This window comes from Mesomycoplasma hyorhinis ATCC 17981 (assembly GCF_000383515.1).
Lineage (GTDB): Bacteria > Bacillota_I > Bacilli_A > Mycoplasmatales > Metamycoplasmataceae > Mesomycoplasma > Mesomycoplasma hyorhinis.
Genome location: NZ_KB911487.1, coordinates 1 through 57,671, shown reverse-complemented (window position 1 = coordinate 57,671; position 57,671 = coordinate 1). Strand labels below are relative to the sequence as shown.

Genomic DNA, 57,671 nt, shown 5'->3' with positions numbered 1-57,671 from the left:
ATTTTGCAAACTTTAAAACAAATCCAAGCCAAAGGAAGTAAAAACATTTTACTTTCGTTAGGACAAGAAGGTTGTATCTTGCTTGATGAAAAACAAAATTTTTACAAATCTTGAGTAGAAACAAAAATAAAGGTTAAATCCACAGTTGGTGCTGGTGATACTTTAGGTTCTGTGTTTATAGCTAATTATTTAAAAACTAAAAATGTTGCTAAATCATTAATATTAGCTTCTGCTTGTGCTAGTTCTACTGTGTCTCAATGATGATTAACAAAGAAAAAAGAAGCACTTTCATTTAAAAAATATATAAAAATTAAAAAATTAAAAAATGATCAAACAAACAAAGATTTTATTTTATAACCAAAAAGGCCAAGGTGCAGGATATTACAATAATAAAATTGTTTATTTAGATTTTGTAATTTTAAGCGAAGTTGTAGCTTTTGAAATCACTGCAGAATTTAAAAATTATTATCAAGCAAAAGTTGCTGAAATTGTTCAAGCAAGTCAAAGAAGAAATTATAATTTACCTTCTAATTATGAACTAATTGGTGGTTATGAGTTACTTCATATGGACTTGATAGCTGAGCAAGAATATAAAGAATATGTAGTAAAAAATGATTTTAAAAATATAGCTAAAATTGATTTAGATAAAGAAATTAATATTGAGTATTTTCAAGGCAACAAAGAGTTCAGATATAGAAATAAAATCACTTTATTTGATGGTGCACTATATCAGAAGAAAACACATAATAAAATTTATTTAGATGATTTTTTGTTAACTGATATCAAACCGAAAACAAATTTAAAAGGTAAAATAATTTTAAGAAAATTAAATAAATTAATTATCGGAAGTAAAAAAGACATTGAATTATTTAATTTTGATGATTTACTTGGTTTGAGATTTAGAATTAATATTAATTCCTTCTATCAAGTAAATAAAGAAGTTGCTCAACATGCATATCAAAGAATTATAGACTTTGTACAAGAAGGTGATTTTGTTTTAGATCTTTATAGCGGAATTGGTACAATTTCACTTTTAGTGGCTCAAAAAGCAAAAAAAGTTATAGCTGTTGAAGAAAATAAATTTGCACATAAAGATGCTTTATTTAATCAAAAAATCAATAAAATAAATAATGTTAGCTTTAAAAATAAAGAAGTTTTTGAGTTTTTAAAAGATTTTGATGATTTAGTTGATACTATAATAGTTGATCCAGCACGTGAAGGTGTGCAAAAAGCTGCAATAAAAGAAATTTTACGTTTAAATCCAAAAAGAATTATATATTTGTCTTGTAATCCTGCAACTCAAGCTTATGATTTTTCACTATTAAAGCACAAATACAAGATTATATTTTTTGAAATTCATAATATGTTTGTTAAAACTTTTCACATTGAAAATTTAATTTGTTTAGAAAGAAAATAAAAATTTTACTTTTTTAAAAAAATTTTGTATAATTCAAACTTAATTATTAATAATTATAAAACATAAATTTTAATATTAATTTCAAAGGAGAAACGTGCAAGACGGTCTAGATATTTTTATGCAAGTACTTTCTTATGGAGGAGCAATAGGTGTAGCTATTTTCTCCATACCTGAGGTTATAAATATCGCAAGATTCAAGAGAACTCATCATTTAAATAAAATTTTATTTATTATTTTGTTTTTAGCATCATTATGTTTTTTTGTTTCAGGTGTTTATTTCTGTATTAAATCCACTGAAGTAGCATTTCAAGCAGCTGTTACTACAGCAAACGGTATTTCAATGCTTTCTTCTGGTTTCATTTTAGTTCAAAAATTCTGAAACATTCATAACGCTAAAAAATTAGGAATTACAGAAGCTGAATTTGCACAAAAAAGAGTTAAAAAAGTATAGAAATAACTAAACAGTATTTTAAAAAAACCAGAATTAATTCTGGTTTTTTTAAAATATATTTTGTAAACAATTATTTTTTGAGTCTGTTAAGTTTTGCAACTGCATTTCTAGCTGCTTCTCAAACTATTTCTGAATAAGTAGGATGTGGATGAATTGCATCTGCAACTTCGTAAACAGTAGTTTCTAAGTCAACAGCAACTACTAATTCACTAATAATATCTGTAGCCACTGCTCCTAAAATATGAACACCAATAATTTCACCGAATTCTTTATCAACTAATAATTTTGCAAAACCTTGTGTTTCGTTTGTAGCAATCGCTTTACCAATGTGACCATATGAAGCTTTACCAACAATAAAGTCAATACCTTTTGCTTTCGCTTGTTCTTCTGTTAATCCAATTGAAGCAATTTCTGGATTTGTGTAAATACATGCTGGAACAGTTTTATCTGAGTATTTTTCTTTTTTACCAACAATATTTGCCACAGCAACAACAGCATGTCTATACGCTACGTGAGCTAGCATTGATTTTCCGCTAACATCACCAATTGCATAAACTCCTTCAACATTAGTTTTACAAAATTCATCAGCTACTAATTCAGATCTTGGTCCTAATTCAAGACCAACTTCTTTTAGACCTTGAGTATTTGGTACTCTTCCAACTGAAACTAAAGTAAGTTCAGATTTAATTCTGTGTTCTTGATTATCAACTGTGTAAACAACTTCATCGTTTTCAAATCTTTGAGTTGTTGCATTTGTAACGATTTTTACACCTAATTTTTCTAAATTAGCACTTACTTGCTTTGAAATTTCACTATCAAGGTTAGCTAAAATTAATGGTAGGTTTTGTAAAATAGTAACTTTTGTTCCTGCGGTTGCAAATATTTGTGCAAATTCAACCCCAATAACTCCTCCACCTACAATAGTAATAGACTTTGGTTGTTTTTCTAAGTTAATTGGTTCTTTTGAAGTAATAACTTTACCTGATTGGTAAGCTTGTGCAAAACCTGGTAAATCAATTTTTCTATCTGTAGAACCAGTTGCAATAATTAAGTTTTTACCACGGTAAACTTTTCCGTTTACTCTAATTACATGACTTGCTAAAAATTCAGCTTCTCCAACTTCTGATTTAGCTTTTGCAGCTCTTACAATTCCTTGAACACCACCTACTAATTTAGCAACAACATCTCTTTTACGTTGATGCATTTTTTCTCAACTGAGTTTAAATGGAACTGTGTGCCCAATTACTCCATAATCAGAAGCGTGGTTAACTAGTTCTAATACTTCAACGCTTTTTAGCATTGCTTTAGTTGGAATACATCCAACATTTAAACAAACTCCACCTCAAAATTCTTTTTCAACAATTAAAGTTTTTAGACCGTTTTGTCCTGCTTCTGATGCGGCTAAATAACCACCAGGACCTGAACCAATAACGATAACGTCAAACTCTTCATCAACAGAACCTGAGTATGTTGTTCCTTTAGATTTAGCTTCTGCTTGTTGTGCTAAAGCTCTTTCACGCATCGCTGCTCTTCTACTTAATGCGCTTGCTGGTTTGTTTTCTGCTGTTGTAGTTGATTTAGGTTTTGTAAAAGCACTTAAATCAAATAGTTCATTAGATACTTTAACTTCTCCAACAACTGATGCTCCACCTTCTTCTTGTGGTTCTTCTTTTTTAGGTGCCTCTGTTGTAGGCGCAGGTGCTGCTTCTTCTGCAGAATCACCTTTTCCATCATCGATGTGAAAAATTTCTTGTCCCACATGAATTGTATCACCTTGTGCCATTAAGATTTTAACAACTTTTCCTGTTGCAGGAGAAGGAATTTCTGAAGTCATTTTATCAGTTTCAACTGAAAATAATGAATCTCCTTCTTTAACCATATCTCCTTCTTTGACAAAGATTTCACCTACAACTCCTTCGTGTAGACCCTCACCAATATCGGCGAATTTAAACTTAAACATATTTCTCCATTTTTTTAGAATGTTTTTAAATATTTTTAAACTTTGCAACTTTAAAGTTGCAAAGTTTAAAAAATGAAAATTCGATTAATTATTTGTTGTGAAATTAAATTATACCTAAAATTTCTGGTTTTTCAAGTAATTCTTTTACTCTAGAAATAAATCTTCCAATTGTTCCACCATCTACTCAACGATGATCAGCAGCTACTGTAAGATGCATTACTTTACCTTCAGTTGCTTGTCCATTTACTCAACGAACATTTGATTGGATAGCTCCAACTCCAGCAATAGCGATTTCTGGGAAGTTAATAACTGGAACTCCATATAATGCACCAACTGATCCATAATTGGTAATTGTAAATGATCCACCAGACATTTCTGATGCTTTAATTTTTCTTTCTCTTGCAGCTTTTGCTAAACGATTAATTTCTAGTCCAATTTGTACCATTGATAAGTTTTGTGCATCTTTGATAACAGGAACCATTAAACCAGCATCTGTATCCACTGCAATTCCTAAATTAATTGTTGAAGGATAAACAAGTGATTCAGTTGCTTCATCATACTTAGCTGCTAAAATAGGAAACTCTTGAAGCGCAATTAAAATAGCTTTAGAAATGAAGGATAAAAAGGTAATTTTTAATCCTGTTGTTTTTTGAATATCTTCAACTACTTTTTTTCTTAAATATCATAAGTTAGTAACATCAATTTCATTTACTAAGTTAACATAAGCAACTGAAGATCATGAATTTTTCATAGCTCTAGCAATTGCTTTTCTAATTGGAGCAACTTTTTCGACTTTTCCACTAAGAGCTTCTGAAGTTGAAGAAGCTGCAACTGGATTAGGAGTTGCTGGGGTTTGTTGTATTGGAGCAACTGATGCAGCTGGAGCTGGAGCAGCTGGAGTTGGTTGTGGATTTTTAGAAAATGCAATAACATCTTCTCTCATAACCCTACCACCTGGACCTGTTCCTTTTACTAAATCAATGTTAATGCCTAATTTTTCTGCTAGCGATCTTGCTAGAGGAGTTACAAATCTTTTTTCCATTTTTAAATATCCTTGAATTTCTTTTAGCCTTCGAAGCTCATTACTTCTTTAATTTTGTTGAGAATTTTTTTGTCGTTAATTGCGTGGAATCCTTCACCTCTTGCTAAAGGAACAGTAATGTCATATCCTGTTAATCTTGCAGGAGGCGCTAATAAGAATTCAAATGCTTTCTCATTTACTCTTGTAATAATTTCAGCTGAAACTGAAAATGATTTAACAGCTTCGTGAACAACTAAAAGTCTTCCAGTTTTTTTAACAGAGTTAATAATTGTATCTGTATCTAAAGGAGAAATTGTTCTTAAATCAATTAATTCTACAGAGTATTCTCCATTTAATTGTTTTAAAGCAGCTAGTGCTTCGTGAACTTGTGCTCCATATGTTACTAATGTTAAATCAGAACCTTCTACTAATACATTTGCTTTACCAATTTCAACTTCATAAATTCCTGCTGGAACTTCTTGTTTGAATGAACGATAAATTTTCTTAGGTTCTAAGAAAATAACTGGATCTGGGTCGTTAATAGCTGCGATTAATAATCCTTTTGTATCATAAGGAGTTGAAGGCATAACAACTTTTAATCCTGGAATGTGTGCATATAAAGCTTCAATTGCTTCTGAGTGGTGTTCTAGAGCTCTAACTCCACCTGCCATTGGCATTCTAACAACCATAGGTACAGTAAATCTTCCTCTTGTACGATTTCTATATCTTGCTGCATGAGCCATAAGTTGTTGAAATGCTGGATATGAGAATCCTTGAAACTGCATTTCAACCACTGGTTTTAATCCATAAAGTGCTGCACCTACACCAACACCTGCAATAGTAGCTTCAGCAATTGGAGCATCGAATACACGTGAGATTCCAAATTGTTTTTGAAGTCCTTCAGTAGCTCTGAAAACTCCACCTTCAAATCCAGCGTCTTCTCCTCAAAGAACAACTGTTGGATCTTTTTCCATCATTAATGCAAGTGCATCTGTAACTGCACCAATGTTATTTAATGCTTTTGTTGACATAAATTATTTACCTTCCTTTGCATAGTAATCTTTAGCGTGTTGTTTTTGCTCTTTTAACTCTTGAGTTAATGTTGCATATGTGTGGTCAAAAATTTCATCTAATTGAGTGTCTAATTCTTTTAATGATTCTTCATAAGTTGTTTTAACTTTATCTAAAGAAGAGTCTCAAATTTGTTTAATTTCTTCATCAGTAATGTACTTTTTGTCTTTTAAGTATTTTTCAATTCTGTGGAATGGTTCTCATTTTTCGTGTTCTTTTTCTTCTTCTTCTGTACGGTAAATTCTTGGATTATCTGAAGAAGTATGAACACCTTGTCTTCAAGTTAAGAACTCTACTAAAACAGGCCCATTTCCTTCACGTGCCCATTCAACAGCTTCTTTAATTACTACATATGATGCTAGTAGATCATTACCATCCACTATAACACCTGGTATTCCAACTGCTTCTGCTTTTTGAGCAATAGTTTTAGATCCTGATCCATATTTGAAAGGAGTCGAAATTGCTCATTGGTTGTTGTTTACAGTAAATACAGCTGGTCATTTTCAAATGCTTGATATGTTCATAGCTTCATAAAATTCACCTTCACCTGTTCCACCGTTTCCTACAATTGACATAGCAACAGTTTTTTTACCTTGTAATTTTGCTGCATAAGCAATTCCTGCTGCATGCGAATATTGAGTTGCTATAGGAATGTTAATTGGTAAAACATTAACACCCACTGGAGTTACTGAACCTCTTTCTTGTCCGTTTCAGTAAAGTAATTGGTTTTTAATTGGAACTCCTAAAGCTAACATTGTTGCATTAGATCTAAAAGCTGGTGCAAATCAATCTTCTTTTTTAAGCGCAAAAGCACTAGCTACTTGTAAAGCTTCTTCTCCAAAGTTAGGTGCGAATGAAAGCATTCTTCCTTGTTTTTGTAATTGAGTCATATAAGTATCTTGTTGACGTGATAATACCATTCATTTATAAGCGTCTAATAATTGATCTTTTGTTAATTCAGTATCAACGTTTTTATCTATTAAATTACCATTAATATCTAAAAATCTTACTTGTTCATCATATGAACGCATAACATGATCTTTTTTAATGTATTTAAAATTCATTTTGCTCCTTTTATAGTTCTATTTAGTATTTTAATTATACTAAATTATTTTATATTATTTATGAAGACTTTATGAAAATAAAATAAAAAAGCAAATATTACTTTGCTTTTTTAAAATATTAATTATATAGCCTTGAAATAGGAATTAAATAAACCCTTTTTTTCTAAGTGTTTTTTTAGTTTTTGCACTTACTTTTAGAGTTTGTTTCACACCATTTACTTCAACAACTACTTTTTGTAAATTTAAGTTGAATTTTCTTTTTGTTGCATTTAAAGCGTGTGAACGATTATTTCCACTTAAAGGACCTTTTCCTGTGATATCATCTTTTCTTGCCATAGTATTATCCTTTATTTAATGTGCCTTTTACTTGTGATACTATTTTTGCAAATGTTTCTGGTTCATTAATTGCAAGCTCAGAAAGCATTTTTCTGTTAATTTCAATGTTGGATTTTTTAAGTCCGTTAACTAATTGTGAATAACTAAGTCCAAGTGATCTAGAAGCTGCATTAATTCTGCTTATTCATAATTTACGAAAATCTCTTTTAACTTGTTTTCTATCTCTAAATGCATATGTTCAGGATTTTACAACTGCTTGTTTAGCAACTTTATAACCTACTGACTTGTGTCCTCAATAACCTTTAGCTAATTTTAATCATTTTTTTCTTCTTGATCTTGTGACAGTTCCACCTTTTACTCTCATTGGTAAAATCTCCTTTTAATTATTAAAAATATTGATAAATTTATTAAATTAAGTCTTTTATTCTTTTGTAATCAGAAGAGGACATTAATGTTGCGTGTCTTGACTGTCTTTTTTGCTTTGTAGATTTATTTTGTGCTAAATGAGAACGATATGCATGTTTGTGTTTGATTTTTCCAGAAGCAGTTACTTTAATTCTTTTTTTAAGTGCTGATTTTGTTTTTGCTTTAGGCATTAGTTTCTTCTTCCTTTATAGTTTTTTCAAAATCAATTAATTCCTTTATTTGTTTTGAAGAAGTAAATTTGGGTAATTTTTTCTTATCACGTTCAATATGAAGAGTTAAAAAATTACCAACTGATTGCATTTCTTTACTTAATTTTGCAATCGATTTTACTTCATCAAAAAAAGAATTTAAAATTAATTTACCTTGTTCAGGTCTTGTATTTTCACGCCCTCTAAGACGAAGAGCCACTTTTACTCTGTCGTTATCTAATAAAAATTCTTTGGCTTTTTTTGCTTTGATTTTTATATCATTTAAATTGATTCCAAAAGATAAACGAATTTCTCTATTGTTTGTGAAAGATTGTTTTTCTTTTTCAACTTTTTGTTTTTTCTTTCTTTCATACTTAAATTTTCCATAATCCAAGATTTTAGCAATTGGTCTTGGTGTACCACTTGAATTATCTATTGAAAGAACTACTACATCGAGTTTTTGTTCTTTTGCCATTTCAATAGCTTCTCTTGTTTCAATTATCCCAATTTTTTCATTATCTGAGCCGATAAGAAAAACTTTGACAAATGGAATATTTCTGTTTACTCAATGTTCTTGAACTGGTTTAGAACGTGAAAAATTTTTAGGATTTGGTTTGGAAATAATTTTTCCTCCTTGGATTAAAAAATAAAAAAGTGGTAAATCCACTTTCTCAGCAAAACAAAAATTATTATTAAAAATAATAACAAATTAGTATTTTGTAGCCTTTACCTATGAACACTTATTCATCAGGTGAGAGTGAATCTTCTTTCTGCAATAATTTCTAATTGCCATTTCATTATACAAAATTTTTTAAAAAACAGAAGCAAAACTTAAAAACTTATAATAAAAATAAAAAAACAAACTAATTCTCTCTTTGCAAGAAATTAATTTGTTTTTCGTTTAAAAATTTAATTTCAAATAATTATTTGTGCTTTTGAATCAACTCTTTTAATTTGTTAAAATCAATTTGTTGGTGAACATCAGAATTTGCTTCTACTTCTAAAACTGTTCCGTCTTTGTCTAAAATTAAAAATCCTCTATTTAATAAGAAAATTTCATCAATTAAAAATCCAGCTTGTTGCCCAAATGATCTTCTTCTGTGATCTGAATAAAATTCGATATTGTCTTTTCCATTCATTCCCAATCATTGTCCAATTGCACTTGGTAAATCAACTGAAACCGAAATAAATCTAACATCATTAAATTCGTGCGCTAATTCACTAATGCCTTTGGTTTGCTCATCACAAACAGAAGTATTTATTGAAGGAAAAACAGATAAAACAGCTAATTTATAAGCTTTTTGTCCTTCAAGGTTTTCATCAAATTTTGAAATTGTAATAGGTTGAAAAGTTTTATCTGTTAATTCTAATTGAATTTTTGTTCCTACTTTAATTAATTCTGTTATTAATTTATATTTTTTATTTTTAAATGTTGTTGTCATTTTACTCCTTTTTGCTTTTGACTTGTTTTTTTAGTTTTTTGAAAAACTTCTTATCTTTTTTGTCCGGATATTTTGCTCAATAAGAAATTTTAGTGTAGTAATTTATATTATTATAAGAAATTATCAATGTATTTTCTCAATTATTTTTGACAAATTCATAAATTAAAACTTCATTAAAATATTGGTTAGTTTCTAAATTATTGCTAATTAATTTTAGATGTGGTGTTTTAGAGAGTGAATTTTGCAATGCTTTTATATTTAATTTGCTTTGCATAGTGTATTCTCAATATTTTGTATTACTTGTTTTTGATAATAATTTGTCATTAATTTGTGAATATATTTGATTTTTATTGTTGTTCAAATATTTAACTAAATGAAGTAAAATGAAGATATTTGAAGAAAAATTATCAATTGGTTCTAAAGAATAATTAATTTTTTGACTTAAAGAAATATTGATTTTTTCTTGTTGGTTATCTCTAAAAAAATGACTATCTTGATTTGATAAGAAGTTTACGTTATAAAAATTAAAATTTTCAAATATTCCAAGCGGTAGTTCTGAATTTACTAAAATATAATCTTGATTTTGCTTTTGATTTATTTGGTTTTCGTTAGTAAAATAAGAATTAAATTTTAAAGGATTTTGAGATCTTTGTTGTGTTTTGTCAATAACATTTGGTTGTTTTGTTTCAAATGTTGGATTTTGTGCAAATGGTGAAGGATTTACGTTACTATTTTGAGTTTGTGTAGATCGAAATTGAAACTGATATGTTAGTGAATTAGAATCATTAACCAATGTTGAAAATGATTCAAAATCAGGAAGTTGATTAAAAGTTTGTTGTTTTTTGTCAATTAAAAATAATAAAATATCTCAGTTATTTAATTTTACATATTTGTATTTATTTCTAATGTAAAAATCAATTTGCTCTAAATTATTTGCGTTCACTATTATGTCGCATTCTTTTTTGAAAAGTAGTAAAAACAAGGAAATTCTAAAAGGTCTTACAGATTTGTGAATAGTAAAACCAAGTTGCTCTAATAAATCCAAAGAACTTCATTTAGATTTGGTAGAAATAAATAATTTTGTGTCTTTTGCAACATCATTACTTATTTGAAATTGATTTCTAATTTCTTTTAATCGATTTTGCTCTTGCATATCATAATAAACATTTTGATTTCATTCAAATTTAGAAATTTTGTTGAATTTTTTATTATGACTTTGATAAATTAATTCAATTGCTGAATTATAAAAAATATGATAGAGTTCTTGGTCTAAAAAGTAAAATAATCTATTTCTGATTTCTAAAATAACTTTATTTGAATGTGGATCATTGTAAAAATAAAACACTAAAATTGCTTTATTTTCTACATCATCACTCATATTTGTGTCTAATCAATATTTTAAAGTTTCTTTATCAATATTTTCTTGTTTTTGAGATTTTTTAACTCAATAAGTTTTTAATTTGTAATGTCTCAAACTTCTATAGAATTTTTTAAAAATATTTGTTTTAGAAGTTAAATTATGAGCAAAAATAATTGGTCTATGTATAAATTTAGATTCTTTAATATTAATTTCATTTTGAGCTAAAGCATTATCATAGATTTTTTCTAGTCCAATTAAAATTGTTTTTGCAAAGTTATGAAGTGAAATATTGTTTATTTTGTTATAACCTAGTCCATATTCAAGATAAATTAAATTTGAATTACCTGAAAAAAAAGGAACAAAAAAAGGCTCTGTTGAATTTTTAAAATCTACTTTTTTAAGTTGATTTTTCTTAAAAAATCTATATTTTAGAAAGTTTTTTCATTTTTGTTCTTCTTGATCTACTAAAAAATATTTTTGTGGAGCTGTATTAAAAGTATTTGAATTTGAGTCTAAAAATTGTGAAGGTTCATACTGAATTTCTAAAAAAGAGTTTTTGTAATTTGGAGCATTAAATGTACTAGTATTTTGTTGATTAAACTCTTGTGAATATTGAAATGGATTATTTTGAGTATAATTTGCAAATTGATTTGATTTTAAACTCTTTTGTTGATTTTGTTGTGATGTAACATTTGAAAATTGATTATTTGAAACAAAATTTTGAGATTGTGCTGATTTAAGATTAGTATATTGTTCATTTGCTTGGGTTGGATTTGATGAAAAATTACTTGATGTATTAGTTGAATAATCTATAAATTGTTTTGATTTTGGAGTTGGGTTAAATTGTTGATTATTGAAAGAATTTTGTTTTGGATTTTGGAGCTTATAATCCGAAAATTGTGCTTGATTTACAAAGGATTTTTCTTGTGAATTTTGTTTTGAATATGCTTGATTTGTAAAGGAATTTTGTTGCTGATTTTGTAATTGATTCGTTCTTTGTTGATTCTTAAAAGAATTGCTAAAATTATTCGATTTGCGATTTTGTGATTGATTTTGATTATTGTTTATTTTCATGATGTAATTACATATGGCGAGGGTTAAAGGATTCGAACCTTTACTAACGGGTTTGGAGTCCGTGGTACTGCCATTATACTAAACCCCCTGACTTAAATTGTTAATTTTTATTTTCCAAATTTAAAGTTACAAATATCTCCATCTTGAACAAGATAATTTTTACCTTCTAGTCTTTGTTTTCCTTGTTCTTTTGCGTTTTTTTCACCTTTTGCTTCAATAAAATCATTATATGATATTATTTCTACTTTAATAAATTTTTTTTCAAAATCTGAATGAATTATTCCTCCGCATTGTGGTGCAGTGTATCCTTTTTTAAAAGTTCAAGCACGAACTTCTTTTACACCAGCAGTGAAATAATTTGCTAAATTTAAAAGTCCAAAAGCTTCTCTAGTTAAAATTTCCAAACCTGGTTCCTTAAGATGGTATTCAGTTAAAAATGCTTCTTTTTCTTCAGGATTTAATAAACTAATCTCATATTCTATTTGCACTGAAATAGGAATTATTTTATTATTTTCTGCTTTGGCAATTTTTTCTAGTTCTAAATAATATTTGTTTTGTTGCGGATTTTGAATAGAAGCTTGATCAATATTAGCAACATATAAAACTGGTTTTAAACTTAAAAGTTGTCAACTTTGAAGAATTTTTAATTCATCTTCTGTGTAATTTAACACTCTTGCTGGTTGACCTTGTGTTAGAATGTCTTCAATTTTTTTTGCTAATTCATATTCAATTTTAAGTGTTTTGTCAGTTGTATTTTGTGCTCGTTTAGCAACTCTTTTTAAAACATTTTCAACTACTGAAAGATCAGATAAAATTAATTCTAAATTTATAACTTCAACATCTGCTTTTGGATCTATTTTGTTAGCAACGTGAATAACTTTGTTATCATCAAAACAACGCACCACGTGAATTATTGCATCCACATCACGAATATTTGCTAAAAATTTATTTCCTAATCCTTCACCTTTTGAAGCTCCAGCAATTAATCCTGCAATGTCAACAAAGGAAAAAGTAGCATAGACTATTTTTTCTGGATTAACTATTTTTGCAATTTCGTTTAATCTTTTGTCTTTGATTTCAACAACTGCTACACTAGGATCAATAGTAGCAAAGGGATAATTTGCAATTTCAACTTGAGAAGAAGTAAGTGCTGAAAAAAGACTGGATTTTCCAACATTAGGAAATCCAACAATACCTGCTTTTAATGACATAATTTCAATTATAATAAAAAAATTTTTAGAATTAACTAAAAATTTTTTTATTAATTTTTACCTTCTTACTCTTTCACCAACAAAAGCCATAAGAGCTATCATTCTTGCTCTTTTAATTGCTAATGATACTTGTCTTTGGTGTTTGGAACATGATCCTGTAATTCTTGAAGGTTGAATTTTTCCATGTGGATTTACAAATTTTTCTAAAACTTCAACATTTTTATAATCTATGTAAACTGTTTGAGTTTCGCAAAAGTGGCAAGGTTTTTTCTTTAATTTCTTTTTGTTTTTTTTGTTCATAATAATTCCTTTTTATTTTTCCATAGGACTAAAATTTCAATCAATGAATATATCGTCATCATCTTCCTCAGTTTCATCTTCAAATTCATTAGTTGGTGCTAGATTGTCAGAAATTGTTTCAGCTTTTGAAGTATTTGCATTGATAAAAGTGGGTTCATTAACTGTTTCTGAAGTGTTTTTCAAAGAAGGTTTTGCTGTATCAGAAACATTTTTCTTTTTTCTTTGTTCTAATTGTTCTTTTGTTTCTAAAGATCTAAAAGAATCTACAACAACATCTAAAGTAAAGACATTTGTTCCATCATCTTTTTGATATCTACCTGATGATAAATAACCTTCAATTAAAATTAATGAACCTTTTGTTGATAGTGTGTAAATATTAATTGCATGAAATCTTCAAGCTACCACTGGGATAAAATCAGTGATTTCTTCAGAATCTGCACTGAATTTTCTTCTTTCAATTGCTAAATTAAATCTAAGATAATCAAGACCTGATTTAGTTCTATTTAAAACCAAATCATTAACTATTCTTCCAACTAAAATGACTTTATTCATAAATTTTACTCTTTAGTTTCTGTTGTTTTTTCTTCTTTTTTCGCTGTGTGAGCTACTTTAGAATCTTTTGCTGGTTTTACAGTTTTTGGTTTTCTTAGCACTTTGTCTTGTTCATTTTGTTTTGAAGAATCTGTTTCTTCTGATTTTTTAACAAAAGGTTTTTTGACAAATGGTTTTTGAAAACTTTTACCTTCTTCTGTTGAAGTTGTTGGTTTTTTAGAAGAGAAAAATTTGTGTTTACCATTTTTTCTAGGTCTGAAAGTTTTGTGCATTCCTCTTTCAGAATCTAGATTAATAACTAAAAATCTTAAAACTTGTTTTTTGAGAATATTTACTCTTCTGACAAATTCTTCGATTAAACTTTCCTCAGATTTTAAGTTAGCTAAAACAAAAATTCCTTGTTTGTGTTTTTTAATTTCGTATGCTAACTCTGTTCTTTCAAGTTTTTCAATTTTTTCGATGTTCTTAGCATCAAAAACAGATTTTAAAACGTCTTCAATTACTTTTAAATCTGTTCCTGGAGCTAAAACAGTCATAATTTCGTACTTTGACATGTACTCTCCTTTTGGTCTTATTGGATCTACAACATATAGATCAAGGATTTTATTAATTGTAGTTTGTTATAATGTAGGAAATTATTATAACATAAAAATTGAATTTTTTAGTACTAAACTTTAATTAATGAGCTAACGTCATATTTTTTAAGTTTTTCAATTCCGTTTAAAAATCCTAATTCAAGTAAAAAGATTACTTTATGAACAACAGCACCTTGAGATTCGATTAAGTTAATAATCGCTTTCATTGTTCCGCCAGTAGCTAAAACATCATCAATAATTGCTACTTTTTGGCCTTTTTTCAACATATTAGTTTGGATTTCTAGAGTTGATTTACCATATTCTAAATCATACTCAAAACTAATAACGTCTCCTGGTAATTTTTTAGGTTTTCTTACCATAATAAAAGGTTTTTTTAAAAAAGCTGCAGTAGGTGTCCCAAACAAGAAACCTCTTGCGTCTGGACCTATAATAACATCTGCATCTTTAGCTAACTCAGCCATTTGATTAATTGTGTAATTTAGCACTTCTCCATTTGCTAAAAGTGGTGAAATATCTTTAAATACAATCCCTTCAATTGGGAAATCTTTAACATCTCTGATGTATTCTATTAAATTGATTTGATTTTTTTGCATTTCTTTTAAATAGTACACTATTTTAAAAAAAAATAATAATTATTTTTAAAATTGATTTTTATTAGCTCTGTTGTAAATTTTTCTTCTTTTTAACATTGCGTTTATTTTTGAGGTATTCAAAAAAAATCGGCATTCCTGAAATTGCAAAAAATGCTACTAAAATCAACACTTTTATAAGTCTGGGCACTAATATATCTTGTGCATCTTTGATTCAAAATAAAGCTAATAAATCCAAAATGGGAACTCCAATTGAAAAAATTAAAATTATTCAAATTACAACTAAAGAAATTATTGAAAAAGGAACAAAATACTTAAATTTAGTTACTTTTACTTTATTAGTCTTCCTGTTTTTTAAACCACCAAAAATTGCTATTCCTATAAAAGCAAAAGAAATAAGGGCAGATCAATTACCTAAAATATCAGCAAGTGAATAAAGACTATCTAATCTTACTCCGTAATTATTATATTTACTATCATCTATAAAAGCAAATGTTCCGATTAAAAACAAAATTATTATAAAAACTGTAGAAAAAAGAAGCAAAATTATCGTTCCTACTATTGGTTTTTCAACATTTAATTTGCTTTTATATTTACTTAAAAATTTAAAATCTCCTTGTAAAATTAACTCTTCTACTAGCCTTGGTCCTCACAAAGTAAAAGCATTTAAAATTCCTAAAATTCCCAATGCAATAAAAATATTTGTAAATCCTAAAACATTAGAAATTAAAGTATCATTTCATTTTAAATCATTTTTAAGAACATAAATAAATGAAGAAATTGAACCATCACCTACTATTGACATTGCAATAGCTAAAAGAAGATAAATAACTGTTACAATAATTAATCCAAACAAAATTGCCAAAGGTGTTTTTTTAGGTTCTTTCATCTCGCTTTGAATTCCTGTAGCTGCAAAAAATCCTTCATATGTGAAGAAAATTGCTGCTAATGATAAAACAAAACCAAAGCCTGGAATTGTATATTTTAAACTTTCTTTGTTTTCTACGATTTCTTTAATATCTACAAAAACTGGTTTTGAATTCAGTTTAGCTGCACCACCTGAAGAAAACATAATAAATGAAACAACAACAACCAAAATAATCGGAAGAAATTTAAACACTAAAATTATTTTGTTATGTCAATTTGCTAATTTAGAACTTAATCCAACTAAAGCAAAATAATAAACAAAAACAAGAACAATAATTAAAACTATAAATCAATCTAAATGAAAATGAAAATCTGCATTTGGAGTTAACGAAAAAGCTTGATAAGCATCTTGCAGCGTTTGCACAAAATAAAGCGGCATTGAAAAATAGGTAAGCGGTAAGTAAATGAAAATTATAAAATTACGAGATAATTTGTAGATAAATTGTGAATTAAATCGTTTATTTCATTCAATTAACGAATTATTAGAATGAGTAGAAACTGAAGAAATTTCAAGCAAAGAAAAAGCCATTGCAATAATTGCAAAACTAGATAAAACCCATGCAAAAATAGCCAAAGTTAGATAGTATCCAGAGCCTTCAAGAACTGATCTTGACTTAAAAAAAATTCCTGCTCCAATACAAGATCCTAAAACTATTAACAAAGCACTAGCAAAACTAATTTTTTGTCGCTTTGCTAACTTTTGATCTGAACTTGCTTGCATTGAATTTTCCTTTCTTTTTCTTCATTTTCTTGATTTAGTATATAATTAAACACAATATATGCCATCATAGCTCAGTCGGTAGAGCACATCCATGGTAAGGATGGGGTCGCAGGTTCAATCCCTGTTGTTGGCACCATATCGATTTATCGTTAATTTGATTAAGACGCAAAAATATTTGTGTCTTTTTTATTTAAAAAATGAAAATAAAATTAATTAAATAAGTTTTAAAATTTCTTGACCAATTGCATCTGAATTACAATCACCAATAACTTTTGTAGCTACTTGAACTAAATCAGGTGTTGCATGTTTCATTGCAAAGCCTATTTTAGCATTTTTAATCATCAAAAAATCATTAGAAGAATCTCCAAATGCAACTACATTATCAAAAGATCAATTATTAGAATTTAAAATAAATTGTATACAGTTAAATTTATCAACATCTAAAGGATTAATATCAACAAAAATCCTATTTGTAATAGTGACTTTATATTTATCTTTTAGCTCTACAGCTAATTTGTTGTAAATAACTTTAGTGGTAGCTTCTGAATTTCTAAAAGCAAATTGAGAAATCGATGTATTATTATCAATAAGATTTTTCATTTGTGCATATGAAATTAGATTATATGCTTTTAAATCCATTTGTGCTTGTGAAGATAATCAATCATACTCTTTTTGTGGTGAAAAAAGAAAAGCATCATCTGGAGTAGAGATCGCACTTAAACAGTTATATTCTAGAGCAATGTCAAATAAAAGTTGCAAAGTTTTACTATCAATGAACCCATTTAAATAGGATTTTTGCTTTGCAATATCATAAATTATTGTTCCATTGTTAGATACTAAATAATCAAAATATGGATACATATCTGAAATTACTTTAGTTGTTTTTAATCCTCTACCAGTTGCAATTATATTAACATGATCTAAAGAATGAGCTTTTTTAATCGCTGCTAATGTTGTTTCATTAATCAAGTTATTATGTTGTAACAAAGTACCATCTAAATCGTAAACAAATATTTTTTTCATTATTTTTTAGCCTTTAATTGTGGAAATAAAATTACTTCACGAATAGATGTTTTGGAAGTTAAGAGCATTACAAGTCTGTCAATTCCTATTCCACAGCCACCAGCTGGTGGCATTCCGTATTTTAAAGAATCAACAAAATCATAGTCAATTTCATTTGCTTCTTCATTTCCTAAATCTTTTTCTTTTATTTGATTTTCAAAACGCTGTAATTGATCCTCAGGATCATTTAATTCATTAAACATATTAGCAAATTCTTTTTTAGCAATAAAAAGTTCTGCTCTTTGTGTGAAACGAGGATCTTTTTCATCCTTTTTAGCTAATGGAGAAATTTCAATAGGATGTCCATAAACAAAAGTTGGCTGAATAAGTTTGGGTTCAACAAATTCTTCAAAAAGAGCATTAATAATATGACCTGATTGATAAAATTTTTCAATTTTGATATTGTGTGCTTGAGCAATAGCTTTTAACTGTTCAAATGATTGTGTTTTTAAATTAATTCCTAAAATTTCCGAAGTTTTATCTACTAAATCAAATTTATTAAATGGTAAATTAAAATCAATTTCGTACTCACCAAAAACAATTTTTTTATTTTTAATGTTTAATTTATCAACTAAAAATTTGAAAATTGCTTCTGTTCTTTCCATCATTGTTTCTAAATTAGCATATGCCTCATAAAACTCTATTGAAGTAAATTCAGGATTGTGAGTTGTATCCACTCCTTCATTTCTAAAGATTTTTCCAATTTCATAAACTCGATCTAAACCACCTACTAATAATTTTTTAAGTGGTAATTCTGTTGCTATTCTTAAATAAAAATTTGCATGTAACGAATTATAAAAAGTAGTAAAGGGACGAGCGCTAGCTCCTGTTAATAAAGATTGTAAAATCGGAGTAGTAACTTCCATATAATTGAGGTTATCTAAAAACTGTCTAATTAAAGAAATAATTTTTGTTCTGGTGAAAAAAACTTGTTTTGTTTCTGGATTTGAGATTAAATCTAAATAACGTTTTCTATATTTTTCATCAACATCATTAATTCCATGGAATTTATCAGGCAAGGGTTTTAAAGCTTTAGTAAGAAGTTGTAGTTTATTTACTTTTAAAGACAATTCATTGGTTTTAGTTTTAAAAACAACACCTTGTGCTTGGATAATATCACCCAAGTCAAGAAGTTCAAATAAGTCTTTATTTTCTTCGATTTGAAGTAATTTTTTATCATAATAAAGTTGAATTTTATCAAAATAACTATTAATAATTATAAAAGGTCCACGCATTGCAACTATACGACCTGCAACATTGATAATAACACTTTTTTGTTCAAGTTCTTCTTTACTAAAAACATCAAATTCAGCAACTACTTCTTGCCAATTAGTATTTTCTAATTTAGTTTCTGAATAAGCTGGAATGTTTTTTTTATTTAATAACTCAACTTTTTTTTGCCTTACTAATTCTTGCTCTGATAATTTATTTATAGACATGTTTTCCTTTTAATTTTATTTCTTACTTTAATAAAAAGAACATTAAATTAGACAATTTAATGCTTTTTATAATGAATTTTAAATATTAACTTTACTCATTTGTTTCATTGTTTGAGTTTTCTTTTTCTTCTTTTTGTTCTCTTTTAGCTTTAGATTCTGAAAGAACTTCTTCTAAAATTTGATTTGCTGGTTTTTTCACAACCGCTTCTTTTTCCTTAGTTTCTAAAGGTTTCATATGTTTTACTAAGTAATCAATTTCTTCAGCAACAATTGTTTCTTTTTCTAAAAGTGTATCTTTAATTAATTCTAAAAGATCTAAATTATTTTTAATTATTTCTAATGCTTGAGAATATGCTTTTGAAATAATTTCTCTAACTTGAATATCAATTTCATGTGCAACATTTGAAGAAAATAAAGTATTTTTTGCATAATCACGACCAAGGAAAGGGCTTCCTGTATTTTCTTCATACTGAATTGGACCTAAAGAAGACATTCCATATTCAGTAACCATTTTTCTTGCAATCTTTGTAGCTTTCTCTATATCGTTGGCAGCACCTGTTGAAATTTCATTTTTACCATATTGAATTTCTTCAGAAGCTCTACCACCCATAAAAGTAGCAATTGTAGCTAAAAGTTCGGATTTTGTTGAATTATATTTTTCTTCTTCAGGAAGAATTAAATTATAACCACCTGCTTGACCTCTAGGAATAATAGTAATTTTTTGAACTTTAGCTCCGGCCCTCATTTTAACACCTACTACAGCATGACCTGCTTCATGATAAGCCACCATAGTTCTTTCTGCTTCAGTAATTACTCTGTTTTTCTTTGCCGGTCCACCAATTACTCTATCAATTGCTTCGTCAATTTGTTCATTAGTTATAACATCTGTTTTTTCTCTAACAGAAAGTAAGGTAGCTTCATTAATAACATTTTCTAGTTGTGCACCAGAAAATCCTGGTGTTCTTTTTGCTACATTTGAAAATTGAACACTTGAAGAAATTCTTTTACCTTTAGCGTGTAATTTTAAAATTTCTTCTCTTTCTTTAATATCAGGATAATTTACTATAACTGTTCTATCAAATCTTCCTGGACGCATTAAAGCAGGGTCTAAAACATCTGTTCTGTTAGTTGCAGCAATAATTAATAAACCACTGTTTTCAACCATACCATCCATTTCGACTAGCAATTGATTTAGTGTTTGTTCTCTTTCGTCATTTCCTCCACCAATTCCTGAACCTCTTGAACGACCAATAGCATCTAACTCATCAATAAAAATAATTGCCGGAGCTTCTGCACGTGCATCTTTGAATAATTCTCTAACTCTTTTTGCTCCAACTCCAACGTACAACTCAACAAAATTAGAAGCAGAAATAAAGAAAAATGGAACATTTGCTTCACCAGCTGTTGCTTTTGCAATTAAGGTTTTTCCAGTTCCTGGAGGACCACCTAATAAAATTCCTTTTGGTATTTTTGCTCCAGCTGATGCATATTTTTTAGGATTTCTTAAATAATCAACAAATTCTTCAATTTCTTCTTTTACTTCTATATTTCCAGCAACATCTGAAAATCTTTTATCTGAAGTAATTTTAATAGCTTGGTTTTTCCCTGGATTGAAGAACCCTCCTGCACCTGAATTTGAAGATCTGTAACTTCTTCAAATAAAGTAAAACATAATAATAAAGAAAATATATGGTAGTAAAGGTAAAATATAAGCAACAAAAAAGTTTGGTCTTGTTTTGTCAGTATTAACAACACCTAATTTACCATCTAAAATATTAAAAATATTTGTAACTTGAGTTTTTCAATCAGATCCTAAAACAAAGTTTTTGCTTGAGGCTACTGTTTGTATATTAGCAATAAAATCTTTTAAACTATTTGTATTTTGTAGAACATAAGGGCTTTGTGTAGCTTGTGTAACTTGAACACTTAAAGGAACTTGGCTATCGGCGGAATGAACTAACGATCCTATATATCTATTTATTGTATATGGGTTTGCAATTACTTGATAAATTTCAGGAGCAAAATTCGCAGCTCCAGTATTGTTAACAACTTTAATTCTAAAATTTTCTACATCATAACTAACTGATCAAAAAAAATGTTCATCTATTGTAGATGCAGCGTTTGTTTTGACTTGATTATCAAAATAGCTAATAGATTTAATAATTGGAGACGGCAAAAGAAGACGGTATATAATAAATGCCGCTATTATACCTATAATTATTGCTCCAAAAATGTATCTAAAATAGCTTCTGTTCAAGGGTTTTTTTGCCATAGTAGTTTCCTTTCCTGGTTATTAGTCATAATATTATAAAATAAAAAGAGCTTTTTTGATCTATAAAATTATTCTATATTGTTTTTTAACTAAAAAAACATCTTTTTTTAATAAATATCTTCCTGATCTTTCTTTTGCTAATAAAAAACTCTCTATAGATTTTAATTTATCCTTTGTTATATTTATATCAAAATAATATTTATGAATAAAAAAATATAAAATTTGAGATTTTTGCTTCATTTTTTCAAAAAAACTAATGTCAAAATTGCTTTTTTCTCATTTAGAAAGTAAAAAATTGATTCTAATAAATTTAATTATTTTAATTATATTTAAAAATCTATATTTTAAAATAAATAAATTTTTTCAAATTTTGGATTTTGTTGCTAATTTATGTCTGATTTTATTTCTTTGATAAATATCTTTACTATTTGAAGAATCAATAGCAAAATGAATGTTTTTTTTGTTTAATAAATTAATTATTTCTTCTTTAAAATATTTGAACAAAAAAATTCTGGTGATATTCATATTATAAAGAAAATTTTTCTTCTTTATACCTCAATAATTTACTTCTTTTTTCTTCATTTTCTGAAGAAAAACAGTTTCTATAAAATCATCTTTTTGATGTGCAATTATTAATTGTTTGCAATTGTATTTTTTGTAAATTTGACTAAAAAAATGATAACGAATTAATCTAGCTTGGTGTTGAATATTTTGATAATCTTCATATTTTTTTTCAGATGATAATATTTCTAATTTAATTTTATGTTTTTGGCAAAACTTTTCAACTATTTGTTGATCAACATTTGAATCAGCTCTTAAATGATAATTAACATGAGCAGCCACAATGTTTTTGTTTTTTAATTTGTTCAACAAAAACATTGAATCTGGACCACCACTAACTGCTAGTAATGTTATTTTTTTGTTGATTTTGTTTAACATTAAATTTTTCTATTGCTTTTCGGAAGTCATTATATAAATAATAAAGTAGGATATCTGCACAATCATCAATGACTTTTTTAATTATTGCTTCTTGTATTGGATCAAATGGAGTTAAAACATAATTTTTACTATTTTTATCACGAGAAATACCAATTTTTAGTCTTTTAATTTCTTGAGTTTGTAACATTCTAAAAATATCTTTTAAACCATTATGTCCTGCAGAAGAGCCATTTGTTCTCATAATTGCTTGACCAACATTAAAATCCATATCATCATAAACTATCAAAATATCATCTATATTTATTTTATAAAATTTCACAAGCTCACTAACTAATAATCCTGACTGATTCATATAAGTTAATGGCTTTGCCAAAATATAATCTTGAGTTTTAATAATTAATCCAATAGAACGTCAGTTAATAAAATCAGTTTTTAAGCTTTGAGCTAATTTATCAATAACTCTAAAACCTACATTATGTTTGGTTAATTCATATTGTGGACCTGGATTTCCTAAGCCAACTATTAATTTCATATTTTCCTTCTTTTTTCTTCTTTTTATTGATTTAAATAATCATCTAATATTAATTGAGCAGCTAATTTATCCTTATTTTTTTTTCTTTTTTGTCTACTCAAACCTTGTTCAATCATTATACTATGAGCTTTTTTAGTAGTTTGTCTTTCATCTACTAATTTTATAGGAATATCAAAATGTGTTTTGAAAAGATTGACAAAATAATCAACTCTTTTAGAACTTTTTGTTTGATTTAATTGCATACTTAAAGGATAACCAATTAAAACTAGTTCAATTTCATATTTTTCAAAATAATCTTTTAATTTTTCAATTACTAGTTCAAGTTTATGTTCTTTAAACTGAAAATTTTCAAGTGGTTGAGATGTAATTCTAAGAGCATCAGAAATTGCAAAACCACAACTTTTACTTCCTAAATCTAACGCGATAATCCTTTTCATTTTCGTTGTCTTTTCTTATCGAAATGATTTTTGAATATATTTTCTATTTTACTAATTATTTCTTGATCAAAATGCATTGTTGATGAGTGATCAATTTCAAAAGAAATTGCAAATGAGAATTTAAAAACTTCTGAATCAAAATTGTAAGTTTCTATTTTCATATCTTGAAACATATCATTTTTTAAAATAATGCGAATATCTTTTTCTGCTTGTGCCATATCTTTGGAATAAACTTTTATAATATATTTATTCTTGCTTATTCTTTGACCAAATATAAAAATTGCATTTGGATTTAAAACAATACCAACTAAAACTAAATAATTTAAATCTATTAATTCAGAAACACTAATGTCAATAAAGATATCAAACTTAGCATTATTTACATAATTGTTTTTTTCAATAGCATATGTAATTTTGCTATAAGAAAGTATTACTTTTAAAAATTGAGAAGCGATATCATTTTTGTCAAGAATTGATTTAAAAAATTCTCGATTATTGTACAAATTATTAAAGTGTTTAATTTGAATATCATCTAATAAGTCGTGATTTTTCTTTATTAAAAAGTGATTTACTAAAGTCTGATTTTCTGATTGCTTTCTTGTTTTTATTTGATTTACTAATTCAACATATACAGGTGTTTCTTCATAATCCAAATCAGAATTTATATAGGGATTAGATCAGAAATTTTTAATGTTTTCTTGAATTTGAATATTCAAAATATTCATATATTCTTGGTTAAACACAGATTTTTTTTCTGTCTTTCAGCCAAAACAAAATTCTGTTTTATTATAGGCTACTAATGTAATAGGTAATTCTAAATCCAGATATTTACCTTCTTTTTCTTGAAGCAAATGAATAAAACTATTTTTACAAATTCCAACTACATCAGCTATAACTTCATTATTTTGAATTATCTTACCTAATAATTTATTTTGTGGACTAAAAATAGTTTTTTCTAAAATAACTGTATAAAGTTGAACTCCATTTTCGTCTGTTGGAAATGCATCAGTAATTCTAATATTTTCTAAAAAACAAGATTCTACAAATTCAGTTTTTGCTATTCTTTCTTTGCCAAAAAACATTCAACTTAAATCACAAAGGTACTTAAATCTATCTTCCATAATAATGCCTTGATTTTATAATGTTCTAATTATATATTTAATAATGTAAAAAAATAATATTTGAAAAAATCCTTCTTTTATGAAGGATTTTGTAATATTTGTTTGATTTTAGAAACCACTTCAGGTTCTCAAACCATATTAGCTTGGACTAAAATATCACTTCCACCACCTTTAATTGAATTTAGTGAGTTTAGTTCTTCAAAAATATTGCGAGATTGCTTGTTTTTTGAAGCAATTGTGATTAATAAACGCATATTTTGATGTTGTCCTAAAACAAAATCTATATTAGTATATTTTTCTCTTAGATTTACTGCTAGTAGTTTTAAATTATGAACACTATCTACATTTAAATCAAGATAAATTTGTCTATTTTCTAATTCTAAAATATTAGCTGAATCAAGTTTAAATTCTACATTTTCCTTTGCTAATGAAGCTTTTTTTTGCAATATTTTATTATCAGCTTTTGCTTTTTCAAGATATTGTTCGATTTCGTTTAGCCTTAATTCTCAATCATCACTAAAATTCAAGGAAGAAACCCCACGATATGTAGAATCTAATTGATGATTTTTATCTCATAATTTCATAAGAGTGTCTCAATGCTCTTTAAAAGCTTCAAAACAATATGAAGAAATTTTTTCATTTGTTGTAATTGCTCTAATTCTGAAAACTCCACTTCCTTTATTTTGACAAGAAACTATTTTAAATCTTTCAATTAAACTAGTTTTTGCTATATGGGTACCACCACATAAATCAGTTGTAATCCCTTTAAATTGAACTAATCTAACATTTTTAGGGTCCATATATTCTGCTTCTTCAAGTGTCATAACAGCGTTTAATTTTTCAGCTTCTTTGATTGAAGTTTCTAAATAATGTCTTTCAACATCTTCTTTTATATAAGAATTTACACGATTTTGAATTTGATTTAATTCTTTTTGAGTAGGTTTTTTATCTAAAGGAAAATCAAAAGTTAATCTTTCTTCATTGTTATCAGAACCTAATTGTTTTATTTGTGCTCCGTATTGTTCTCTTAATGATTTAAAAAGAAGGTGAGTTGAAGAATGATTTCTTTCAAGATTTCTTCTGTTTACTTCATCAACTTCAAGAAATACTTCTTGATTTTTGTCTAAAACACCTTCAAGAACATGAACATGATTTAAAAATTTGTCTTTGAACACTTGTTTAATTTTAATTTTATTATTGTTTTGAACTATTCAACCTTGATCGTGTTTTTGACCACCTGCAGTAGCGTAAAAAGGAGTTTGATCAAAAATCACATAAGATTCTTGATGCTCTGAAGATTGTTCGATTTCTTGTTCTTCATCAGCTAAAAATACTATTTTTGCTTTAGCTTTTAAATGGGAATAACCTATAAATTGTGAAATTTGATCCTTAACTAATGCTAATGAATTAACAGTTTTTTTCATTCCTAATTTTTTTTCACCCATAGAAAGTTGAGCATGTCTTTCTTGATAAATTTTAAATTGATCCATATCTAATTCAATATTTTTTTCAGCAAGAATTTCTTGAGTTAATTCAATTGGAAAACCAAAAGTTTCAAAAAGTTTAAAAGCCACAGCAAAATCAAATTGTTTATTATTTTTTTCAATTTCTTTTTGAAGTAATATTTCACCATTTTCAATGGTTTTTTCAAAAAGTAATTCTTCTTTTTTGATTACTTCACTTACTCTGTCAACATCAATGTCATAAATTAAAGTGTTTTTAACAACATTAACTAATTTATATAAAAATGCTTCTTTAATTCCTAGTTTTTTCCCTGTTCTATATGCTCTTCTTATTAGTCGTCTTATGATATAACCTCTAAAGGTATTTGAAGGTTCAACACCGTCATTTATGGCATTTACAACAGCTCTAATGTGATCAGCAATTATTTTAAAATATGAATTAATTTTTGATTTTTTTTCTTCTTTTTTGAAGTAATTTTCAATATCATATCTAAAAGAAGCCATTTTTTCTATTTGATGAATAATAGGAAGAAATAAATCAGTATCAAAGTTAGTTGGTCCATCTTGTAAAATGGAAACAATTCTTTCTAAACCTGCACCAGTATCAATATTTTTACTAATTAAAGGTGTGTAATTATTTTCTCCATCGTTATTAAATTGTGAAAAAACAATGTTCCAGATTTCAATAAATCTATCATTTTCAATGTCTTCTTTTAATAATTCAATGCCTCTTGAATCATACTTTGAACCACGATCGTAGAAAATTTCTGTACAAGGACCACAAGGACCAAGACCCATATCTCAAAAATTAGTTTTTCTATTTCCTGCTATTAAATGTTCTTCTTTTATTCCTAATTTTAATCAATATTCTTTAGTATCTAAATCTTCCAAAAAATAAGTAAAATAGAGCTTATTAACGTCAAATTTTAAAACTTTAGTAAGAAACTCAAAAGCATATTCAATTGCTTCTTTTTTGAAGTAATCTCCAATAGAAAAATTTCCTAGCATTTCAAACATTGTATGATGTCTGGAAGTAATTCCCACATTTTCAATATCGTTAGTTCTTAAAGATTTTTGCGAATTAGTAAGTCTTTTGCTAGGTGGTACTTTTTTACCTGAAAAATAATCTTTTAGAGTTGCAACACCTGAATTTATCCACAATAACGAAGGATCGTTTTCAGGAACTAAAGATTTACTTTCGACTTCTAAATGGTTTTTAGATTTAAAAAAGTCAAGTCATAATTGTCTAATTTGTTTTGAAGTTAATTTTGAGTTCATAATTTCCTTTAACTTTTTATTTAAATTTTAGCAAATAAAATCTACTAAAACATTAAGTTCAGTAGATTTTATTTTATTATTGGTTTGTTTTTATAATATCAGATACATCAATCGATGATGTTACCTTGAATGAAACAGGCGAAGCAGACGTACTAGAAAGTTCCTTTAGTGTAGAAAAATGATCTAATGCGAGAGGATAAATATTAATATCTGAATTAATATTTAACAGATATTTATCGTTTTGTTTTTCAATTTTAAAAGTACTAGAATCAGCTACAGAATTGGAATTTATAAAGGAAATTAAAGGATAAATAATAAATTTTTCTTTTGGTTTTTTAGGGTCAGATGCTTGATAGTCAGAAATTTTAAAATTATTTAATGAGTAAACTTTTTCTGTTTCTGGGAAAGTTAGTGAAAGGTTATCGATAATAAAATTTTTTAGAACATTTAATTGATCATTATCTGTTATATTTACACTGTTTTTAGTTTCTAATTCTGTTTTGTATTTTTTGACAAGTTGTTCGAATGTGTTTGTTTTTTTAAGGTCAGATGAAGAAGGATTTAATTCAAATTTAAAATCAGATTTTGGATTTCATTTTCTAAAATTGTCAAAATAGTATTGTTTGTAATAAACAGGTTCGTTGTCTTCAAATGTGTACAACTTAACTTCTAGCCATAACTCACCTGTAAAATCATTGAACTTAACTTTATCAATTTTAATTTGATACTGTCTGTTTCTATCATTATTTGTATCTGCTTGTTTTACTTTAACAAATTGGTCTGTTAAACCTAAGTTAATACTTGGAATTGAAGGTATATTTATGATGCTTTCCTCAGAATTATACAGTTTATTAAATACACCTTGTATTGCATTAGAAAACAATAAACTAAAAACTACAAAAGAAGGAAAAAGTTGTTTTAATTCAGCAACTGGAGTTTGCACTAGTATATTTGGTTCTAAAGCTTGTAATTTCTCTACTTTTGGATTTTTTCAATAAATATTGATATTTTTTTGCTTTGAAAATGAAGGATTTTCTTTAGAAATAACAGTTAATTTTACATTTTTAAGTATCTTGCTAGTTTTATCTTCTTCAGCGCTTGTAAAATCTAATTTTGCATCATATTTTTGTTTAAATTTTTCATCATTTGTAGTTAATTTAGATACGAAATTACTATAGTCAAAATTTTTGTATTCATCTGATTTGAACTTATTTAAAGCGGTTGTAGTGTCTAAAGATTTTGGTGTATGAGCAATTAAAAAGTCATTATCTAAATTAAAAAAATCTATTTCTAGATTATTTTGAATCTCTTTATTTTTCTTTTCTTCTGCTAATAATTCTTCTTTAGTTTTGGTGATTGGACTTCTTTTTTCTTCTTTTGGTGGATTTGCTTTTACTTTAGATTTGTTTTCATCAACTTTATTTATTGGAACTACTTTTTTATCTTGTTCTAGCATCATACCCATATCATTTATAGGATTTGTTGGAGATTTTACTTTATTATCTGTAACTCCTGCTTCTGGGGAATTATTATTTGTATTTCCTACCATAGTGTTTCCTTGTTCTTGTGATTCATCTTTTTTTCTATTATTTAAATCAGAACTTTGATTTGCTGATGAATCTTCAGGCTTGGTATTATCTATTGGTTGTGTGCCTACAGGAGTAGTTTGATTTTTACCACAAGAAATAGCTAATAAAATTGTTGAAAATGCTAAAGTTGATATTAAATAAAGTTTCTTTTTTTTCATAGTGCAATAAATTATAAATTATATTTGTTAATTTGAAGTTTTTTTAAGCGCTCTTAGTTGTTCTAAATGATATTCTTTGGCTGTTTTTATGTCAGAATTTGTCAATTCATTATTCTTTGATTGAATTACTAATCGAATTTCTTTTACTATTTCAACAAAACCTAAAAGAGTTCCTTCAATTTGAAGTAAATCAAACAAAATTAGTTCTGCAATTGAAGGTTTTTTAAAGTCTATTTTTAAAATTCCGTGGTACTTTTCTGAATCTTTTGTTGATAAAAAGTTGGCTATATAAATTCCCGTGTGTAATTTTTCAATTTCATCAGGTCACTGAAATTTTTTCTCAGAATCTAAAGTTACTTTTATTTTATAGTTTTCTGTAAGTAGTGAATTAAGTAAACTAATTTCTCCAAAATTTAAATTTTCTTTCAAAAATTTTGTAGAAATTTTTATTCCTTGTTGGCTGTCTTTTATGTGTTCTATTATATGGGTGTTTTGAAAATATTCCTTTAAAATTGAAGCATTTCACTGCCCAAAGCGACCGAATTTAAAGTCTTTACCAATAACAAAAGAGCTAGCACCTGAATTGATTAAAGAATCTATAAAATTATTGCCAGTCATATTTTGAATCTCTTCATTAAAATCTATAAGCAAAATATTTTTAATTTCTTGATTTGCTAAAGCATAAATTCTGGAATCCAAATCAGAAAATACAAATCCATTGCTTTTAGGTAATTTAATTGGATTTTTAATCATACACACAACTACTGTATCTGATAGTTCTTTGGCTTTTTGAATTAATTTTTGATGACCAATGTGAAAAGATTCAAAAGAACCTAAAACAAAAGTAGCGTTGTTAAATTTAAAATTCGAATCTAAAGGATAAGAATAAATTTTTGTCATAATAATATTTAGTTTATTAGTTTTAACTCTTTTGCTTTTTTGTATACTCCAAGATCTCTAGTATCTTCTGCAATGTCTTTTGCAACGCTTTTTACTTCATCTAAAGCATTTGCCATTGCAACTCCATAACCAACATCTCTAATCATTTCGACATCGTTAGAAGAATCTCCAAAAGCGATAATTTGATCTTTAGTAAATCCTAAAAGAGTTGCTAAAAAAATTAAAGTAATACTTTTTTTAATATTAACTGGGGAAATAAAAAAACCGTATGTTCATCTTGAACTAATTTCTGCTTGAATATTTTTTTCCTTTAAAAATGAAGCAAAATTTTTCATAATCTCAGGATTTGGATACTTTTCTTTAATAGTAATAATATGTAGTGGAGTATCTCCAGTGTAATCATTTATTGACTTCATTTTATGTTGATGTTTTGATAAAAATGGTGAATCTAAATCTGAATGTCCATCGGAATAATATATATGTTTATGATCCATTATTACAAATTCTACATTTTGTTGATATGCAAATTCTTCAATTAATTTAAAATCACTAAAACTAATTTCCTTTTCTCAGATTATTTTTTTTCTTGCAAAATCGTAAATAAATGCACCATTTGCTCCAATAAAATAATCAATATTTGGTGTATTAATATGACGTCCAATAGTTACTAAATCTCTACCAGTTACTAATACAGTTTTAATATTATTTTGTTGAAGTTGAGAAAACATATCGATTATTTCACTTGGAATATCTTTATAACCCGAAGGTAAAATTGTATCATCAATATCTGTGGCAAATATTTTTATATTTTTACTTATCATTTTTATTTCCTTGTTCTTTTAATATTATTTTTATCTTATTACCAAAAAGTTTTGTGGACTTTAAAGTTTTGTTTTTAATTGTTGCAATACCTACTGCCTGATTTTGAATTACTAATAAAGTTTCTTCTGGATCTTTGTAATTTTGTTCAAAAGAAACAACCTTGCCTTGCATAAGTTGTTGTAATTGAAATTTGTCTATTTTGGTTTGACTCAAATGTATTAAATCTAAAACATTTAAATCTTGATTTAAAAAAGAAAAATCTAAAAAATTTATTTTAGTTCTTGTTAATTCTACCATAATTGCACCAATTTTCAACATCTGACCTAAATCGTGAACTAAAGTTCTTATATATGTTCCTCTTGAGACTCTAAATTGTAATTCAAGTGTTTGTTGGTTGTAATCAAAATTTAAAATATTATATTCTAATACCTTTATTTTTATAGGTTTTAAATCCAAAAACTTGTTTTGTCTAGCTAAATCATATGAACGTTGACCATTAACTTTTTTAGCTGAAAAAACTGGAGGTAGCTGTTCTTCTTTAGCAACTAAAATTTTTAATTGTTCTTCTATTTGTTTTAAAGTTACTTTATTTTGAGAAAATTCTTCTATTTTACCTTCAATATCGTACGTGTCTGAAGTAAAACCAAATTTTAATTTAACAACATATTCTTTGTCTTGTGTGTCGATATAAGGTATAAATTTTGTGTCTTCATCCGTTGCTATTAACATTAGCCCAGACGCTAAAGGATCTAATGTTCCAGTGTGTCCGATTTTTTTAATATGATTTTCTCTAGCATAGTTTTTAATAAACTTAAATGATGTAATATTAGTTGGTTTATAAAGCAATTTAATCATAGATAACCTTTAAAAAGAAAGAAAAACCAAGCATTTAGCTTGGTTTTGTTCTTGACAGTGAAAATTCAAGAAAGGAGGTGAATTCTACATTTGGTGCGCAAGAAGGGACTTGAACCCTTACGCTATAAAGCACTAGAGCCTAAATCTAGCGTGTCTGCCAATTTCACCACTCGCGCTTAATTGTATGTTTTATAGGAATCGAACCTAATTAAAACTACCAAGTAACATAAATGGTGCCGTCTATAGGATTTGAACCTACGACCTACTGCTTACAAGGCAGTTGCTCTGCCAACTGAGCTAAGACGGCATATGGTGGAAGATGAGGGGATCGAACCCACGACCCTCGCCTTGTAAGGGCGATGCTCTCCCAGCTGAGCTAATCTTCCTAAAATGGTGACCCGTACGGGAATCGAACCCGTGAATCCATGGATGAAAACCATGTGTGTTAACCGCTTCACCAACGGGCCAATATGGCGCCGATTGCGGGGATCGAACCTGCGACCAACTGGTTAACAGCCAGCTGCTCTACCGCTGAGCTAAATCGGCTTTTTGCTATTTCTAGCACATATTGAAGTTAAAGAAATTTATTTTTGTAGACCTTCAATAACTTTTTTACCTTTATAGAAACCACAATTTGAACATACATGGTGAGGTAATGATTTTCCTGAACAAGTTCCACAAGTTACTAAAGTTGGTGATGTTAATACATCATGAGTTCTTCTTTTGTGTTTACGTTGTTTTGATGTTTTACGCTTTGGTACTATTGCCATTATCTCTCCTTTGTGTTTCTAATTTGAAAAAGCATTATGATTATAACAAAATTTTTTATTTTTGTAAAATTTTATTAAATTTCTTTTCAATGTGAATAGGTAAGAATAATTATAACATGTTTTCGTAAATTTTGTTAATAAATTCTATAGATTTTTCATTACACACTAAATGCAATGTAATTTTTTGTTTTTCATCTATATTTATAGAATCTTTTAAGCTGATGGAAAAAATTCCTGGAATATCTTTTAATTTGTTTATTTCTTCTTCTATAGATTGATGTTTATTTAAAGTAAAAGTAATATCTCTTATTTTTAATTCATTAGAATCATATGAATTAAATTTAATATTTTTTACAAATTTTTTAATTGCATCTAAATTAATTTCTAGATAAAATGCATCTACTAATTTTAATTTTGGATGTGGTTTACCTATTCAACCTAATTGTTGATTATTGTAATATATTTTTGCAGAAACTCCATTATGAAATTGTTCTGAATTTGTTCTTATGAACTCAAAATCGAGAGAAAATAAATCAAACAATTTTTGTTTTAATTCAAAAAAATTAAATTCAGTAGAAGCTAAAATCAAAGTACTGATTTCTGAATTAATCATACCGATTTCAAATAAACTAATTTTAGACATTTTTCTTTTGATATTATGTTCTAAAGCTTCAGAAATTGAAATAGCTTGTGTGTTTCTAATTGTTTCTCTTTCTTTAGATAAGAAGGTTTTTAGATTTATTTGTTCGGGAAAATCAAAGGGATTAAATTCATTTTTTTGTTTAGAAATTAAAGTATAGGTTTTAATTTCGTTAAAGCCTAAAACTTTTACTTGTTCTTTTAAAGTATCAGTTTTTTCAATTTTAAAAACTGTATTTTTAGGAACTGTTGGTTCTAGTTTTGTGTAACCATAAAATCTTAAAATTTCTTCTAAAAGATCTTCATTTAATTCAATATCATATCTATATGTAGGTATTTTTACTTTTTTGTTTCTGAAATCAAATTCAAAACCTAAAGATTTTAAAGAAAATATAGTATTTTTAAACTCAGGATCACAGCAGAATTTAACACCGGCAATGTGTTGCATTTTATGAATGTTTAATTCTATTTCTTGTTTTTGAATTTCATTTAAATTTATTGAAAAAGAATAATTATTTAAATGTGATTTTAAAAATTTGTGCGCAAGATTAATAGAACCATAAGCAAAATTTTTAATAGCTCTATTAGAAGTGGAGTTAGAAACTTCTAATTCTTTTACAGTTTTTCTTGTTTGTGTAGTATCAAAAATTCCAATTTCAAATAGAACATTTTTGCTATCAGAATCTACTGCATTTTTTTCTAAACCAATTACCGCTGGAAAAGCTAAAACTTCTTCATTTTCGTTGATAATAACTAAAGAATTAGAAACTTTTACTTCTTTGTTTCCTAAAATAGTTTCGATAATACTTGATTTTATAGCTGGTTTTAAAATTTTTGTAGTTTTTAATTTGTCAACATCATAAACATGAACGGGTTGACCTGTCATAATTAAAGTAAGATTTGTCAAATCGACAATAGGATTTACAAGTTTAATTGAAGATTTTAATAAAAGTAATTTGTCTTGAATACTGAGTTTAAAATCATTGTCAATTTTAGCTTCTATTCCTGTTAGTTTATTATCTAAAAAGTCTTCAAAAATGAAGTCTGATTTAAAGCTAGGTTTGGTTTTTATAGACAATTTTGAAGTTGTAGTTCTAAAGTAAGCTGCCAATTCCTTCGCCATTATTAAGTAAGAATTTGCATCTGCACGATTAGCTAAAATTTTGATATCTAATAGGTAATCATCTAAGTCGAAAAAATCTAAAGGATCTAAAGATAAATCTACTTTTTTAAAGCTAAAAATTCCTTCTGCTACTTCTTTTGAAACTAAAGAATCATCAAAACCTAATTCATTTAAGGACACCAACATTCCTTCAGAAATGATTCCTTTTAATTCCTTAGCACCAAAAGTAATATCACCACTAGAAGTTCCTGGAACAAAAGCCATAACATAATCATTTTGCTTTAAATTTGTAGCTCTTGTCTGAATAGTTCTTTGTTTATCTTCAAATTCTATTTTACAAACTGTTAAATTATCAGCGTTTGGATTTTTGTAAAGTTCAATAATGTGCCCAAATTTAATACCTTGAATGTTGTTTAATTTTGTAGCAGATTCTAGTTCAAAACCAATGGAATTTATAGCTTTTGTAATGTCTTCTAAAGAAATATGTTTGTCTAAATTAGCTAATTGTTTTAATTTTTTGAGTGAAAAAATCATTGTAAATCCTTTTATTTAAATTGTTTTAAAAAACGTAAATCATTTTTATAAAGTTCTCTAATATCTTCAATTCCGTATTTAATCATAGCAAGTCTTTCAAGACCAACACCTGCTGCTATGGCTCTAAAATTATTTGTATAACCAGCTTTTTTAAGCACATTTGGATGAATCATTCCTGAACCTAAAATCTCAATTCATCTGTTTTTGTAAAAAATATCTACTTCTAAAGAAGGTTCTGTGAAAGGAAAAAAAGATGGTCTAAATTTAAATTCTAAATCTGTTTCAAAAACATAAGTTAAGAAGCTTTTTAAGGTTCCAATTAAATCAGTAATAGTTAAATTACCTACAGAAATAAAGTCTAATTGACTAAATTGATGTGAATGTGTTTGATCATCTTCATCATTTCGATAAACTTTACCCATACAAAATTGACTAAATGCTTTGTTTTTATTAATTTCTAACATTCTTGCACTAACACCGGTATTATGAGTTCTTAATAAATGTTTTTCATCTATATACAGACTATCTTGCATGTCACGAGCTGGATGATTTTTTGGAATATTTAGTCTTTCGAAATTGTATTCATCATTTTCAATTTCACTTGCTTTAACTTCAAAATAACCATTTGCTAAAAATCATTCTCTAATTCGTGTTTCAATTAAAGTTAATGGATGCAAACTAGCAAAACTATTAGTTGGTAAATTTATATCAATTCATTCTTTTTGAATTTGTTCATTTATTCTTTTTTCTTCAAGTAATTTTGCTTGATTTGCAAAGAAAGTTTCAGCTTCTTGTCTTATTTGACTAATTTGTTTTCCCAGTTCTTTTTTTTCTTCATTTGAAACAGATTTTAGTTGATTTTGTAATTTTGCTAAATAGCTATCTTTACCAAAAAAAGCATTTTTGGCTAATTTTAAATCTTCTAAATTGTTAATGACAAACTTATTTAGTACTTTCTTATAATCCATTATTTCCTTCATTTTTCTTTATATTATCTCAATATTTTTTAAATTTTACTTCAGCTTGAGAATTTGAGTATGTAAATAATACTTGATTTTTTAATTTATCTGGCATATATTGTTGAAAAATTCAGTGATTTTCAAAATCATGTGGATATTTATAGCCAACACCGCGATTTAATTTTGCAGCAGATTGATAATGTGAATCACGTAAATGATTTGGCGGGGTATAAATTTGGTTTGAATTTATCAACTCTTGTGCCTTTTCAAAAGCTAAATATGTCGAGTTTGATTTTGGACTTAAAGCAATTTCACAAATAATATGAGCAAGAGGTAGTTTCATTTCTGGCATACCCAATCTTTCCATTGCTCAAATTGCACTTTGAACTTTTATAGAAAGCAAAGGATTAGCTAGACCTATATCTTCATGAACAACAGCAATAAGTCTTCTGATTAAGCCGTCAATGTCTCCTGAGTGTAATATTATTGCTCCATAATAAAGTGAAGCATCCTCATCAGAACCTCTTAATGATTTATGGAAAGCACTTAAATAATCATAGTGGTTATCACCTTTTTCATCTGAATAAAAATTCATTGATGGAATAATGGCTTTTATGTCTTCTTTTTCTATGTTTTTCTTCTTATTTAGCTTCAAAATTAAAGATAAATTATTCAAAGATTGTCTAAGATCGCCATTTGAATGCCTGATAATAAATTTAAGTAAACTATCGTCTATGATTTGACTTAAATTGTTATTTTTTAAGTATAAACTTAGTCTTAAAAATATATCTTCAAAACTTAGAGGTTTAAATTCTAAAAGATAAGTTCTACTTCTTATTGCAGGCACTATTTTAAAAAAAGGATTTTCTGTTGTGCAAAGATAAAAAGTTGTTTCACCCTGTTCTAAATGCGATAGTAAAATGTCTTGTTTATCTTTATTGAGTCTGTGTACCTCATCTATAATTACAACTTGATTATCCTTTATTTTCTGAAGCAAATCAGATTTATTTTCTATAGTAGCATTAAAAATATCAAATTTTAAATTCAAATTTTTGGCTAATAAAATTGCTAAAGAAGTTTTTCCTGTTCCTGAAGGTCCATAGAAAATAAAAGAAGATTTATCTTGTGTTTGTATAAGTTTTTCGAGTAATGTTCTTAAATGTGGCTGACCAACAAATTCTTCTAAATTTTCTGGTCTTAATTTAGTTGCTATCATCTTCTGCTATAGAATCTATTTTTTTCAACAATGATTTTTTTATTGTTAATTCTTCTAATTTATTTTTGAATTGATTGAAATATTTTACAAATTTATCATTGAGAATTTCTTTTAATTTTTCAAGAGCTTTTTCAATACTATCAACTTGCTTAATCATATCAGGAAGTTGTTTATCTACCTTATCAACTAATTTTTCAATTGAGTCTTTTTTAAAGGTTTCAAATTCTTTTTGTATTTCTTCTTTTGCTTTAAAGTTTAATTCAACATTTGTAAGTTCACTTTCTTTTTGTGCGAAGTGAAATAAAACATTAATTAATAAAATAAAGTATTGAGGTCTACATACATACATATTTTTGTATTCAGATACTGACTTAATGGAAAACTCATCTTTTTCTTCTAATTCAGTTACTAAAATAGCATATTTAGATTTTTGTTGTTCTCTATTTCTATCTAATTTCTTATAAAATGAAGAATTTTTTTGTGAACCTGAAGTAGATTCAGATTTTGCTTCAATAGTAATAGTTTCTTGAATATTTTCTTTTTTAACAGTTGAGAAAAAATTAAATTTTATTAATGCATCTGCTTTTTCATTATTAGCATCATTTTTAGTCATTTTTTCATATGTAACTGTTTCATTTAAATTAGAAAAACTTTCATAAAAAGTTTTTTGTAATCAGTTTTCGAAATCTTCACCAATTCGTTTTGAATTTGTATGTTGTCTTCTATCTAATTTATCTCGAAGTTCTTGAATAGCTTCTTCTTTTTCTTTCAAATTTTGTTCGTATTTTGCTATTTCTTGTTCTTTTAGTTCTTTTCAATCTTGTCTAGATTGTTCTAGTTGTTTGTCGAAAAATTCTTCTCTTTCTTTATGGATTTGTTTTTCAAGTTCTTCTTTTTTTTCTAAATATTTTTGGGTTGCTCTAGATTCGGAGCTTTCCGATAGTGCTTTTTTGTCTCTCTCAAAATTATTTTTTAAATTCTCTTCTTTTTGTTGAAAGTGTTTTTTTAAATCTTCTTCTTTTTCTTGGAAGCGTTTTTGTAAATCATCTTCTTTTTCTTGAAGAGAATTAGTTAAATTGTTTAATTTATCTTTTAAGCTAATAATTTCGAGATCTTTTTTATCTAATTCAATTTTTTGTCCGCTTTCTAAATTTGCAATTTTATTTTTAGAAGCGTTTTCGGATGTTCTCAAATTATTTATTTGTTCTCTTAATCTATTGACTTCTGGATCGTTTAATAAAAATTCTTGTCTTAAGTCTTCTTTTTTCTTGCCAGATATGTATTTATCTATGTTTTGTTCAATTATTGATTCGATTGATTGTAATCAGTCTCTATCTTCGTCTGTTAGTGTAAATATATCGCCTTTTTTTGCATCCTCTAACAATTCAAATGTTAAACTTTCTTTATCAACTAATTTAACTTTAATTTTTTTACTCATAATTTCTTATTTTATAATAAAAATAAAAATAAAAAAGTGCATAAATGCACTTAATTATATTATTATTTTTTATACTTGAGCTGCTTTTTTGGCTGCTGCTTTTTTGGCTAATTTAGAAGTTTTTAATCTTCTTTCTTCTTTTCTTTTAGCCATTTCTAGTCTTCTAACTTTACGCATCATTTTCCTTTTAAATTTGATTTAATTTGTTGTATTCTAATACTAGTTTATCGTCTTGGGGTTGTTTAGTAACAAACACTTTGGTAATGTCTACAGCCTCAATTTTACCATTTTTATGGCTGATTGCTAAGCCTGATTTATTTTCTAAAAGTAGTTCAACTGCTTTGTGCCCCATTTGAGTGGCTAAAATTCTTTCAAATGCAGTTGGTCTTCCTCCTCTTTGTGTATGTTCCAGTGACATCGCTCTAGTTGCTATACCTGTTTTATTTTCAACAAACTTAGCAATTGCTTTTAAGTCTTTATAAATGTGTTCAGAAGTTAAAACAATTGTGCTTGTTTTTCCTTGCTGATTCATTTGTTGATCAACTAAATTAACGATTTGTTCTTCAGTTAAAATGTGAGTATTTGTAATAATAATTTCAGCTCCAGTTGCAATTCCACCATAAAGCGCTAAGTCTTGACAATCTCTTCCCATTACTTCAACAATAAAACATCTCTTGTGTGATCTACTTGTATCTCTTAATCTATCAACTGATTCAACAATAGAATTTAAAGCAGTATCAAAACCAATTGTAAAATCTGTTTCTTGAATATCATTGTCGATTGTTCCTGGAAGACCAATAACTTTAACTCCTAATTTATGAAGTTCATAGGCTCCTTTGTATGTTCCATCACCACCAATTGCTACTAGTGCTTGGATTCCGAATTCATCTAATATTGCTTTTGCTTCTTGTCTAACCAAATTATTTTGAAACTCTGGGAATCTTGAAGAAAAAATTATTGTTCCTCCTTCTGAAGAAGCTTTATCCAAATCAAAATTTTTTGCTGGAACAATTTGCTTGGTTAAAATTCCTTTATAACCTTCTTTAATTAATAAAGGTTCTATATTGTGTAATAAAGCTTTTTTAGCAACTGCTCTAACAGCATTATTCATTCCTGGAGCATCACCTCCAGATGTTAAGATACCTATTTTTTTAATCATAATTTCTCTTTCTGATTGAATATTACCTTAATTTTATAAAAAAATAAGAAAAAGTATTAATCACTTTTTCTTATTTGGTCAAATCATGAAATGGTACGCCCTAGAGGATTTGAACCTCTGACCCAATGATTAAAAGTCATTTGCTCTACCTGCTGAGCTAAGGGCGCATATTGGTGCTCGAGACTGGAATTGAACCAGCACGGGATTGCTCCCGAGGGATTTTAAGTCCCTTGCGTCTACCTGTTCCGCCACTCGAGCTTACATTGCTGTTTTACAATTATACATTTTTTTTAAAAATATAAAAGAATTTTTACTAATTTTTTCTTTTTTTATTTAGTTGTAAAATTATTTTACTATATTTTTAATCGAAAGTTAAATTTTTTAACTGTTTTATATAATTAACAAATCATTGCATAGTTCTATTTAAGTCTAATTCTGTATTTTTATCTTGAGTTTTAGAATTTTTGATTTTATAAAAGTTTAAATTAGTTGCTAATAACTCCAAATTTGAATAAATTTCTATTTCATCTGAACTTGGAGTTAATTTTAGTTCTTCTATTCTTTTTGGATATAATCTAGAAAGTAATTTATAACTTGTTTCAAATAAAAAATTTAAAGGAAATAATTCTTGTTTTATTGAGCCAATTGCTACTAATTTAAAAGCATTTTCTTGATTTTCAAGTTTAGGTCATAAAATTCCAGGTGTATCTAATAGCATTAAATTATCAGTAGAAATTCATTGTTGAGATCTTGTAATTCCCGGCATATTTCCTGTTTTTACTTTGGAATTTGCTAATAAATTTATTAAAGTACTTTTACCACTGTTTGGAATTCCAACTACAAAAGCCCTTAATTGTGAATTTAAAATTCCTTTTTTCAAATTTTGCTCTTTTTTGATTTTTTGTAATTTTTTTAATGAATTCAAAATTATCTTTTTAGAAGAATTATCCTTTAAATTTGTTGAAAGAACAATATTATTTTCTTTTAAAAAATGCTTATTTACTAGTGAAATAGCTTTTTGCTTATCAGCTAAATCTATTTTTGTTAGAAGTATTAATCTTGGTTTATTTGGACTAATTTTATCAAATTCAAAATTATACGTACTAAGTGGAGCACGAGCATCTAAAACTACAATGAAAATATCTGCAAGAATTGCTTTTTGTTTAATTTCATCCAAACCTTTTTTCATATGGCCTGGAAATCAATTAATTTGCATATTTTCCTTTATTTTAATTAATTTTGTTTGTTTTTTAAAGCTTTTTTTATACTTACAAACACAGGAGAGTGATCAGAAATAAAATCTCTAATTCTTGCTTTTATATCTTTAGAGGAATTACTTTTATTTTTCTTGTTTTCTAAAACTTGACTTAATTCATTTTCAGAAGTTAATTTATCTTTTATAAGATCATATAAAGGATATTTATAAACCTTGTCAACAGTTAATTTTCCTTCTTTTTTGAAGAAAATTTTGTCATATGAGCTTGAATAAGTATCAAAATTTTCACCTAGTGTGGTTTTGTTTGTTTTCGAAATTAAAAGTTTATATTGAGTTAGCAAATGTTCAAAAGCATTGTCATTAGATTTTTCTTTAATATTAGTATCTGCCATAAAAAACTGATTTTGTGTATTTGTTTTATTTTCAAATCAATTCATCGCCTCTAACATATGATTTGCTTCAGAAAGTTCTTGTGAACCATTTCTTGAATCAAATTTAGTATTATCAACTTCTCCTTCTTCTTTTCCTTTTGCGGTTGGATTATTATTAACTCCAGGTGAGTCAAAATGTGAAGCAACAACAACAAATTCTTCCTCAGTATTTTTTAATTTAAATTTAGCTGCAACTGGTGGACGAGCAAAATCAACATTTTTAGTTGTTAGTTTGTCATCAAATGTTGCTTTACCTTTACTTACTTTAGATTTTGCAAAATATGCAGGAACAGAGTCAAAAACTGGATTATCATATACTAATAAATAAGGATTAGAACCATACAATTTTTCCTTATTAATTTCTAAAATATCAAAAAGAGAAGACTTAAAAATGAAAGCAACTCTTTCTTTTTGTGATTCATTTCCCTCACCATATACAGGATCACTTACAATTGAAGTTCATTTTGCTTCTTTATCTAAATTGTTTAAATTTTTAACAATGCTATCAACACCATTTTCTTTATTTGATCCAGCATTTACTTCCACTAAACCAACAACGTCTGCATTATTAAATGAAATAGTTTTTGCTAACATTTGTGCTTTATAAGTTTTTGCAAAGGAATCTTTATTAGAATTTACATCATCATCATAATTTAATATATTTCAAAATCCTAATTTAACATAATTATCATCTTTTTTATACAAATCATTTTCTGAACTCACACTTACTTTAGATGGCTCTTGTGTTGGTTTTGTTGTGTCTTGTGATGTACTAGAATCTGTTTTTGCCTTAAAAGAAGGAGGATTTACTTGATTTGTGGTTTTGGTTTCTACTTTATTAGTACAAGATGCTAAAAAAATAATGGAACTAAATGAAGTTAGCGTTAAAAAGCTTAAAAGTTTATTTTTTATTGATTTTTTCATATTTTTTTCCTCAATTTAGTTAATTCTATCTTATTTTGTAACTTTATTTCAAAAATCAACAAAATTATTTTGGCACTTTTACTTCTAGAGTGCCAACTTTATGGTATAATTTCTACATTGCTAAGGGGGTAGATATGCAAATAAATCAAGACAACACAAATGTATTAGAAAAATTTGGTAGAAATTTAACTAAGTTAGCAAAAGAAAATAAATTAGATCCTGTTATTAACAGAGATGAAGAAATAAGAAGAATAATTAAGATTTTGTCAAGAAAAACAAAAAACAATCCTGTACTAGTGGGTGAGCCAGGAGTTGGTAAAACTGCTATTGTTGAAGGTATTGCAATTAAAATTCATCAAGGACAAATTCCTGAAAATTTAAAAAATAAAGAGATTTGAGAGCTTGATGTTACAGCTTTAATTGCTGGAGCTTCTTATCAAGGAGAATTCGAAAAAAGACTTAAATTAGTTTTAAAAGAAATAGAAAAATCTGATGGCAACATAATTATGTTTATTGATGAAATCCATTTATTAATCGGAACTGGTTCAGCAGGTGGAAATGCAATGGATATGGCTAATATTTTAAAACCAATGATGGCTCGTGGTGAAATTAAATTAATCGGTGCAACAACAATTAACGAATATCGAAAATATATTGAAAAAGATAGTGCACTTGAAAGAAGAATGCAAAAAATATTTATCAACGAACCAACAGTGGATGATACTATAACTATCTTAAGAGGAATAAAAGAAAGATTTGAAAATTTCCACAAAGTTAGAATTACTGATTCTGCTTTAGTTGCTGCTGCCAGTTTATCAGCTAGATATATTTCTGATCGTTTTTTACCTGATAAAGCAATTGATTTAGTAGACGAAGCAGCAGCTAATTTAAAAGTCCAAATGAATTACCAACCAGAAGTTTTAGATAAATTAAAACAAAAATTAGCTTATATTCAAATGGAAAAAATTGCTTTAAATAGTGATGATAATGCCAAAAACAAAAACAAAATCGAAAAACTTGAAAAAGAAATAGAAGAACTTAACAAACACATTGATTCTTTAACTAAAAAATGAGTACAAGAAAAAGAAAAAGCTTTTGAAATATCCTATAAAAAAGAAGCAATTAATAACTTAAAAACTCAAATGGATAATCTTGCTTTAGAACAAAAATATGTAGAAGCTGGTCAAGTTTACAACAAAATGTTTGCACTTCAAAAAGAACTAGAAGAACTAGAAGAAAATAAAGAAGAAAATACTTTAATCAAAGAAGTAGTGAACCAAGAAGATATTGCAAATATTGTTTCTAAATGAACAAAAATTCCTGTTGAAAAACTTGTTGAATCTGAAAAAGATAAGTTACTAAATCTAGAGATTAATCTTGCTAAAAAAGTAAAAGGACAAGAACAAGCAATAAAATTAGTTGCCGATTCAATTTTAAGATTCAAAGCAAATATTAATGATCAAAACAGACCAATTGGTTCATTTTTATTCTTAGGGCCAACAGGTGTTGGAAAAACTGAACTAGCAAGGGCTTTAGCTTATAATTTATTTGATTCAGAACACCAAATTATAAGATTAGATATGTCTGAATATATGGAAAAACATTCAGTTTCCAAATTAATTGGTTCACCTCCTGGTTATATTGGTCATGAAGAAGGTGGACAATTAACAGAAAAAATAAGACTAAATCCATATTCAATTGTGCTTTTTGATGAAATTGAAAAAGCACATTCTGACGTTGTGAACATTTTCTTACAAATTCTTGATAATGGATTTTTAACTGATTCCAAAGGAAGAAAAGTTGACTTTAGAAACACAATAATTATTTTTACTTCAAATATAGGAGCAAAAGAAATTTTAGAAAACAAAAAACTTGATTTCAACCAAATAAAAGATAGATTATTAAATTATTTCAAACCTGAATTTATCAATAGATTAGATGAAATAATTTCCTTTAATTTCCTAAATAAAAATGTTATTTTAGAAATAATTGATCTTGAATTAAATAATTTAAAAAACAGACTCGAAAAAAATTCTTATTATGTAGACTTTGGTACTGAAATAAAAGAATTTGTTTCCAAAAATGCTTATGACCAAAATTTTGGAGCTAGACCTATTAAAAGATATATCAAAAAAGAAATTGAAACTTTTGTTGCTAAAAAAATCATTGCAAAAGAAATAATTGAAAAAGAACAATATGTTATTAATTTAGATAAAAAATCCAATTTAGTTTTAATTAAAAAATAAATTTATATAAAAACAAGTATTTTTACTTGTTTTTTTATTTTTTATTATTATCAAAATCAAAAACTAACAGACATTATAAAGTACAAAAATTTATTCTGAATAGAAGGATAAATTTAACAAATTTTCTAAATTAAAAAATCAAGTTACTAGATTAATTTAACAATTTTTAAATATAAAAATAACTTTAAATTTATAATGATGTTTATTTAAGGAATTTTTAATTAAAAATTTAACTAAAAATAAATATTTTAAGCAAAAAAACAAATAATATTTTATCACTACTTGCTCTTTTTTTTTTTTTTTTTTGATGCTGTTATTATAGTATCAACATCAATTTTAAATCTATACTTTGTACTTTGCTTTTTTATATAATTAAGTAAATGGCAAAAAAACTTAATATATTTGCTTTTGTTTCTGTTGTAGGTATAGTTCCTACACTAACTTTTGTTTCTTGTCAAACAATTGATACCAAATCTGAAAATCAAAAACAAGATGCAAGGCAAAAACAAGCAATTTCAACAGATTTAAAAACTTTAGAAAACGATATAAATAACAAAAAAACTGAACTACAAACATATTATGATAAAAAAGAATTAGTTAATGGTAATTTTTTAGATATAAATTTAGCTTTTTTACTAAAACAAGTTTCAGAAATAAACTCTGATTTGTCTAATCCCGATAAAAAAGCACTAGATATCAAAAACAAGCTGGATTCAGCTAAATCTAATTTACTTCACTATAGAGAATTAGAAGAAAAATGAACAAGTTTAAAATCAAAGTTCAAGCAAAATGAAGCAAAATTTGATCAAATTTACAATGATAATGATCCTTCTTTAAATGAAGTAGTAGAAATTAAAGATTTCAAACAAAAATACAGTGAATTTACAAAAGACTTTAAAGAATACAAAAAAGAGAACTTAGAACAAGAATATAGTAATTTAGTAAGTGCTTATAACAAAACAAGTGAAAAATATGGACAAATTAAAGCAGATAATAAAGAAAAATCATCTAATAATTAAAAAGAAGATCAAGAAAAAACAACCGATAAAACAGAAGAAAAACAAAAACCAGAAGATTTTTCTTCTTCTTCTTCTTCTTCAAAAACTAAAGAAAAAACAAACACAACATCTCAAAACAATGAAGAAAATCTTAATACACAAAATAAAAGTCCATCTACAGACAATAATCAAAATTCTTCTAATGTAGAAAATACCACAAATGATAATCACAATCCTCAAAACAATCAGCCTGTAAATAATGAACAATCACAAGATAATCAACAACAAATTAATAAAGAACAAATGGAAAAAGAAAAGCAGAATGTTCAACAAAGCCTTCAAAAATCTGAAGAATTGCTTACACAATCTGAAGCTGAAAAAGATCCTAGTTTAGGAAATTATCAACAAGAAAGTCAAGCATCGCAAGTTAAAGTAGCTGAATTTAAAGATTCTTTAGATTAAAAATCTTTTGATGAATTAAAAAAAATAAAATCTGATATTGTTACTTTACAAACTGCTTTAAATAACAAAGTGCAAGCTTGAAAAACTAAAAAACTTAAAATTGAAAATGATTACAAAGAATTATTTACTTCTCTTGCGCTTGAAAATCAACAAAATGAAGCAAAATTAAAAGAATATGTAAAAACAAAAAAACAAGAAATTGAAACTAAATTTAAAAATCTTGCAAATAAAATTGTTTTAGTAAATAGTCAAAATGGTCAACATAGCGAATTTGAAAAAAGTACTTTAATTCCTTGAGAAACAAAAACTTCCGATAAACCTATGGATGAAACAAATTTCCATAATACAAATCAATATGATTCAATGCTAAAAGAATTAAGTGATTATGATAGTCAAGCATCTCAAAATATTAAATCAGAATTTGGTGAAACTACTGGTTTAAGAAATGTTATGGCAACAATGTTTGGTTATGATAGTTTAGATAAATTTTATGCAGTTAAAGATAATAAACATGAAACTTATATAGTTCCAAAAGAAAAATTAGATGAAGCAAAATTCAATAGCGGATATACTCCATACAAAGTTGATAACATTGGATTTCATTTAAGACATCTTGAAAATTATTTTATTTTTGGATTAGATGATAATCAAAATCACGGTGAAAAAGGAGATGATTTACACAGTGTTAATGCTTTAATTTCTTCATTATCTTCTTCTCTAAATGGTAAAAATGGAATCAAAACTAAGAAAAATGAAGTAAAACAAAGAGTGACTTCTTTTTTACCTAATATATTAAAAGACAAACACGCTGATATCAATAAAATTGGTGATGATTTTCTTTATTATTTTGCTAATTATTTAAATCTTGCTATTATCAAACATTCCTTAGAACACTATACAGATACAGGTTTGATTCCTAAAAAAACAAACGATTCTCAACTTATAAAATCCAATGTTTCATTTGCTGAATTTGATAAAAAAGTACAAGAATATGATCAATTACAAACTAATTTAAATAAAGTAAAACAAAATCAACAAGAACATAGAAATTAAAAACTTTTAACTAATTAATATGAACAAAAAAACAAGCTTATTTTTAAAAATTGCTTCATTTTCTTTAGTAACTTCTTCTTCATTGTTGATTTTATCTTGTTCACAAACACAAGAAGATAACAAAACTTTAGTTAACAATAATAAAACAGATTCTACAAATACAATACAAAATCAAGCAAATGTTGGAGTTTTATCATCTATTTCTTCAAATGCTTCCAACAATCCAACTAAAAGTATTTTCTGAATAGAAACTAATGCAAAATTAGATACTAATAAAAGTTGAGTAATTAATTTAGATAATCAAGACATTGAATTAAAAATCAGCAAAAGCGCAATCGATAATGCTTATTTTGGAACTACCAAAGCTTTAGAAAATAGAAAATATGCTTTTAATTATATCAAATCAGAAAATCAAGTTTTCAAACTTCCAAACCAACAAACTCTACAAATCCAAATTCTTCCACCTGTGATTTTTCATGATCCAAAACTGGATTTTGTTGAAGCAAAAGAACCCATTTGAGATACGTTAAAAGTAGATACTAGTCAAGTAAGAGTACAAAATTATTCAATTGAAGAACTAAAATCCTCAGCACAATATCAAGAACTTTTTAAACTTAAAAAATTAAAAAATTGAAGTGCACCTTATTTTGCAAAGTACATTCAAGAACATAATTTAAATAAATTAAGCTATGAAAATGAAGCAAAAAATGTCAAATTTATCGCTCCATTTAACACCAAAGCCAAAAAATCAAATGTGATGTATCAGCTCACTGTTTATTCATTTGCTGATGGAAATAATGATGGAATTGGAGACTTTATAGGATTAAAAGATAAACTGGAATATTTTTCAAATTTAGGAATTGATACTCTTTATCTTTCACCAATCCATCCTTCTTCTACATATCATGGATATGATGTAATTGACTACACAGATGTTGCTCTTGAGCTTGGAGGAATGAAAGCTTTTGAAGACTTTTTAACAGAAGCTCATAAAAGAGGAATTAAAGTAGTTATTGATATGGTTTTAAATCACACATCTTACGAACATCCTTGATTCCAAAAGGCTTTAGCTGGGGATAAAAAGTACCAAAAATATTACTATATGTATGAACCAGATGGTAAACATTATGAATCCGAAGGTCAAGACAATATTCTTCAATACTTCAAAAGCGTTTACAATCCTTTAGATCCTAAACAAAATCCAACTCCTTCAAGACTAAAATGAGTTGCACAATTTTGATCTGGTATGCCTGATTTAAACTTGAATAACCTAGATGTTTTACACGAACTTGATAATGTACACAAATTTTGAGCTGCTAAAGGAGTTGATGGATTTAGATATGATGCTTTTGAACATTATTTTAAATCAAAAAATCCACACAAACCTACTTTAGATAGTTCAAAAACAACAAATTTATTTGCTCGTTGAAGAAAAATTGTTGAAGACACATACAAGCAAGCCCAAGAAGCAAAAGTCGATAGAGCATCGAAAAGAGCTTTATTATTTGGAGAATGATGAAGCGATCCAGCTGCTAGTGAAATTAGACAATACTGAGCAAAAGACAATCAAGGATTATCTTCTGTAATTGATGGTACTAAGTGGAAATTACAAACTAATGTTTCATTAAATTGACAAGATGAAAAAAATGTTATTAAATCGCTAACCCAAAACAATATAAAACATGAATGAATGGCTTTTTTAGACAATCATGATGTTGAAAGATGAATTAATAATTTTAAACGTCAATGACATATTCCTGTAACAGTAAGTCCACATAAACTTTCTGATTTAGAATCTTCTGCTTATCAATATGCTTTATTTTCTTTGCTATCCCGAGGAGGATTACCAACTTTATACAATGGAAATGAAATTTTAATGCAAGGAGCAACTAAATCACCTGATACAAATGTAAGAGAAGCTTTTTATTGAAAAGATTTAAGAAGAAGAGTCTTTTTCCAAGATAGTCGTGATATTGATCAAATAATTTCAACAAATGCTTCTGTTGGACAAGGTTTTATTGAAGATATAGTAAATAATCCAAAATCTTCTTATCATAAAATTCAAACACTAATTAAAACTAGACAAGAATATCCATCACTTCGGGATATGGATGAAAAATACGTTACAAATCCAAATGATTTAGTATACATTTGAAAAAATACAGCTGAAGCTTTGTATGAATCAGAAATTACTACAAGAAAAAATGATGATGGAACTTATTTGTTAATAATTTATTCTTGAGGAAATAGACCAAAAGCTAATTTATCAATTAAATCTGATAAGTTTTTAATAGCTAAAACTATTTATTCTGAAAATTTAAAAATAGTAAATCCTAACTCTAATGATGTACAAATTCACGGAAGTGGAATGTTAAGACTTGGTATTTACTTACTAAAACCAAAAAGCTAAAAACAACAAACAAAACCGCTAATTTTGAATCAAATTTCCTTCTTTTTCTTCTTTATTTATGAATATAAAATTAAAAAAAAGAGATATATAACATCTCTTTTTTTTAATTTTCTTTTTATTACTCATCTTTATAAATAGAATCTTTAAATCCATTAGTTGCAATATAATAACTACTAAAAATTTGGCGTTTGTATACATAAAAATAAGAATCTCTTAAATTGTTATAGCTATTTTTAGATGTTATATTAATTGATAAATCATATTCAAGTGCTTCAGATAAAACTTTTTTTATTGTGTTGTAATTAAGTTTTTCTGATTTGTATTTATTTGTAAATCCTTTTGCTTCAACTTCTTTTAATTTATTTTGTTTTTCTTTGTTTTGTTTATACATAGCTTTTTTGAAATCTTTTAAGTTATTATAAGTTTTTGCACTAAAAATAGCTTTAATGGTTTCTGCATCATTGTTTTTATTGAGTTTATTTGTTAAGTAATTTATAATTCCTTCTTCTCAACCAAATTCAGCTAATAATTCAAAAGAAATTCTTCTCATTGAAAAAGTTCCTGTAATTCCATTTTCTTTATCAGCAGTTCCGTAAAAAGCTGTAAATAAATCAAAATCTGAATTATTGTTATCATCTGGTGTATATCCCCAAGAAGAAACATAATCTCTATCTACTAATTGTTCCATTGTTGTTATTGAATTAATTTCACTTTGTTCTACAGTAGAAAATTTATTATTTGAATTTTGGTCTGTAGAAACTTTTAAAAATAATTTTGCTTTATTTTCTTCTGTTTTATTCGAATTATTTGAGTTTTTTGTTAAATTAAGCTTTAAATCAGCTTCTATATTTTCAAGAGTATAAACAAGTTCCATTGCATGTTTTCATCTTTTTTGTAAGTCTTCTAAGTTAGAATAATTAATGGTTTGATAACTTAGTTTTCCAATTTCAGAATCTGGTCCTACTGAAGTTAATCCTATAAAAAATCTTGAATCAAAAAGATATTTTGCAAAATCAAAATCCAACATTTGTTCTTTAACATTTTTTCTAACTTTATGATTTTCAAAAATAATATCTTTGAGATTGTTTGTTATTTCTTTTATAATGTTTTGTATACCAAGTTCAGTTAAAAATCTTGGTTGGATTAACTTCATAACATCTTCTGACTTATTTAAAGTTGTATTTTGTTGATTTGATTCAAAAGAGGGTCCTCAATAATCAATGACTGAGAAAAAATCATATGAAGCTGGCTTGGTCTTATCAAGTAATTTTTCTTGTGATAATCAACTATTTTTGCCTTCTCATAATGAATCAAATATAAATAGTTTATTAAATAATTTGTCTTTAAAATTTTTGGAAATTAAATTATAGTAAAATTCAAAAAATCCTTCTAATCTATCACCAAATTTTTTCAATTTAATTTTTAAATCATTGTTATCACTTATTCTATCCAAACCTAAATCCAAGCTATCATAAAGTTTTTGATTTCCAAAAATAACTGCACCAATTGTATTAACTACAAATAAACCACTATTTTGATTTCTAGCAGTTAAAAGTGTTGGAATTAAATGTGAAAACTGAGATTTAAATTTATCAGAAGTCAACTTTGTTCACAAACTTGTTTTTGTTGATATTACTTCTTTTTCTGAAGCAAATAGCTTAATTTCAGGTTGATATAAAAACTGACTAATTTGTTGATTAAATCAAGTTTCAACACTTATGTTTTGAAACTTATCTTTTACTTTTGACTCTATAAAATCAAAAAAATCTTTATTAGGATCAATAATATTTTTTAAATTATCATTGTAAAAATTTATTAAGTTTTGTGGTTCATAATCAACAGTTGGTTTGGAACCGATTTGAATTAAAAATTCCAAAATTGATTTATTCTCAGTGTGTAGATTTGGATTATCATACAAAATAAATTTTCTAAAGTTAAAATCACCAATATTAAAGTCATATCACTTTCTAATATATGAAAGAGCTAATAAAATTTTTGATTTGTTTTTTATTATTTTATCTTTGTAATTTTCTACTGTAACATTGGATTTTGTATTTATTAAAATGTCTTGTGCTAAAATAGGTGAAAGAATCTCTTTTATTTTTAGTTTTTCTTGCTCAAAGCTATTTTCTAGTAAATACTTTGAGCTACTAAGCAGAGATTGACTATCATTAAATAAAGTTGGTGAATAACTAACTTGATCAAAATTTTTGTATAATTCATCATTTTTAAGAATCTGAAAAAAATCTGAATTTTTCTTTGCTAAATCATTTTTGTCTTGGTTTAATTTGTTAATTTTTGCTTCATTTTTCTTTGTGATTTGCCTTTGTTGATTTGCTGAATTATCAATTTCATTTTTTAATTTCATTAATTCATTCTGTTTTTGAACTTCAAGAATTTTGATTTGTTCTTGAAGTTGTGCAATTTGCTCTTTAAGTTTTTCATTTTCATTATCATTAATTGAGGCATTTACCCCTTGTTTTGAAGCATTTTGTAGTTTAATTTTGATGTTTTCAATTTGTAATTTTAAATCTGTAATTTGTTGATTTTTTTCTTCAATTTCTTTCTTGTCTTGTTCTGAAAATTCACTTTTAGCTTCTGTACTAGCACATGAAGTAATCAATAATGAATTTGAAGTAAAAACTGAACTCAGTAATCAAATTGAACGTTTCTTGTTTTTGTACATAATATCTCTTTTCATCAAAGGATTATTGTCATTTTATTTTTATTTAATTATATTTACTAAATTTACAAAATTATTAATTTATTATTATTTTTTTAAAACAAAAATCAATAATTTAAAAGTGTTTACAATTATATAAAATAATAAGGTAATTTAATTTCTCTATTTTTTTGTAAATAAAATATCCATTTTAAAATGTGGATATTTAAAAAATAAAAGTTTTGAAGTGATAAGACTTTATAGCTTTTATTAATAATTAATAAATTGATTTTAATTTTTTATTATTTGCTTGGTTTTGCTTCATTTTTTCTTCTAATTTACTTTAATAATGTAATTAAATTCTATTACTATGAGGAATTTATTTACAACCTTTAAAATCTTAACTTTTTATTTCAAAATTCCTGAATGAGCTTGTCACACAGATATTGATAATTCTTTGTTAGCTAATTTTTCTATAACTTTTAAACCCAATTTCACTGCATATTCAGCTGATTTTGCACTAATTAAATTTTTAGAAACAACAACTGATTTATTTTGAAAAAAACCTTGTGGTCTTTGTTGATTTTCTATTGGATAACCAACAAATTTATATCCTTTTAATAATCCGGTTTCATATAAGGCATTTGGCACATCACAAATTGCAAAAACTCATTTGTTATTATCTAGAAAATACTTAATAACTTCTAAAGTTTTTTTGTCTTTTCTTAATTGTTGAGCGGCTCTTCCTCCTGGAATATAAACTGCATCATATTCTTGGTAATTAAGTGTTGTATTTGTTGTTAACTTAACTATATTAAATTGACCAGTTACACTTGTTTTTTCTAAATTGAAGTAACTAATTTCATTGAATATTTTTGCTCTTTTAACTGTTACTAAAAAACCAACTAATTCTAAATCTTGAAAGTTTTCTAATGTAATAATTAATAATTTCATAATTTAATTTTAAAATAAATTAAAAAAACACTGAAATAATTCAATGTTTTTTTAAAAGAAATTATTTAAGCTAGTTTAACTAGATCTCTTAAATACAAACCATATCTTTCAACATAAATACTTAATCCATCACTTAGATTAGCAATAGTTAATTTATTATCAACAATGACATAAGCTAGTGCAAATTCAATGTAATTATCTTTTTGATATAGTAATTCAAGTGCTGAGTATAAAAATGGTGTGGAATCTCCTGTGACATTAAATATTGTTTTTCTATTAGTCAAATCACCTTCATATAAGAAGATTTTTCCACCAATTCTTACTGGACCTTGAGCTGCAGAAATTAAAAAGTAGTCTTGATTATTTGCACTTATTTTTAAAAATCCTTGAGCTACATAAGTATCATATTGTTGTGAAGCATCACTTTGAAATGGAACTCTTGAAGTAGTTTTTAATCCATCTGTTGACATCATAACTTTTGGATAATGACTTAAATTTCTTTGATTAATATAAATGGTACCTTTTTCGTCTTCATTTATAATGGACTCTGTGTATGTATTTGAAGCTTTTGGATCTAAAAGAGACCAAGTTTTACCAAGATCTTTAGAAAAAATAAATGTTTGTTGTTGAACTAATTTTTCACTTCCAGTTTCTGGATTTAGATTAATAAATCAATAAACTGGGAAGAATAAAGTTCATTTAAATCCTTATTATCGCCTTTTTGATGTTTAAGCTGATTTCCATTACCAACTCCTGCTTGTAATCCACCATAATATCTTGCTTAATTTGTACCATTATCATTTTTTATACTCATATCGATACCATTTAGATTAGCTCAAGCTTGTCCATTATCATATGATTCTAATGAATACAATTGAAGCCCACCATCAAATGCATATTTTTTTAGTTTGTGATTTTGCACATCAGGTCTAACATCTGCAAAATCATAAATAGATCCATCTAAATATCTTGATAAATCTTCATTAAAAGTATATTGATTTTTATCATTATTACTTTGATGTGCTTCAACATCTTTGTAAACATTTCCAGAAATAGTTTTTGTAGTTGGATTATAATTATTATTTACATAAATTTTTGTATCAATTAAATTAGAAGTTGCTTTAACTTGTTCATAACTAACATTAAAAGGTAATTTATAAACTTTTCATCAGTTTTTTTCTCCATTGAAAATAATTGGTTTAGCTAAATAATTATCATTTTCTCTTGTATAACCACCATTTGCATAGTTAGTTGCATCACTTTGAGAATTAAAAAATGTAAAACCTTCTTCAATTTCTTAAATTGGAATTTACTATTTCATTATGTGGTTTTTTGTATCAATTAAATAAAGAAAAATCAGGTTGAGTGATATCAAAAACAAATATTAGCTTGTTTTTTGAAGGATTTTCTGAATCTTCTACTGATATAAAATATCCATCCACTGCAAGTCCAGCATTGTGTTTTCCTCCTCCAACTTTTACAATTGATTGAAGATCTGATCAGGTTTTTCCTTCGTCTGTTGAAAATTTACTTACTTGTTTTGCTATATTAAAGCTATCTTTTGTATTATATTCTCTAGCATCTGAATCAAGAATTAATGCTTCATTTTGAAATTTTTTAATAGCAGGAATATTAAATAAATGAACTTTATTAGTAAAAGATTCAAGTGGAATAGATGCTGAAAGTTGTTTAATGTTATAACTTAAAGAATTATAAATTGAAAATTTTATTAATTTTACATCCTCATCTCTTTGTTTTTGAAGCTTGTGTAAATCAACTTGTAGAGTAAAATAAGATGTTTTATTTGCTTCATTTTACTTTGTATTTGAAGGATTTTTGCTTGATTTTGAATTGTTTTGTTCAGTTGTTGTTTGTGAATTATTAGATTTGGAATCTTTAGTAGAATTATCACTTACTTTTCCTTCACTTCGCTTTGTATTTGAAGTAGTTGAGTTATTTTTAGTTGTTGAATTTATAATATTTTGAGAACTAACATTTGCTTTGTGAACAGGTTGTGTTGTTGTATTAATATTATTAACTTTTTCAAGACTTACAATAGGAGAATATGCACAACTTATTAAAAGTAATGTTGGAATAAATGTTGCTAAAATGAGAAATAATTTTTTTGTTCTTAAAATTTTCATTTGCTTTTTCCTTTATTTTATTACCATTGCGAATTTGTCAACTTTTATTAATTTACCTGAAGCTAAATTAAGTTTTGAAATATTTTCATATGTTTCATAACCAACTGCAAACTCAAAATAATTACCTTGACGATATGTAATTTCAATTACTGAATTGGTAAATCCTGTATTTGAATCTGTAATTTCAAATGCTTTAATTGGATGAGTTAAATCTGTTCCCTTGTATAAAAACAGTGTTCCATTAGTAGTGCCAGTTTTAGGTGCAGAAATTAGATAATAAAGATTATTATCTCAATTAAAAACTGCAAATCCTTGATTTCATTTTGAGGAGAAAACATTGTTATTATCAACAGCTAATTTAGTCATTTGTGGATTTAAAGCACTTATATCTGAGACTAAAGTCGCATTTCGATGTGTGCTTGTACTTTTTTGTTGATGAAAATTTTGCCAGAATCATATTTAAATAAATGTAGACTCAAAAGTATCATCTTTTATTGGATCTTTTGCTAAGCGAGGCCAGCTTTGACCTTGATCATCTGAGTAAATTCATATTCCTTCTTGTTTTTGAACACTGCTTGAATTATTAGGATCTGATCAAGTTCATCAATATACTGTAAAAAGTATTCTACCATTTGTTTTTTTATTATTATCACTTTGATGTTGCAGCTCAATACCATTACCTGAACCTGAGATTAAACCACCAAAATAATTTCCTAACTTTTTACCATCTTCTAAAGATAGTTGAAAGCCTAAATCTCTAAGATTAGCTCAAGTTTTTCCATTATTATATGATTCTAAAGAATAAAGTTTGGAACCTTCATCAAAAGCAAAAAATTTAGATTTGTCGAATACTTGTACTCTTATTCCTTGTTGAACTTTTTCAACTTTGGCTCATGTCGTTCTTTCTTGTTCAACATCATATATAGAACCAGCAAGAAAAGGTGCTAAAAGAGTTCTAATATTTGAAGATTTAACATCTAAAGCGTTGTTAGAGCTTGGATTGTAATTTCAAATTTCATAAATTGATGAATCATATTTTAATAGATGTTGAAAAAATTTAGGCTTTAATTTTACTTGTGTTGCTTCAACATTTTTATAAACATTACCAGTCATTTTTCTAGTTACTGGATCTTAATTATTATCAAGATAAAATTTTTGTATCTTCTAATTCAGTGTTAGCGTTTATATCTTTGAATTCAACATTATTTTTAACTTTATAAATTCTTCATCAGTTTGGTTCACCATTAAATAAAATTGGTTTTGCTATATATTTTGTATCACTTGCAGCTGTAGTTGCATCTTTGTATTTTGTGTACTCTGTTTTATTATCAAAAATGTAAAATCTTCTTCAATTTAAAGAATTATTAACAAATTCTGCACGATGTTTTTTATATCATGAATAATTAAAATTAGGTAATCAAATATTAAAAATATAATTAATTTTTTTCTGGAGGATTTTTTGGATTAGTGACTTCAATAAAAGATTCTGAGTTAGCAGTTCCAATATTTGTTTTACCTCCACCTACAGATACTATTTGAGTAATATTTTTATCCAAGTTGATCTTCCATCTTCAGAATGTAATAAAACTTGATTGATTCTGTTATTAATATCTTTATCATTGAATTCTCTTCCATCTGCACTTAATAGCACTTCACCATCTGCTAATTTTTTAATTCTTGGATTAACAAATGAATAATATCCATATTCTTTAGATGATAATGAACTAGAAGAAGAAGAAAGTTTTTTAATATTAAAATGTTGCCTTTCCAGCATTGAAGAATACAAGTCTTGCTTTATTTTGCTTCTTTTTTCTTCTAAAGAAGAAACTACAACTGGTTGTGTTTGATTAGATGCTGAAGTAGAATTAGTGTTATGATTGCCTTCTTTTTGTGTTGCTAACACATCAATTGAGTTTTCGAATTCTTTTAGTTTTACAACAATTACATCAAGTCCTGTACTAGCTAACACTGGGTTAAAATTGGTTCTATTAAAAGCAATTTGTAGTGTTTTGATTCAATATTCTATTGCTGATTTTACTAAAGGATTTGCAGTATTTTTTAATTTACTATCCTTGATTTTGCTTCATTTTTGTTCTAGTTCATTAAACTGAGCTTAAAGAGAAGTTTTGGTTGGAACTACTTGTGATTGTGTTTTTGGTTTGTTGTTTATTTCAGATTTATTATTTGAAATATTAGATGGTGTTGAGTTATTAGTTATTGATTCAGGTGGTTTTGATGCATTAATTGATGCTTTGCTAAGACTTACAGCAGGATTATATGCACAGCTTAAAAATACAAATGCAGGTAAAAAGAGTAAACCTATTGAAGATAATAAGACTTTGTTGCTTTTCATTTTTCCTCGTTTTGTTTACTAAATAATCAATTAATTAGTAAACTTATTTTATGAAAAAAACACTTCAAAATGGGTATTCTTGAACACTTTTTTCTTGGTAAAGTTATAAAAAATGATTTTCTAATTATTTTTTAAGATTAAAAAATGGTATACAATATTTCGCAACTAAAAAAGTATTAAATTATAAAGATATTTTTATAAATTAAACTATGATTAATGAATTTACATAAATGTAAATAGTAATTAGAGCAAGCAAATTAAAATTTTTTAGTCCTAAATTTCATAATTTAAAAAACTTTTACTTGATTTTGAGCAGATCCCCTTTTCCTAGAAAAATAGAAAAGGGGATTTTTTATGAAATATTCATTAGAATTTAAATTAGAATGTGTAAAAAAATACAAAAAAG

General features: G+C 26.6%; 57 protein-coding genes and 9 tRNA genes (1 of these 66 running past the window's edge). 11 read left to right on the top strand and 55 right to left on the bottom strand.

Going from position 1 to position 57,671, the window contains the following annotated elements:
* The 3 genes from F801_RS0101275 to F801_RS0101265 form a co-directional block, all read left to right on the top strand.
* Positions 1 to 357, top strand: partial view of a PfkB family carbohydrate kinase gene (locus F801_RS0101275; RefSeq protein ID WP_013302331.1) — the 3' portion only. 588 nt of this gene lie to the left of the window's left edge; only the last 357 of its 945 coding nucleotides appear in the window; the start codon falls outside the window, past its left edge; it ends in the stop codon at positions 355 to 357.
* Positions 326 to 1,417, top strand: a complete 1,092-nt coding sequence (locus tag F801_RS0101270) for a class I SAM-dependent RNA methyltransferase (RefSeq protein ID WP_014335659.1) — start codon at positions 326 to 328, stop codon at positions 1,415 to 1,417. The genes F801_RS0101275 and F801_RS0101270 overlap by 32 nt, the downstream gene beginning before the upstream one ends.
* A gap of 94 nt (positions 1,418 to 1,511) precedes the next feature.
* Positions 1,512 to 1,868: a hypothetical protein gene (locus F801_RS0101265; RefSeq protein ID WP_014335660.1), complete on the top strand. Its 357-nt coding sequence runs from the start codon at positions 1,512 to 1,514 to the stop codon at positions 1,866 to 1,868.
* Positions 1,869 to 1,938: 70 nt separating this feature from the next.
* On the opposite strand, the gene lpdA is transcribed toward F801_RS0101265, so the two are convergent.
* The 17 genes from lpdA to F801_RS04015 form a co-directional block, all read right to left on the bottom strand.
* Complete coding sequence (gene lpdA, locus F801_RS0101260; protein WP_020104528.1) at positions 1,939 to 3,828, bottom strand: dihydrolipoyl dehydrogenase; 1,890 nt, start codon at positions 3,826 to 3,828, stop codon at positions 1,939 to 1,941.
* A 103-nt stretch (positions 3,829 to 3,931) separates the two neighbouring features.
* On the bottom strand, positions 3,932 to 4,870 hold the full coding sequence (locus tag F801_RS0101255) for a 2-oxo acid dehydrogenase subunit E2 (protein ID WP_014335662.1): 939 nt from the start codon (positions 4,868 to 4,870) through the stop codon (positions 3,932 to 3,934).
* Positions 4,871 to 4,893: 23 nt separating this feature from the next.
* A complete protein-coding gene (locus tag F801_RS0101250; protein WP_013302336.1) occupies positions 4,894 to 5,880 on the bottom strand; it encodes an alpha-ketoacid dehydrogenase subunit beta in 987 nt (328 codons plus the stop codon).
* Between the two features lie 3 nt (positions 5,881 to 5,883).
* Positions 5,884 to 6,984: a pyruvate dehydrogenase (acetyl-transferring) E1 component subunit alpha gene (pdhA, locus tag F801_RS0101245; RefSeq protein ID WP_020104527.1), complete on the bottom strand. Its 1,101-nt coding sequence runs from the start codon at positions 6,982 to 6,984 to the stop codon at positions 5,884 to 5,886.
* A 144-nt stretch (positions 6,985 to 7,128) separates the two neighbouring features.
* Positions 7,129 to 7,320 carry a 50S ribosomal protein L28 gene (rpmB, locus tag F801_RS0101240; protein WP_013302338.1) on the bottom strand — a complete coding sequence of 64 codons (192 nt, stop codon included), beginning with the start codon at positions 7,318 to 7,320 and terminating at the stop codon, positions 7,129 to 7,131.
* Between the two features lie 4 nt (positions 7,321 to 7,324).
* On the bottom strand, positions 7,325 to 7,684 hold the full coding sequence (gene rplT, locus F801_RS0101235; RefSeq protein WP_013302339.1) for a 50S ribosomal protein L20: 360 nt from the start codon (positions 7,682 to 7,684) through the stop codon (positions 7,325 to 7,327).
* A gap of 43 nt (positions 7,685 to 7,727) precedes the next feature.
* A complete protein-coding gene (gene rpmI, locus F801_RS0101230) occupies positions 7,728 to 7,916 on the bottom strand; it encodes a 50S ribosomal protein L35 (RefSeq protein WP_013302340.1) in 189 nt (62 codons plus the stop codon).
* A complete protein-coding gene (infC, locus tag F801_RS0101225; protein ID WP_013302341.1) occupies positions 7,909 to 8,601 on the bottom strand; it encodes a translation initiation factor IF-3 in 693 nt (230 codons plus the stop codon). Before infC ends, rpmI begins: the two co-directional genes overlap by 8 nt.
* A 256-nt stretch (positions 8,602 to 8,857) precedes the next feature.
* Complete coding sequence (locus F801_RS0101220) at positions 8,858 to 9,376, bottom strand: redoxin domain-containing protein (RefSeq protein ID WP_013302342.1); 519 nt, start codon at positions 9,374 to 9,376, stop codon at positions 8,858 to 8,860.
* A 1-nt stretch (position 9,377) separates the two neighbouring features.
* The gene (locus F801_RS0101215) at positions 9,378 to 11,810 is read right to left on the bottom strand and encodes a hypothetical protein (protein WP_020104526.1); all 2,433 of its coding nucleotides are present in this window, start codon (positions 11,808 to 11,810) and stop codon (positions 9,378 to 9,380) included.
* 14 nt (positions 11,811 to 11,824) lie between these two features.
* Positions 11,825 to 11,898, bottom strand: a tRNA-Trp gene (locus F801_RS0101210).
* A 19-nt stretch (positions 11,899 to 11,917) separates the two neighbouring features.
* Positions 11,918 to 13,021: a redox-regulated ATPase YchF gene (ychF, locus tag F801_RS0101205; RefSeq protein ID WP_020104525.1), complete on the bottom strand. Its 1,104-nt coding sequence runs from the start codon at positions 13,019 to 13,021 to the stop codon at positions 11,918 to 11,920.
* Positions 13,022 to 13,078: 57 nt separating this feature from the next.
* Entirely contained in the window at positions 13,079 to 13,321 is a 243-nt protein-coding gene (gene rpsR, locus F801_RS0101200; RefSeq protein WP_013302345.1) for a 30S ribosomal protein S18, read from the bottom strand.
* A gap of 12 nt (positions 13,322 to 13,333) precedes the next feature.
* Entirely contained in the window at positions 13,334 to 13,873 is a 540-nt protein-coding gene (locus F801_RS0101195; protein WP_014335666.1) for a single-stranded DNA-binding protein, read from the bottom strand.
* Positions 13,874 to 13,878: 5 nt separating this feature from the next.
* A complete protein-coding gene (gene rpsF / locus F801_RS0101190) occupies positions 13,879 to 14,427 on the bottom strand; it encodes a 30S ribosomal protein S6 (RefSeq protein WP_020104524.1) in 549 nt (182 codons plus the stop codon).
* A 113-nt stretch (positions 14,428 to 14,540) separates the two neighbouring features.
* Positions 14,541 to 15,062 (bottom strand): adenine phosphoribosyltransferase, encoded by a 522-nt coding sequence (locus tag F801_RS0101180; RefSeq protein WP_014335668.1) that lies wholly within the window; start codon positions 15,060 to 15,062, stop codon positions 14,541 to 14,543.
* A gap of 61 nt (positions 15,063 to 15,123) precedes the next feature.
* Positions 15,124 to 16,707, bottom strand: coding sequence for an APC family permease (locus F801_RS04015; protein ID WP_013302349.1), 1,584 nt, complete (start codon positions 16,705 to 16,707; stop codon positions 15,124 to 15,126).
* A 60-nt stretch (positions 16,708 to 16,767) separates the two neighbouring features.
* Here F801_RS04015 and F801_RS0101170 point away from each other — a divergent pair.
* Positions 16,768 to 16,843 (top strand) — tRNA-Thr (locus tag F801_RS0101170).
* A 77-nt stretch (positions 16,844 to 16,920) separates the two neighbouring features.
* Here the strand turns inward: F801_RS0101170 and F801_RS0101165 are convergent.
* From F801_RS0101165 to F801_RS0101030, 27 genes are all read right to left on the bottom strand, one after another.
* Positions 16,921 to 17,730: an HAD-IIB family hydrolase gene (locus F801_RS0101165; RefSeq protein ID WP_020104523.1), complete on the bottom strand. Its 810-nt coding sequence runs from the start codon at positions 17,728 to 17,730 to the stop codon at positions 16,921 to 16,923.
* Positions 17,730 to 19,208 (bottom strand): lysine--tRNA ligase, encoded by a 1,479-nt coding sequence (lysS, locus tag F801_RS0101160; RefSeq protein WP_020104522.1) that lies wholly within the window; start codon positions 19,206 to 19,208, stop codon positions 17,730 to 17,732. Before lysS ends, F801_RS0101165 begins: the two co-directional genes overlap by 1 nt.
* A gap of 91 nt (positions 19,209 to 19,299) precedes the next feature.
* A complete protein-coding gene (gene ftsH, locus F801_RS0101155) occupies positions 19,300 to 21,480 on the bottom strand; it encodes an ATP-dependent zinc metalloprotease FtsH (protein WP_014335671.1) in 2,181 nt (726 codons plus the stop codon).
* Positions 21,481 to 21,540: 60 nt separating this feature from the next.
* Positions 21,541 to 22,419 carry a tRNA lysidine(34) synthetase TilS gene (tilS, locus tag F801_RS0101150; RefSeq protein ID WP_013302353.1) on the bottom strand — a complete coding sequence of 293 codons (879 nt, stop codon included), beginning with the start codon at positions 22,417 to 22,419 and terminating at the stop codon, positions 21,541 to 21,543.
* Positions 22,376 to 22,951: an aminoacyl-tRNA hydrolase gene (pth, locus tag F801_RS0101145; protein WP_013302354.1), complete on the bottom strand. Its 576-nt coding sequence runs from the start codon at positions 22,949 to 22,951 to the stop codon at positions 22,376 to 22,378. Before pth ends, tilS begins: the two co-directional genes overlap by 44 nt.
* A gap of 23 nt (positions 22,952 to 22,974) precedes the next feature.
* Entirely contained in the window at positions 22,975 to 23,388 is a 414-nt protein-coding gene (gene ruvX, locus F801_RS0101140) for a Holliday junction resolvase RuvX (protein ID WP_013302355.1), read from the bottom strand.
* Positions 23,367 to 24,509, bottom strand: coding sequence for a hypothetical protein (locus tag F801_RS0101135; RefSeq protein ID WP_014335672.1), 1,143 nt, complete (start codon positions 24,507 to 24,509; stop codon positions 23,367 to 23,369). The genes ruvX and F801_RS0101135 overlap by 22 nt, the downstream gene beginning before the upstream one ends.
* A 77-nt stretch (positions 24,510 to 24,586) precedes the next feature.
* The gene (gene alaS / locus F801_RS0101130; protein ID WP_020104521.1) at positions 24,587 to 27,250 is read right to left on the bottom strand and encodes an alanine--tRNA ligase; all 2,664 of its coding nucleotides are present in this window, start codon (positions 27,248 to 27,250) and stop codon (positions 24,587 to 24,589) included.
* A gap of 76 nt (positions 27,251 to 27,326) precedes the next feature.
* Complete coding sequence (locus F801_RS0101125) at positions 27,327 to 28,997, bottom strand: LppA-related lipoprotein (protein ID WP_020104520.1); 1,671 nt, start codon at positions 28,995 to 28,997, stop codon at positions 27,327 to 27,329.
* A gap of 27 nt (positions 28,998 to 29,024) precedes the next feature.
* Positions 29,025 to 29,897 carry an FAD synthase gene (locus F801_RS0101120; protein ID WP_014335675.1) on the bottom strand — a complete coding sequence of 291 codons (873 nt, stop codon included), beginning with the start codon at positions 29,895 to 29,897 and terminating at the stop codon, positions 29,025 to 29,027.
* A gap of 8 nt (positions 29,898 to 29,905) precedes the next feature.
* Complete coding sequence (locus F801_RS0101115) at positions 29,906 to 30,718, bottom strand: YcsE-related riboflavin metabolism phosphatase (RefSeq protein ID WP_020104519.1); 813 nt, start codon at positions 30,716 to 30,718, stop codon at positions 29,906 to 29,908.
* Positions 30,708 to 31,574, bottom strand: coding sequence for a tRNA pseudouridine(55) synthase TruB (gene truB / locus F801_RS0101110; RefSeq protein ID WP_020104518.1), 867 nt, complete (start codon positions 31,572 to 31,574; stop codon positions 30,708 to 30,710). The genes F801_RS0101115 and truB overlap by 11 nt, the downstream gene beginning before the upstream one ends.
* A gap of 91 nt (positions 31,575 to 31,665) precedes the next feature.
* Positions 31,666 to 31,750: transfer RNA gene (locus tag F801_RS0101105), tRNA-Leu, on the bottom strand.
* A 55-nt stretch (positions 31,751 to 31,805) separates the two neighbouring features.
* Positions 31,806 to 31,881, bottom strand: a tRNA-Thr gene (locus F801_RS0101100).
* 3 nt (positions 31,882 to 31,884) lie between these two features.
* Positions 31,885 to 31,960: transfer RNA gene (locus tag F801_RS0101095), tRNA-Val, on the bottom strand.
* Between the two features lie 5 nt (positions 31,961 to 31,965).
* Positions 31,966 to 32,041: transfer RNA gene (locus F801_RS0101090), tRNA-Glu, on the bottom strand.
* 4 nt (positions 32,042 to 32,045) lie between these two features.
* Positions 32,046 to 32,120 (bottom strand) — tRNA-Asn (locus F801_RS0101085).
* A gap of 38 nt (positions 32,121 to 32,158) precedes the next feature.
* The gene (rpmF, locus tag F801_RS0101080) at positions 32,159 to 32,344 is read right to left on the bottom strand and encodes a 50S ribosomal protein L32 (RefSeq protein WP_020104517.1); all 186 of its coding nucleotides are present in this window, start codon (positions 32,342 to 32,344) and stop codon (positions 32,159 to 32,161) included.
* Between the two features lie 109 nt (positions 32,345 to 32,453).
* A complete protein-coding gene (locus F801_RS0101075; RefSeq protein ID WP_020104516.1) occupies positions 32,454 to 34,640 on the bottom strand; it encodes a phenylalanine--tRNA ligase subunit beta in 2,187 nt (728 codons plus the stop codon).
* 11 nt (positions 34,641 to 34,651) lie between these two features.
* Complete coding sequence (gene pheS, locus F801_RS0101070; RefSeq protein WP_020104515.1) at positions 34,652 to 35,608, bottom strand: phenylalanine--tRNA ligase subunit alpha; 957 nt, start codon at positions 35,606 to 35,608, stop codon at positions 34,652 to 34,654.
* On the bottom strand, positions 35,598 to 36,815 hold the full coding sequence (locus tag F801_RS0101065) for a replication-associated recombination protein A (RefSeq protein WP_015084254.1): 1,218 nt from the start codon (positions 36,813 to 36,815) through the stop codon (positions 35,598 to 35,600). The genes pheS and F801_RS0101065 overlap by 11 nt, the downstream gene beginning before the upstream one ends.
* On the bottom strand, positions 36,802 to 38,253 hold the full coding sequence (locus F801_RS0101060; RefSeq protein WP_015084255.1) for a DUF2130 domain-containing protein: 1,452 nt from the start codon (positions 38,251 to 38,253) through the stop codon (positions 36,802 to 36,804). The genes F801_RS0101065 and F801_RS0101060 overlap by 14 nt, the downstream gene beginning before the upstream one ends.
* Positions 38,254 to 38,440: 187 nt before the next feature.
* The gene (gene pfkA, locus F801_RS0101050) at positions 38,441 to 39,412 is read right to left on the bottom strand and encodes a 6-phosphofructokinase (RefSeq protein WP_013302366.1); all 972 of its coding nucleotides are present in this window, start codon (positions 39,410 to 39,412) and stop codon (positions 38,441 to 38,443) included.
* 91 nt (positions 39,413 to 39,503) lie between these two features.
* Positions 39,504 to 39,579, bottom strand: a tRNA-Lys gene (locus F801_RS0101045).
* A gap of 4 nt (positions 39,580 to 39,583) precedes the next feature.
* Positions 39,584 to 39,670 (bottom strand) — tRNA-Leu (locus F801_RS0101040).
* A 103-nt stretch (positions 39,671 to 39,773) separates the two neighbouring features.
* Positions 39,774 to 40,628 (bottom strand): ribosome biogenesis GTPase YlqF, encoded by an 855-nt coding sequence (ylqF, locus tag F801_RS0101035; RefSeq protein ID WP_013302367.1) that lies wholly within the window; start codon positions 40,626 to 40,628, stop codon positions 39,774 to 39,776.
* 17 nt (positions 40,629 to 40,645) lie between these two features.
* Positions 40,646 to 41,983: an endonuclease/exonuclease/phosphatase family protein gene (locus F801_RS0101030; protein ID WP_020104513.1), complete on the bottom strand. Its 1,338-nt coding sequence runs from the start codon at positions 41,981 to 41,983 to the stop codon at positions 40,646 to 40,648.
* A 134-nt stretch (positions 41,984 to 42,117) separates the two neighbouring features.
* On the opposite strand from F801_RS0101030, the gene F801_RS04010 reads away from it, so the two are divergent.
* Both F801_RS04010 and F801_RS0101020 read left to right on the top strand, forming a co-directional pair.
* Entirely contained in the window at positions 42,118 to 44,229 is a 2,112-nt protein-coding gene (locus F801_RS04010; protein WP_014335685.1) for an ATP-dependent Clp protease ATP-binding subunit, read from the top strand.
* 380 nt (positions 44,230 to 44,609) lie between these two features.
* Positions 44,610 to 45,248 (top strand): GumC domain-containing protein, encoded by a 639-nt coding sequence (locus tag F801_RS0101020; protein ID WP_020104512.1) that lies wholly within the window; start codon positions 44,610 to 44,612, stop codon positions 45,246 to 45,248.
* Here F801_RS0101020 and F801_RS0101015 read toward each other — a convergent pair.
* Positions 45,245 to 45,445 (bottom strand): hypothetical protein, encoded by a 201-nt coding sequence (locus F801_RS0101015; RefSeq protein ID WP_020104511.1) that lies wholly within the window; start codon positions 45,443 to 45,445, stop codon positions 45,245 to 45,247. The two genes, F801_RS0101020 and F801_RS0101015, sit on opposite strands and share 4 nt — an antisense overlap.
* 85 nt (positions 45,446 to 45,530) lie before the next feature.
* Here F801_RS0101015 and F801_RS04350 point away from each other — a divergent pair, with 85 nt between their 5' ends.
* The 3 genes from F801_RS04350 (at position 45,531) to F801_RS0101000 (ending at position 49,152) form a co-directional block, all read left to right on the top strand.
* A complete protein-coding gene (locus F801_RS04350; protein WP_020104510.1) occupies positions 45,531 to 45,689 on the top strand; it encodes a hypothetical protein in 159 nt (52 codons plus the stop codon).
* Between the two features lie 69 nt (positions 45,690 to 45,758).
* On the top strand, positions 45,759 to 46,742 hold the full coding sequence (locus F801_RS0101005) for a hypothetical protein (protein ID WP_020104509.1): 984 nt from the start codon (positions 45,759 to 45,761) through the stop codon (positions 46,740 to 46,742).
* A gap of 19 nt (positions 46,743 to 46,761) precedes the next feature.
* Entirely contained in the window at positions 46,762 to 49,152 is a 2,391-nt protein-coding gene (locus F801_RS0101000) for an alpha-amylase family glycosyl hydrolase (RefSeq protein ID WP_020104508.1), read from the top strand.
* A 118-nt stretch (positions 49,153 to 49,270) separates the two neighbouring features.
* Here F801_RS0101000 and F801_RS0100990 read toward each other — a convergent pair whose 3' ends face one another.
* From F801_RS0100990 to F801_RS0100980, 3 genes are all read right to left on the bottom strand, one after another.
* Positions 49,271 to 51,838 carry a ZmpA/ZmpB/ZmpC family metallo-endopeptidase gene (locus F801_RS0100990; RefSeq protein ID WP_020104507.1) on the bottom strand — a complete coding sequence of 856 codons (2,568 nt, stop codon included), beginning with the start codon at positions 51,836 to 51,838 and terminating at the stop codon, positions 49,271 to 49,273.
* Positions 51,839 to 52,222: 384 nt separating this feature from the next.
* Positions 52,223 to 52,768 (bottom strand): DJ-1/PfpI family protein, encoded by a 546-nt coding sequence (locus F801_RS0100985; protein ID WP_014335689.1) that lies wholly within the window; start codon positions 52,766 to 52,768, stop codon positions 52,223 to 52,225.
* Positions 52,769 to 52,833: 65 nt separating this feature from the next.
* On the bottom strand, positions 52,834 to 53,238 hold the full coding sequence (locus F801_RS0100980) for a hypothetical protein (protein WP_020104506.1): 405 nt from the start codon (positions 53,236 to 53,238) through the stop codon (positions 52,834 to 52,836).
* 43 nt (positions 53,239 to 53,281) lie between these two features.
* On the opposite strand from F801_RS0100980, the gene F801_RS04300 reads away from it, so the two are divergent.
* Positions 53,282 to 53,446 (top strand): hypothetical protein, encoded by a 165-nt coding sequence (locus F801_RS04300; RefSeq protein WP_155225891.1) that lies wholly within the window; start codon positions 53,282 to 53,284, stop codon positions 53,444 to 53,446.
* A gap of 103 nt (positions 53,447 to 53,549) precedes the next feature.
* Here F801_RS04300 and F801_RS04345 read toward each other — a convergent pair whose 3' ends face one another.
* Entirely contained in the window at positions 53,550 to 53,690 is a 141-nt protein-coding gene (locus F801_RS04345; protein ID WP_014335691.1) for a hypothetical protein, read from the bottom strand.
* A gap of 443 nt (positions 53,691 to 54,133) precedes the next feature.
* Here F801_RS04345 and F801_RS0100965 point away from each other — a divergent pair, with 443 nt between their 5' ends.
* Positions 54,134 to 54,469 carry a hypothetical protein gene (locus F801_RS0100965; RefSeq protein WP_162467377.1) on the top strand — a complete coding sequence of 112 codons (336 nt, stop codon included), beginning with the start codon at positions 54,134 to 54,136 and terminating at the stop codon, positions 54,467 to 54,469.
* Positions 54,470 to 54,582: 113 nt separating this feature from the next.
* On the opposite strand, the gene F801_RS0100960 is transcribed toward F801_RS0100965, so the two are convergent.
* The 6 genes from F801_RS0100960 to F801_RS04215 all read right to left on the bottom strand — a co-directional run bounded on the left by F801_RS0100960 (position 54,583) and on the right by F801_RS04215 (position 57,265).
* Positions 54,583 to 54,912 carry a hypothetical protein gene (locus F801_RS0100960; RefSeq protein ID WP_013302375.1) on the bottom strand — a complete coding sequence of 110 codons (330 nt, stop codon included), beginning with the start codon at positions 54,910 to 54,912 and terminating at the stop codon, positions 54,583 to 54,585.
* Positions 54,913 to 54,924: 12 nt separating this feature from the next.
* On the bottom strand, positions 54,925 to 55,278 hold the full coding sequence (locus F801_RS0100955) for a hypothetical protein (protein WP_014582724.1): 354 nt from the start codon (positions 55,276 to 55,278) through the stop codon (positions 54,925 to 54,927).
* 93 nt (positions 55,279 to 55,371) lie between these two features.
* On the bottom strand, positions 55,372 to 56,025 hold the full coding sequence (locus F801_RS0100950) for a sialidase family protein (protein ID WP_013302376.1): 654 nt from the start codon (positions 56,023 to 56,025) through the stop codon (positions 55,372 to 55,374).
* Positions 56,026 to 56,050: 25 nt separating this feature from the next.
* Complete coding sequence (locus tag F801_RS0100945; RefSeq protein WP_014582723.1) at positions 56,051 to 56,389, bottom strand: hypothetical protein; 339 nt, start codon at positions 56,387 to 56,389, stop codon at positions 56,051 to 56,053.
* Between the two features lie 54 nt (positions 56,390 to 56,443).
* The gene (locus F801_RS04005; protein ID WP_020104503.1) at positions 56,444 to 56,881 is read right to left on the bottom strand and encodes a sialidase family protein; all 438 of its coding nucleotides are present in this window, start codon (positions 56,879 to 56,881) and stop codon (positions 56,444 to 56,446) included.
* A gap of 144 nt (positions 56,882 to 57,025) precedes the next feature.
* Positions 57,026 to 57,265 (bottom strand): hypothetical protein, encoded by a 240-nt coding sequence (locus F801_RS04215; protein WP_080639013.1) that lies wholly within the window; start codon positions 57,263 to 57,265, stop codon positions 57,026 to 57,028.
* Between the last annotated feature and the right edge of the window lie 406 nt (positions 57,266 to 57,671).